General features: G+C 72.7%; 56 protein-coding genes and 1 pseudogene (2 of these 57 cut by a window edge). 27 read left to right on the top strand and 30 right to left on the bottom strand.

The features are described 5' to 3' along the window. Together ACZ44S_RS22950 and ACZ44S_RS22945 are read right to left on the bottom strand one after the other, a co-directional pair. Positions 1-350: the start of a hypothetical protein gene (locus tag ACZ44S_RS22950; protein ID WP_466931877.1), read on the bottom strand. Its footprint begins 1207 nt before the window's first position; only the first 350 of its 1557 coding nucleotides appear in the window; it begins with the start codon at positions 348-350; the stop codon falls past the left edge of the window. 171 nt (positions 351-521) lie between these two features. Continuing rightward, positions 522-1259 carry an HAD family hydrolase gene (locus ACZ44S_RS22945; RefSeq protein WP_466931875.1) on the bottom strand — a complete coding sequence of 246 codons (738 nt, stop codon included), beginning with the start codon at positions 1257-1259 and terminating at the stop codon, positions 522-524. A gap of 92 nt (positions 1260-1351) precedes the next feature. Here ACZ44S_RS22945 and ACZ44S_RS22940 point away from each other — a divergent pair, with 92 nt between their 5' ends. The 3 genes from ACZ44S_RS22940 to ACZ44S_RS22930 are packed head-to-tail and all read left to right on the top strand — an operon-like array spanning position 1352 to position 4269. Beyond that, positions 1352-2041: a nucleoside/nucleotide kinase family protein gene (locus tag ACZ44S_RS22940; protein ID WP_466931873.1), complete on the top strand. Its 690-nt coding sequence runs from the start codon at positions 1352-1354 to the stop codon at positions 2039-2041. Positions 2042-2056: 15 nt separating this feature from the next. Next, positions 2057-2560, top strand: coding sequence for a GNAT family N-acetyltransferase (locus ACZ44S_RS22935; RefSeq protein WP_466931872.1), 504 nt, complete (start codon positions 2057-2059; stop codon positions 2558-2560). Between the two features lie 38 nt (positions 2561-2598). Next, positions 2599-4269 carry an ArnT family glycosyltransferase gene (locus tag ACZ44S_RS22930; protein WP_466931870.1) on the top strand — a complete coding sequence of 557 codons (1671 nt, stop codon included), beginning with the start codon at positions 2599-2601 and terminating at the stop codon, positions 4267-4269. A 10-nt stretch (positions 4270-4279) separates the two neighbouring features. Here ACZ44S_RS22930 and ACZ44S_RS22925 read toward each other — a convergent pair whose 3' ends face one another. Next, a complete protein-coding gene (locus ACZ44S_RS22925) occupies positions 4280-4693 on the bottom strand; it encodes a DUF3662 domain-containing protein (RefSeq protein ID WP_466931869.1) in 414 nt (137 codons plus the stop codon). A 62-nt stretch (positions 4694-4755) separates the two neighbouring features. Next, the gene (locus ACZ44S_RS22920) at positions 4756-4917 is read right to left on the bottom strand and encodes a hypothetical protein (protein WP_190162519.1); all 162 of its coding nucleotides are present in this window, start codon (positions 4915-4917) and stop codon (positions 4756-4758) included. Between the two features lie 173 nt (positions 4918-5090). Here ACZ44S_RS22920 and ACZ44S_RS22915 point away from each other — a divergent pair, with 173 nt between their 5' ends. From ACZ44S_RS22915 to ACZ44S_RS22905, 3 genes are all read left to right on the top strand, one after another. Beyond that, positions 5091-6008, top strand: a complete 918-nt coding sequence (locus ACZ44S_RS22915) for a MurR/RpiR family transcriptional regulator (RefSeq protein WP_466931867.1) — start codon at positions 5091-5093, stop codon at positions 6006-6008. A gap of 400 nt (positions 6009-6408) precedes the next feature. Then, positions 6409-6783 carry a hypothetical protein gene (locus ACZ44S_RS22910; protein WP_466931865.1) on the top strand — a complete coding sequence of 125 codons (375 nt, stop codon included), beginning with the start codon at positions 6409-6411 and terminating at the stop codon, positions 6781-6783. Positions 6784-6883: 100 nt separating this feature from the next. Continuing rightward, positions 6884-9289 (top strand): SpoIIE family protein phosphatase, encoded by a 2406-nt coding sequence (locus ACZ44S_RS22905; protein ID WP_466931863.1) that lies wholly within the window; start codon positions 6884-6886, stop codon positions 9287-9289. Positions 9290-9302: 13 nt separating this feature from the next. Here ACZ44S_RS22905 and ACZ44S_RS22900 read toward each other — a convergent pair whose 3' ends face one another. Beyond that, on the bottom strand, positions 9303-9956 hold the full coding sequence (locus ACZ44S_RS22900) for a peptidoglycan-binding domain-containing protein (protein WP_466931861.1): 654 nt from the start codon (positions 9954-9956) through the stop codon (positions 9303-9305). 74 nt (positions 9957-10030) lie between these two features. After that, positions 10031-10876 (bottom strand): ATP-grasp domain-containing protein, encoded by an 846-nt coding sequence (locus ACZ44S_RS22895; protein WP_466931860.1) that lies wholly within the window; start codon positions 10874-10876, stop codon positions 10031-10033. A gap of 128 nt (positions 10877-11004) precedes the next feature. Here ACZ44S_RS22895 and ACZ44S_RS22890 point away from each other — a divergent pair, with 128 nt between their 5' ends. Then, the gene (locus ACZ44S_RS22890; RefSeq protein WP_466931858.1) at positions 11005-11724 is read left to right on the top strand and encodes a TetR family transcriptional regulator; all 720 of its coding nucleotides are present in this window, start codon (positions 11005-11007) and stop codon (positions 11722-11724) included. A 153-nt stretch (positions 11725-11877) separates the two neighbouring features. Beyond that, complete coding sequence (locus tag ACZ44S_RS22885; protein ID WP_466931856.1) at positions 11878-12294, top strand: Zn-ribbon domain-containing OB-fold protein; 417 nt, start codon at positions 11878-11880, stop codon at positions 12292-12294. A gap of 16 nt (positions 12295-12310) precedes the next feature. Here the strand turns inward: ACZ44S_RS22885 and ACZ44S_RS22880 are convergent, their stop codons facing one another. From ACZ44S_RS22880 to ACZ44S_RS22870, 3 genes and pseudogenes are all read right to left on the bottom strand, one after another. Then, positions 12311-12691 (bottom strand): PPOX class F420-dependent oxidoreductase, encoded by a 381-nt coding sequence (locus tag ACZ44S_RS22880; RefSeq protein ID WP_466931854.1) that lies wholly within the window; start codon positions 12689-12691, stop codon positions 12311-12313. Positions 12692-12700: 9 nt separating this feature from the next. Continuing rightward, positions 12701-13343, bottom strand: a pseudogene (locus ACZ44S_RS22875) (class I SAM-dependent methyltransferase). After that, positions 13336-14535 (bottom strand): MalY/PatB family protein, encoded by a 1200-nt coding sequence (locus ACZ44S_RS22870; RefSeq protein WP_466931852.1) that lies wholly within the window; start codon positions 14533-14535, stop codon positions 13336-13338. Before ACZ44S_RS22870 ends, ACZ44S_RS22875 begins: the two are co-directional and overlap by 8 nt. A gap of 23 nt (positions 14536-14558) precedes the next feature. Between ACZ44S_RS22870 and ACZ44S_RS22865 the strand changes: the two genes are divergently transcribed. Together ACZ44S_RS22865 and ACZ44S_RS22860 are read left to right on the top strand one after the other, a co-directional pair. Continuing rightward, positions 14559-15581 carry a hypothetical protein gene (locus tag ACZ44S_RS22865; protein WP_466931850.1) on the top strand — a complete coding sequence of 341 codons (1023 nt, stop codon included), beginning with the start codon at positions 14559-14561 and terminating at the stop codon, positions 15579-15581. Between the two features lie 131 nt (positions 15582-15712). Continuing rightward, positions 15713-17089: a S1 family peptidase gene (locus ACZ44S_RS22860; protein WP_466931848.1), complete on the top strand. Its 1377-nt coding sequence runs from the start codon at positions 15713-15715 to the stop codon at positions 17087-17089. A 227-nt stretch (positions 17090-17316) separates the two neighbouring features. Here ACZ44S_RS22860 and ACZ44S_RS22855 read toward each other — a convergent pair whose 3' ends face one another. From ACZ44S_RS22855 to ACZ44S_RS22825, 7 genes are all read right to left on the bottom strand, one after another. Continuing rightward, positions 17317-17541: a hypothetical protein gene (locus tag ACZ44S_RS22855; RefSeq protein WP_466931846.1), complete on the bottom strand. Its 225-nt coding sequence runs from the start codon at positions 17539-17541 to the stop codon at positions 17317-17319. 200 nt (positions 17542-17741) lie between these two features. Next, positions 17742-17927 carry a hypothetical protein gene (locus ACZ44S_RS22850; RefSeq protein ID WP_466931896.1) on the bottom strand — a complete coding sequence of 62 codons (186 nt, stop codon included), beginning with the start codon at positions 17925-17927 and terminating at the stop codon, positions 17742-17744. Between the two features lie 123 nt (positions 17928-18050). Then, a complete protein-coding gene (locus tag ACZ44S_RS22845) occupies positions 18051-18746 on the bottom strand; it encodes a L,D-transpeptidase family protein (protein ID WP_466931844.1) in 696 nt (231 codons plus the stop codon). Positions 18747-18858: 112 nt separating this feature from the next. Beyond that, positions 18859-19656, bottom strand: a complete 798-nt coding sequence (locus tag ACZ44S_RS22840) for an SDR family NAD(P)-dependent oxidoreductase (RefSeq protein WP_466931842.1) — start codon at positions 19654-19656, stop codon at positions 18859-18861. 51 nt (positions 19657-19707) lie between these two features. Continuing rightward, entirely contained in the window at positions 19708-20622 is a 915-nt protein-coding gene (locus ACZ44S_RS22835; RefSeq protein ID WP_466931840.1) for an SDR family oxidoreductase, read from the bottom strand. Positions 20623-20722: 100 nt separating this feature from the next. After that, complete coding sequence (locus tag ACZ44S_RS22830; protein ID WP_190162504.1) at positions 20723-21352, bottom strand: MBL fold metallo-hydrolase; 630 nt, start codon at positions 21350-21352, stop codon at positions 20723-20725. Beyond that, the gene (locus ACZ44S_RS22825; protein ID WP_466931839.1) at positions 21352-22440 is read right to left on the bottom strand and encodes an S-(hydroxymethyl)mycothiol dehydrogenase; all 1089 of its coding nucleotides are present in this window, start codon (positions 22438-22440) and stop codon (positions 21352-21354) included. Before ACZ44S_RS22825 ends, ACZ44S_RS22830 begins: the two co-directional genes overlap by 1 nt. A 134-nt stretch (positions 22441-22574) precedes the next feature. On the opposite strand from ACZ44S_RS22825, the gene ACZ44S_RS22820 reads away from it, so the two are divergent. From ACZ44S_RS22820 to ACZ44S_RS22810, 3 genes are all read left to right on the top strand, one after another. Continuing rightward, positions 22575-24329 carry an ABC transporter ATP-binding protein gene (locus tag ACZ44S_RS22820; RefSeq protein ID WP_466931837.1) on the top strand — a complete coding sequence of 585 codons (1755 nt, stop codon included), beginning with the start codon at positions 22575-22577 and terminating at the stop codon, positions 24327-24329. 114 nt (positions 24330-24443) lie between these two features. Continuing rightward, positions 24444-24809, top strand: coding sequence for a nuclear transport factor 2 family protein (locus tag ACZ44S_RS22815; protein ID WP_466931835.1), 366 nt, complete (start codon positions 24444-24446; stop codon positions 24807-24809). 145 nt (positions 24810-24954) lie between these two features. Next, a complete protein-coding gene (locus tag ACZ44S_RS22810) occupies positions 24955-25329 on the top strand; it encodes a nuclear transport factor 2 family protein (protein WP_466931833.1) in 375 nt (124 codons plus the stop codon). A gap of 6 nt (positions 25330-25335) precedes the next feature. On the opposite strand, the gene ACZ44S_RS22805 is transcribed toward ACZ44S_RS22810, so the two are convergent. Continuing rightward, positions 25336-25998, bottom strand: coding sequence for a TetR/AcrR family transcriptional regulator (locus ACZ44S_RS22805; protein WP_466931831.1), 663 nt, complete (start codon positions 25996-25998; stop codon positions 25336-25338). A gap of 179 nt (positions 25999-26177) precedes the next feature. Here ACZ44S_RS22805 and ACZ44S_RS22800 point away from each other — a divergent pair, with 179 nt between their 5' ends. Next, positions 26178-27440 carry a YncE family protein gene (locus ACZ44S_RS22800; RefSeq protein WP_466931829.1) on the top strand — a complete coding sequence of 421 codons (1263 nt, stop codon included), beginning with the start codon at positions 26178-26180 and terminating at the stop codon, positions 27438-27440. Positions 27441-27656: 216 nt separating this feature from the next. On the opposite strand, the gene ACZ44S_RS22795 is transcribed toward ACZ44S_RS22800, so the two are convergent. From ACZ44S_RS22795 to ACZ44S_RS22780, 4 genes are all read right to left on the bottom strand, one after another. Beyond that, positions 27657-28157 carry a metallophosphoesterase family protein gene (locus ACZ44S_RS22795; protein WP_466931827.1) on the bottom strand — a complete coding sequence of 167 codons (501 nt, stop codon included), beginning with the start codon at positions 28155-28157 and terminating at the stop codon, positions 27657-27659. Between the two features lie 75 nt (positions 28158-28232). Beyond that, positions 28233-28412, bottom strand: coding sequence for a hypothetical protein (locus ACZ44S_RS22790; RefSeq protein ID WP_466931825.1), 180 nt, complete (start codon positions 28410-28412; stop codon positions 28233-28235). A gap of 139 nt (positions 28413-28551) precedes the next feature. After that, the gene (locus ACZ44S_RS22785) at positions 28552-28971 is read right to left on the bottom strand and encodes a CBS domain-containing protein (protein WP_466931823.1); all 420 of its coding nucleotides are present in this window, start codon (positions 28969-28971) and stop codon (positions 28552-28554) included. Positions 28972-29042: 71 nt separating this feature from the next. Continuing rightward, positions 29043-29981, bottom strand: coding sequence for a LysR family transcriptional regulator (locus tag ACZ44S_RS22780; RefSeq protein WP_466931821.1), 939 nt, complete (start codon positions 29979-29981; stop codon positions 29043-29045). A 129-nt stretch (positions 29982-30110) separates the two neighbouring features. On the opposite strand from ACZ44S_RS22780, the gene ACZ44S_RS22775 reads away from it, so the two are divergent. Further along, positions 30111-30803 (top strand): type 1 glutamine amidotransferase domain-containing protein, encoded by a 693-nt coding sequence (locus ACZ44S_RS22775; protein ID WP_466931819.1) that lies wholly within the window; start codon positions 30111-30113, stop codon positions 30801-30803. 89 nt (positions 30804-30892) lie between these two features. Here the strand turns inward: ACZ44S_RS22775 and ACZ44S_RS22770 are convergent, their stop codons facing one another. Further along, positions 30893-33337, bottom strand: a complete 2445-nt coding sequence (locus ACZ44S_RS22770) for a SpoIIE family protein phosphatase (RefSeq protein WP_466931818.1) — start codon at positions 33335-33337, stop codon at positions 30893-30895. 252 nt (positions 33338-33589) lie between these two features. Here ACZ44S_RS22770 and ACZ44S_RS22765 point away from each other — a divergent pair, with 252 nt between their 5' ends. Next, a complete protein-coding gene (locus tag ACZ44S_RS22765; protein WP_466931816.1) occupies positions 33590-35734 on the top strand; it encodes a SpoIIE family protein phosphatase in 2145 nt (714 codons plus the stop codon). A gap of 177 nt (positions 35735-35911) precedes the next feature. Here the strand turns inward: ACZ44S_RS22765 and ACZ44S_RS22760 are convergent, their stop codons facing one another. Continuing rightward, positions 35912-37210, bottom strand: a complete 1299-nt coding sequence (locus tag ACZ44S_RS22760; protein ID WP_466931814.1) for a S1 family peptidase — start codon at positions 37208-37210, stop codon at positions 35912-35914. A gap of 569 nt (positions 37211-37779) precedes the next feature. Between ACZ44S_RS22760 and ACZ44S_RS22755 the strand changes: the two genes are divergently transcribed. The 4 genes from ACZ44S_RS22755 (at position 37780) to ACZ44S_RS22740 (ending at position 43966) form a co-directional block, all read left to right on the top strand. Continuing rightward, positions 37780-37995 (top strand): type A2 lantipeptide, encoded by a 216-nt coding sequence (locus ACZ44S_RS22755; protein WP_384723331.1) that lies wholly within the window; start codon positions 37780-37782, stop codon positions 37993-37995. 118 nt (positions 37996-38113) lie between these two features. Next, complete coding sequence (locus ACZ44S_RS22750; RefSeq protein ID WP_466931812.1) at positions 38114-38920, top strand: hypothetical protein; 807 nt, start codon at positions 38114-38116, stop codon at positions 38918-38920. Then, entirely contained in the window at positions 38917-41139 is a 2223-nt protein-coding gene (locus ACZ44S_RS22745; protein ID WP_466931810.1) for an NHLP family bacteriocin export ABC transporter peptidase/permease/ATPase subunit, read from the top strand. The genes ACZ44S_RS22750 and ACZ44S_RS22745 overlap by 4 nt, the downstream gene beginning before the upstream one ends. 1 nt (position 41140) lies before the next feature. Then, a complete protein-coding gene (locus ACZ44S_RS22740) occupies positions 41141-43966 on the top strand; it encodes an NHLP bacteriocin export ABC transporter permease/ATPase subunit (RefSeq protein WP_466931808.1) in 2826 nt (941 codons plus the stop codon). A 13-nt stretch (positions 43967-43979) separates the two neighbouring features. Here ACZ44S_RS22740 and ACZ44S_RS22735 read toward each other — a convergent pair whose 3' ends face one another. Both ACZ44S_RS22735 and ACZ44S_RS22730 read right to left on the bottom strand, forming a co-directional pair. Continuing rightward, positions 43980-44510, bottom strand: a complete 531-nt coding sequence (locus ACZ44S_RS22735; protein WP_466931806.1) for an SRPBCC family protein — start codon at positions 44508-44510, stop codon at positions 43980-43982. 5 nt (positions 44511-44515) lie between these two features. Next, positions 44516-44854, bottom strand: a complete 339-nt coding sequence (locus tag ACZ44S_RS22730) for an ArsR/SmtB family transcription factor (protein WP_466931804.1) — start codon at positions 44852-44854, stop codon at positions 44516-44518. A gap of 147 nt (positions 44855-45001) precedes the next feature. Between ACZ44S_RS22730 and ACZ44S_RS22725 the strand changes: the two genes are divergently transcribed. Both ACZ44S_RS22725 and ACZ44S_RS22720 read left to right on the top strand, forming a co-directional pair. Next, positions 45002-46012, top strand: a complete 1011-nt coding sequence (locus tag ACZ44S_RS22725) for a Ppx/GppA family phosphatase (RefSeq protein WP_466931803.1) — start codon at positions 45002-45004, stop codon at positions 46010-46012. 27 nt (positions 46013-46039) lie between these two features. Next, complete coding sequence (locus ACZ44S_RS22720; protein WP_466931801.1) at positions 46040-46216, top strand: hypothetical protein; 177 nt, start codon at positions 46040-46042, stop codon at positions 46214-46216. Positions 46217-46281: 65 nt separating this feature from the next. Here ACZ44S_RS22720 and ACZ44S_RS22715 read toward each other — a convergent pair whose 3' ends face one another. Continuing rightward, positions 46282-46890 (bottom strand): flavodoxin family protein, encoded by a 609-nt coding sequence (locus ACZ44S_RS22715; RefSeq protein ID WP_466931799.1) that lies wholly within the window; start codon positions 46888-46890, stop codon positions 46282-46284. 79 nt (positions 46891-46969) lie between these two features. Here ACZ44S_RS22715 and ACZ44S_RS22710 point away from each other — a divergent pair, with 79 nt between their 5' ends. Genes ACZ44S_RS22710 through ACZ44S_RS22700 form a run of 3 tightly spaced genes read left to right on the top strand, consistent with a single transcriptional unit; the run spans position 46970 to position 48837 of the window. After that, positions 46970-47983 carry an iron-containing redox enzyme family protein gene (locus ACZ44S_RS22710; RefSeq protein WP_466931797.1) on the top strand — a complete coding sequence of 338 codons (1014 nt, stop codon included), beginning with the start codon at positions 46970-46972 and terminating at the stop codon, positions 47981-47983. A gap of 22 nt (positions 47984-48005) precedes the next feature. Then, entirely contained in the window at positions 48006-48659 is a 654-nt protein-coding gene (locus tag ACZ44S_RS22705) for a HemK2/MTQ2 family protein methyltransferase (protein WP_466931795.1), read from the top strand. Beyond that, complete coding sequence (locus ACZ44S_RS22700; RefSeq protein WP_466931793.1) at positions 48640-48837, top strand: CDGSH iron-sulfur domain-containing protein; 198 nt, start codon at positions 48640-48642, stop codon at positions 48835-48837. Before ACZ44S_RS22705 ends, ACZ44S_RS22700 begins: the two co-directional genes overlap by 20 nt. Before the next feature lie 152 nt (positions 48838-48989). Here the strand turns inward: ACZ44S_RS22700 and ACZ44S_RS22695 are convergent, their stop codons facing one another. Then, positions 48990-49424: a protease inhibitor gene (locus tag ACZ44S_RS22695; RefSeq protein WP_466931791.1), complete on the bottom strand. Its 435-nt coding sequence runs from the start codon at positions 49422-49424 to the stop codon at positions 48990-48992. A gap of 323 nt (positions 49425-49747) precedes the next feature. On the opposite strand from ACZ44S_RS22695, the gene ACZ44S_RS22690 reads away from it, so the two are divergent. Next, positions 49748-50305: a hypothetical protein gene (locus ACZ44S_RS22690; protein ID WP_466931789.1), complete on the top strand. Its 558-nt coding sequence runs from the start codon at positions 49748-49750 to the stop codon at positions 50303-50305. 97 nt (positions 50306-50402) lie between these two features. After that, the gene (locus tag ACZ44S_RS22685; protein WP_466931787.1) at positions 50403-51578 is read left to right on the top strand and encodes a lactate 2-monooxygenase; all 1176 of its coding nucleotides are present in this window, start codon (positions 50403-50405) and stop codon (positions 51576-51578) included. An 84-nt stretch (positions 51579-51662) separates the two neighbouring features. Here ACZ44S_RS22685 and ACZ44S_RS22680 read toward each other — a convergent pair whose 3' ends face one another. The 3 genes from ACZ44S_RS22680 to ACZ44S_RS22670 all read right to left on the bottom strand — a co-directional run. After that, positions 51663-53315 (bottom strand): RICIN domain-containing protein, encoded by a 1653-nt coding sequence (locus ACZ44S_RS22680; RefSeq protein WP_466931785.1) that lies wholly within the window; start codon positions 53313-53315, stop codon positions 51663-51665. A 596-nt stretch (positions 53316-53911) separates the two neighbouring features. Then, the gene (locus ACZ44S_RS22675) at positions 53912-54289 is read right to left on the bottom strand and encodes a toxin Doc (protein ID WP_466931783.1); all 378 of its coding nucleotides are present in this window, start codon (positions 54287-54289) and stop codon (positions 53912-53914) included. Between the two features lie 3 nt (positions 54290-54292). After that, a protein-coding gene (locus ACZ44S_RS22670) for a hypothetical protein (RefSeq protein WP_149549039.1) crosses the window boundary here: on the bottom strand, positions 54293-54385 show its 3' end. Its footprint extends 153 nt past the window's final position; the window shows 93 of its 246 coding nt (coding positions 154-246); the start codon falls outside the window, past its right edge; it ends in the stop codon at positions 54293-54295.

The following is a 54385-nucleotide window of genomic DNA, read 5'->3' as shown; positions in this document are numbered from 1 at the left end:
GCATGGAAGGCCAGGTGGAGGCCCAGGCCGGAGAGCAGGGCGAGGTAGACGCGCAGCAGCACGGTGGAGTCGGACCAGGACGCGACGGGCGCCACCAGCAGGGAGACGCCCCGGGAGCGCGGCGCGCTGAAGAAGGCGGCCGGGTGGTGGGAGGTGACCTGGCTGGTGTAGACGATCTCGTCCCAGCCGAGGCCCAGCACGGGGCGGACCAGGGCGAGTTGGGCGAGGGTGAAGACGGCGGCGAGCACCGCGAGCGGCCCGCCGGCGTGTGCATTCCGGGAGGCGTCCGGCCCGGACCGCTGCTCGCGTCGTCGTGCCGCGGCGAGCAGGGCACCGGCGCCGTCGGTCATCGTCCGTCCTTCGTTCGCGCACGTCATGGGCGCCGGGCCGCGCGAGCCGTGGGGTGAGCGGGCGGCGTGACCGGGCATCGGAAGATCATGGCCAACCTAACCCGCGCGGAACGGGCACGCAGGGTGATATACAGCCAACCGTCTCATCCGACCCGGGCGTGCCCCGCGTGCTCACCGATCCCCCAGGAGCTCCGCCGGGTCCGTGACGACCAGGTCGGCGCCGTGCGCGTACAGGGCGTCGGCGCGGCCCGCCCGGTCGACGCCGACGACATATCCGAAGCCTCCGGCGCGGCCCGCGTCCATGCCGGCGAGCGCGTCCTCGAACACCGCGGCGCGGGACGGTTCCACACCGAGGTCCCCGGCGGCGGCGAGGAAGGTGTCGGGCCGCGGTTTCCCCGGCAGACCGCGCTCGGCTGCGACCACCCCGTCGATCCGGACGTCGAAGAGGTGCTCGGCGCGGATCGACCGCAGTACGTCGCGGCAGTTGGCGCTGGAGGAGACGATCGCCGTGCGCAGCCCCCGGGCGCGGACCGCCTCGATGTAGCGCAGGGTGCCGTCGTAGGCCGCCACGCCGCCGGCGCGGATCCTCTGAAGCAGCAGTGCGTTCTTGCGGTTGCCGAGGCCGTGCACGGTGCGGGCGTCGGCCGGGTCGTCCGGTCCGCCCTCGGGCAGGCTGATGTCACGGGAGGCGAGGAAGGTGCGTACTCCGTCGGCGCGCGGAAGGCCGTCGACGAACTCGTCGTAGTCGGCGTCGGTGAAGGGCCGGAAGGCGTCGCCGTCCCGCTCGTGGAGAAAGCCGTCGAACATCTGCTTCCAGGCGGCGGCGTGCACGGCGGCCGTCCTGGTGACGACGCCGTCGAGATCGAAGAGGCAGGCGAGAATGTCATCGGGCAGACCCAGATCCGTCATACAGACACAGTTCCCCGGACGGCCCCGGCCGGCGGGCGGCGCGGGCCACTCGGCGGCAGACCGCCCGCCGGCGAGGTGACACACTCTGGCGTGTGGCGCTGACCTTCGACGACCTCCTCCGCCGTGCCCGTGGTCTCCCCCGGGAGGGGCGGCGCGCGATCCTCGGCATCGCCGGCAGCCCGGGCGCGGGCAAGTCCACGCTCGCCGGGCACCTGGTGCGAGAGCTCAACGGCACCGGGGAGCCGTGGGTCGCGCACGTGCCCATGGACGGCTTCCACCTCGCCGACGCCGAGCTCGACCGGCTCGGCCGCCGTGACCGCAAGGGCGCGCCGGACACCTTCGACGCGGCCGGCTACGCGGCGTTGCTGCGGCGGCTGCGTGAGGAGGCGTACGGCGATGTCGTGTACGCCCCCGGCTTCGAGCGGGTGCTGGAGCAGCCGCTCGCGGGAGCCGTCCCGGTGGCGCCGGCCGTCCGGCTGGTGGTGACGGAGGGCAACTACCTGCTGCTGGGCACCGGCGTCTGGGAGCGCGTCCGGGCGCAGCTGGACGAGGTGTGGTTCTGCGACCTGGACGAGGACGAGCGGCTGCGTCGTCTGATCGCGCGGCACGAGGAGTTCGGCAAGAGCCACGAGGAGGCGGTGGCCTGGGTGGAGCGCTCGGACCGCCGCAACGCCGAACGGATCGCCCCGACCCGTGAGCGCGCCGACCTCGTGGTGCCGGCGTCCGCGTGGCCGGGCGCGTCCCGGCAGGCGGAACGGACTGGACGCGGTACGGCACCCTGACACAGGCTCTCGTCCATGATCAGAGAAGCCACCGTGGACGACGTCCCCGAGATCCGTTCGATGATCCGCGAGCTCGCCGCGTACGAGCGGGCCGCGGAGCAGGCCCGCGCCACCGAGGAGCAGCTCCGCGAGGCCCTGTTCGGCGCACACCCCGCCGCCCGCGTCCTGCTCGCCGAGGACGACGCCGCCGGCGCGGTCGCGGGCTTCGCCCTGTGGTTCCCGCGCTTCTCGACCTGGACCGGTACCCGGGGGATGCACCTGGAGGACCTCTACGTACGCCCGCACACCCGGGGTGCCGGTCACGGCAGGGCCCTGCTGGCGGCTCTCGCGCGGATCTGCCGGGAGAGCGGTTTCGAACGCTTCGAGTGGGTGGTGCTGGACTGGAACGAGCCGGCCATCGCGTTCTACGAGTCGCTCGGGGCGGAGCTCCTTGAGGAGTGGAGGGTGTGCCGGCTGACCGGTGACCCGCTCGAGGAACTCGCCGCGCGGGCACCGGTGGCCGGGAGCCGGGCGTTGTGACCCCCCGCGTGCGTGCGGGGGTGCGAGAGTAGGGGCCCATGAGGGGTCTGGTGGCGGCGCGCGCACGGAAGCCTGTCCTCGACGACGGTGAGGGAGGCTCCGCCCCCGGCCGTCCGGACCGGCGGTGGCCGGTGCTCGTGGTGGTGGTGCTGCTGCTCGCGCAGATGGCCGTGGCGATGGTGACCGCCGCGGTGCGGCAGACGCCGACGATCGACGAGCCCGTGTACGCGGGCACGGCCGCCGTGTACCTGGAGGAGCACAGTCTGCGGTTCAACCCCGAGCATCCGCCGCTCGGGAAACTGCTGATCGCCGCCGGGGTGGCGGTCGCCGATCCGCACCTGGAGCCGGGATTCGACGGTGACCAGAGCGCGTTGGGACGGCGGCTGCTGTACGAGTCGGGCAACGACCCGTGGCGGGTCATGTTCTGGGCCCGCCTGCCGGTGATCGTCCTGACGCTGCTGTTCGGGCTCGTCGTCTTCGCCTTCGCCCGTGAACTGGCGGGAACCACTGGTGCGTTGGCGGCACTCGCGCTGTACTGCCTCTCCCCCGACGTGATCGCGCACGGTTCGCTGGCCACACTCGACGTGCCGGCCGCCGGGTTCGTGCTGACCTCGGTGTGGCTGTTGTGGCGGGCACGACGCCGGCCGCGGCTCCATCTGCCGCTCGCCGGGGCCGCGTTCGGGGCGGCGCTGGCCACCAAGATGAGCGTGCTGCCCGCCGCGCCGGTGGCGGTGCTGACGGCGGCCGTGGCGGTGTGGTGCGTCTCCACCGGCGACCGGTGGCGCCGGCTGGGGCGGGCGGCCGCGGCCGCCGCGGCGTTCGCCCTCATCGCGGTCGCCGTGGTCTGGGCCGTGTACCTGGCCGTCGATCCGCGGTTGCGCTGGGATCCGCAGCAGCCGGTGCCCGTGGTGCGGGGACTGCGCGGGCTGTTCGTCGAACTGCTGCCGTTTCCCGAGGCCTACCGGGACGGCATGCGCGTCCAGTTCAACCTGGAGTACTGGGCGTGGGAGGGCTTTCTGTTCGGGCGGGTGTACACCGGATCGCTCTGGTACTACCTGCCGGCCGCGCTGCTGGTGAAGACGCCGCTCGGCGTGCTCCTGCTGTGGGCCGCCGGCGCCGTCGCGCTGGTGGCGGTGCGGCGGCTGCGGCCCGCGGCGGCGTATCTGCTCCCGGTGCCCGCGGTCCTGCTGGCCGCCGCGATGTACGGGTCACGGGACTTCGGTACCCGGTACGCCGTGTTCCTGCCGATGTTCCTGGCGGTGGCGGCGGGGTGCGTGCCGATGGTGCGGTGGCGATGGGCACCTCCGGTGACGGCGCTGCTCGTCGCGTCCGTCGCGGTGAGTTCGCTGCGGGCCTTTCCCTACTATCTCCCGTACTCCAACGAGGCGTTCGGCGGCCCGTCGCAGACCCGGCTGCGGCTGCACGACTCCAATGTGGACTGGGGCCAGGACCTCGGACGGCTCGCCGACCGGCTGCGGGACCGGTACCGGGACGAGCGGATCTGGCTGGTCTACAAGGGCAGCGGCGTGCCCTCGTACTACGGCATCGACGCGGACGATCCGCTCCGGGTACCGCCCGAGGAGGTGCACGGGATCCTGGCGGTGTCGGACTCCGCCGCGGCCAAGGCGACGGGCCGGCTGGCCGAGCTGATCGGGAGCAGCCGCCCGGTGGACGACGTCGGGCACTCGATCACCGTCTACCGGCGTTGAGTGCGGGGCGTCAGCCCCGCCCCGGCGCCCCCGCCCGCTGGAAGCCGTCCGCGCTCACGTGCGGCATCACGCTGCTCGCCACGCGGTAACGGCCGTTGGGCACTTCGGCGGACCGGTGGACATGCACGGCGAGCGGGCCCGCCCATTCGTAGCCGTGACGCGCGGCGTGCCGGGCCAGCCGGTCGGTGAGCACCTGCCCCACGCGGCCGCCCCGGCGCGTCAGTTCCTCGTGCACGGGGCCGGCCAGCTCCACGTCGTAGGCGTTGGGGACCATCACCCGGCCCGCCCGGCACACCACCGCCTTGCTGTCGCACTCGCGCCGCAGGGCGTCGACGAGTTCGACCGGGTCCCGGCCGAACATGCGCGCCCACAGCGCCTGCCATCGGTTCTCCAGTGCCTCTTCCAGCGCGCTCAGGGCGCTCATGGTTTCACCTGCCGAAACGTCGTCGCGTCGGGATGGGGTTGGGTGGGGTGCTCCGGGTCCGGTCAGCGCTCGTCGTAGTCGTCCGGGCTGATCTCGGCCTCCTCCAGCGCTTCGCGCATCGTGCGGCCGGTGCCCCCCTGCGCACGCGTCTCGTTGTCCTCCCGCTGCTCGATCGTGTCGTCGGTGTCGCGGGTCTTCGGCCGGTTCTCCTCGGGGACGGTCATGTCCGGTGGCTCCTCATGTTCCCTGGGGTTTCCTCTGCTGCGCTGTGCCGCGGGTTCCCCGAAGGGCCGTGGGTATCCCCGGGAAAGCGGGCCGGTGCGATCCGGCGAGAAGCCTGGTCACCACGGTGCGTCGGCTATGTTGAACCATCGTGGGAGACGAAGGAGGCACACCGGTGCCATCGCCGCAGCAGGCACGTGCACAGGCATCCGCGATCACCTCGGGGAAGGCGGGCCAGGACACGGAGATGTCCCCGACGGCCCAGCTCCGCACGCTGTTCGACCGCCCCCGGCTCTCCCCCGGCCAGCGACGCATCGCCCAGTACCTGATCGAGCACATCGCCGAGGCGGCGTTCCTGTCGATCACGGACCTCGCCGACCGGGTCGGGGTGAGCCAGCCCTCGGTGACCCGGTTCGCCTCGGCGGTCGGTTTCAGCGGCTACCCCGCGCTGCGCGAGAAGCTCCAGTCGATCACCCTTGGTACCCGCACCGGCGCACCCGCAGAGGAGATCCGGGGAAACGAACTCCAGGCGGCGGTCGACGCCGAGATCGAGAACCTGGAGAACCTGCGGCGGGACTTCGCCGACGCCGACCGGGTCATCGAAGCGGGACGCCGGCTGTCCGCGTCCACACCGCTCACCGTCCTCGGTCTGCGCATCTCCGTCTCCCTGGCCGAGTACTTCGCCTACGCCGCCCGGCGGATCCACCCGGACGTGCGGCTCGTGACGCGGGGCGGCAGTGTCGCCTACGACGCCCTGCTGCAGTCGCGGGAGGCGGGCGGCACCTGGGTGCTGGCCTTCTCCATGCCGCGGCACGCCCAGGAGACCCTGACGGCGGTGCGGGTGGCGCGCAGCGCCGGGCTGAAGGTCGCGCTGATCACCGATCTGGCGCTCGGTCCGCTGGTGGACGAGGCCGACGTCACCTTCGCCACCGGCACCGGGTCCCGGCTGGTCTTCGACTCCTACGCCGCTCCGGGCGTGATGTGCGCGGCGCTGCTCCAGGCCATGACGGACGCGGATCCGGAGCGGACGCAGGCCCGGCTCGACGAGTACGAACACGTGGCCGACGAGCACCAGTTCTTCCTCAGGGACTGATCCGCCCGCCACCCTGCCGCCCGCCGTCCGCGGCGCTTCCGCATCAAAGCGCGCATGAATGTTTTCATACGTCTTGCAAACCAGATGGCATATATAAATACTGCTCACGGATCGCGGCCCGGTCGCTGCGGGCCGCGATCCAGCTTCTCGTCCTCACCCGCTCCGCCCGGAAAGCCGACGGTCCGCCCATGCGCTGCCAGCACCACTCGCCGCGGATGGCACCGGTCCCGACCGGGCTCCTGCGCGAACACCCGAAGCCGCCGGCTCCTACCCGCTCCGGCGGTCAGGGTGTTCGGCCGGGCGTCCCCTGCCCGGCCACCCGTGGCGGCCCCGGTCATCCCCTAGGCCGGGGCCGCCCCACCCCGTCGTCCACGCCGACGACGCCGCACACCCGGAAGCGATGATCATGCCCCTGATGTCCACGCGCCCCGGTCCCGACTGGCCCGGCCAGGTCAAGACCCCCGGCAGCTACGACTGGGAACGCTCGGCGGCCAAGTGGCTGCGCGAGCTGGTGCCTGCGCGCTACGCCAGCTACCCGGCGTTCATCCGGCACCCCGTCCTGCTGGCCCGGCACGCCCAGATACAGATCGAGCACGAGATCCGGGTGGCCCGCACCGCCCTGCAGACCGCCCGGGCCGATCTGCCCCGGCTGGGTGTGCACGAGGGGGTCATCGAGCACTCCATCAAGCTCTACGCGGCCGAGGTCCTGCAGCTCCAGCACCTCGCCCGCAGCGTACGGGCGGTCACCCGGGCCTTGGCCGAAAGCGGTCGCTGACGGGGCCCCGGCCCCGCCGAAAGGCCCGCCGGCCGGCCCTCCGGGAATCCGGGGGAACAAGCCGGTCAACGAACCGGGGGTGGTGTGCGATGCTCGTCGCGTGAAGCGCGAGCGCATAGTCCCGGTGGAGTCCGGAACCGTACCGGACCTGGTGGAACTGGCCAGGGTCGTCGCCCAGCAGCGCGCCGAGCTGGACCGGCTGCGCGAGCAGGCCGCGACCTCGGCGGTCGTGGAGCGCGCCAAGGGTGTCGTGATCGCACTGACCGGCTGCTCCGCCGACACCGCGGGCGAGACGCTGTTGCAGCGCGCCAAGGCGGTCCGTCGCACCCTGCTCGAGGAGTGCTGGATCGCCCTCGGTGAACTGGCCCCCACCCGGTCCGGCAACGGCACGTCCCCGCGGCGGCCCGGGAACCGGCCGGACGGCACGGCGGAGGGCCTGCCCGCCGCCGATCCGCCGGCGGCCGCCTCCGCGCCCGACGACGTCGCCGACGCGCTGGGCCGTCTCGGTCGGGCCCTCGTACACGTGGACACCCACCAGCACCTGGCCCGCAGCCTGCTCGACCACCTCGGGCCGGACCTGGGCGCCGACTCGGTCATGATCTACGCCCGCCGGCCCGGAGGCGGCGCCGAACTGCTCGGGCACGCGGGTGTCCACGAGCAGCTCGCCGTGCAGTGGCGTCAGGTGCCGCCCTTCAGCGGGGTCGCGGTGCTGGACGCCCTGGAGGCCGGGGAACCCCGCTGGCTGGAGAACTTCGCCGAGGACAGCGCACGGTACCTGCTGATCGGCGAACCGCCCGAGCGGTGGCGGTCCCGGGCCTGGCTTCCGCTGTCCGCCGGGGACGGCGCCGACGTCTGCATCGGTGTGCTGCGCGGCCGCCCCGGCTGCTTCACCCCACGCGACCGCGCCCATCTGCGGGGAGTCGTCCGGCTGTGCGCCGGCCGGCTGCGTACCCTCACCTCCGCCGCGGAGCCGGTGCCCGACGCCTCCTCGGACGCCGTCCGGGCGCTGTTCGCCGCGCTGCCCATACCGGCGATGCTGCTGATCCCGCTGCGCGACCCCTCCGGCGACCCCGAGGACTTCCGCGTCGACGCCGCCACCCCCCAGGTCGCCGATCTGCTGGACGGCACCGGCGATGATCCGACCGGGCGGCGGCTGCTGGAGGTCTGGCCCGGCCTGGCGGAGGCGCCGGTGTGGCAGGGCTGCCTGGACACCCTGGCCGACGGGACGACGTACGAGAGCGAGCCGTTCGCCCACCAGGAGATGGTGGACGGCGCCGCCGAGCTCACCACCTACTCCCTGCGGGTGACACGGCTGGAGGACGCGCTGGTCGTGACCTGGGTCCGGCACGCCTCCTCCGACCGTCAGGAGCAGCGGCTCGCGGAACTGCAGCGGCTGGGCGATCTCGGCTGGGCGAACTGGAACCTGGCCACCGGTGAGGCGTCCTGGTCGTCGCAGGTGTTCGAGATCATGGGCCGGGACCCCGCCGAGGGCCCGGTGCCGCTGGCCGGTCTGCCCTCGCTCGCGCTGTCCGACGACCGGTCCGTGCTGCGCCGGGCCGTCGGGTCCCTGGCCCGGGAGGGCCGGCCGTTCGACGTGCCGTTCCGCGTCCGGGGCCCGCGCGGCGTCCGGCATCTGCGGCTCGTCGTCGAAGTGGTGGCCGACGGGCACGGCACACCGGTGGAGGCGCACGGCATCGTGCAGGATCTGACCGCTCGGCGGCGGGCCGAGCTCGCCCTGGTGGAGAGCGAGCAGGCGATGCTCACCCAGCACGACGTCCTGCAGTCCGAGCGCGTCCTGGTCGCCCGGCTGCAGAACGCCCTGCTGCCGCTGCCCGAGCAGGAGGTGCACCTCGCCGGGCTGCGCGTCGAGGTCGCCTACCTGCCTGCGCAGGCGGGCATACACGTCGGCGGTGACTGGTTCAGCGCCATCGAACTGCCCGACGGCGACGCGCTGTTCGTCGTCGGTGATGTCGCCGGGCACGGGGTGGACGCCGTCGCCACCATGGCCCAGCTGCGGTTCACCGCCAAGGGCATGGTCATCACCGGCTCCTCGCTGACCGGGGCGCTCGCCCGGCTCAACACCCTGCTGCTGCACTCCCGCGACTCCCACGGCACCGCGACCATGGTCCTGGCCCGCTACCGGCCCGCGGAGCGGCGGCTGTTGTGGACCCAGGCGGGGCACACCCCTCCGCTGCTGGTGCGTGGCGGCGAGGTCACCTATCTGCGCCGGCCCCCCGGCATGCTGCTGGGCGCGACCGCCACGCCGCGTTTCGAGGAGGCCGAGTGCCGGCTCGAGCCGGGCGACCGGGTGCTGCTCTACACCGACGGTCTGGTGGAGCGTCCCCCGGAGAGCATCGACATGGGACTCGCGCGGCTCGCGGAGGCCGTGACCGCCCACCCGGGCGACGAACTCGGCTCCCTGGGCACGCTGCTGGACGCGATGCTGGAGGACGGACGACGCGACGACGTGTGCGTGCTGGACATCCGTGTGCCGGAGGAGCGGTAGCCGCCGTCCGAGGTCAGGACGCCGGGTCACCCGTACGGGACTCCAGCGCCAGCCGGGTGTCGTCGCCGTAGACGCCGGTCTCGTCGCCCCGGATGCCGTACCAGAGCTGGAAGCGGGCGACGGCGGCCGAGAGGGTGGCGTCGTAGCGGCCGTCGGTGGCTCCCGCCCGGTAGACGTCCGGGATGCGCAGCAGCCGCTCCTGCAGTTCGGTCACCTCGGGGCCCGAGTCCCCCTCACGGAGAAAGCCGGGGTCGGCGGGAGCGGACGGCGCCGGGGGCGGGCCGGAGGACGGCGCCGCGGGCGGACCGGAGGACGGCACGGGGGCCGGTGCCGCGCGCTCCTCGGTGTTCCGGTCCGTGAGCAGCAGGGCGCCGCCGAAGCCGGTCAGGGCTGCGGCGGCCACGGCGAGCGCCAGCGCGGTGCCGCGTTTCCAGGAGCGCTGCCGGACCGCCGGCCGGCCGGCGGGAACGGGCGGCAGTTCCTGTGTCCGGTCCTCGGAGCCCGCAGGGAGCCGGGGCGGCGGCACCTGCTCGTCGCCACCCCGCTGTTCCCGCTCGAACTCACGGAACAGTTCCGCGAGCGCGTCGGTGCGGCGCGGGCGCAGGACGCGGACGGGTTCGAGGGGCGGTCCGCCGTGCGGTCGCCCGGGCTCGGACGGTGTCGTCACGTCGCTCTCCTTCCGTACCGAGCGGGGAGTTGAGCCGCCTGTGGGGAGAGATACGGGACGCGGGTCCGCCGGGTTCAGCCCCCCGCCCCGGCGGTGTCGCGGAGGAAGCGGCGCAGGGACGTCACCGTCGCCGCCACGAACGCCTCCCGGCCGGTCTCGTCGAGGGCGTCGAGGGAGAGGTAGGGGTTGAGGTCCTCCAGTTCGACCAGCAGCAGTCCGCCGTCCGGCGCGCGGCAGGCGTCGACGCGCTGGATGCCGTGGCCGAGGGTGTTCCACTCGATGAAACGGCGGGCGAAGTCCAGGTCGTCCGGGGTGGGCTCGTAGCGCTCCAGCTGCCAGCGCCGCTCGGGGTCGGGGGCGTACAGGGCGTACTGGAAGGAGTGGTCGACGTAGTAGAAGGACACCTCGTAGGCGAAGTCGATGTGCGGCTGCACCAGCACGTCGCCGTCGACGAGGGCGGGCAGTTCGCCGGCGGGGACGATGCGCAGTCCGATGGAGTCGGCGCCGAGCCTGGGCTTGACGACGTACCGTTCCGCCTGCGGCAGCCGGTGCAGGTCCCCGGGCCGGTCGACGGTGGGGATCACGGGCAGGCCGGCGGCGGTGAGGTCGAGCAGGTACTGCTTGCCGGCCATGTCGCCCCGGCCGCTGAGCGGGTTGTAGACCGGTGTGCCGGTCGCGGTGGCGTGCTCACGGAAGGCGTCGTAGGCGTCCCGGTACTCCAGCACCGGGCCGCTGTTGCGGACCACGACGGCCTCGAAGCCGTCCATCAGGGCGACGGCGTCCCGCGGGTGGCACAGCGCGAGATCGAAGTGCTCGCGCAGCCGGGACGTCAGGAAGATGTCCTCGTCGCAGTAGCGGCGCCCGCGGGCCGGGTAGGCCAGGTCGGTGACATAGAGGACACGGGGACGGGCGGACGGCATGCGGGCTCCTGGGGACGACGGTGGCTCGATCATAGGGACGACCTGCGAGGGAGGGCTCGGAGGTACTGAGTTCCGTGCCGTGCGTGCACCGAGTGCCATCGCCCGGCTCCCGGTGCTACGTTCCGTGCATGAGCTCCAGCGGTGCGGCTGCCGGCCGCGGTGAGAAGGCCGAGAAGCCGACGATGCGGGACGCCCTGGTGGCGGCGGCCTTCCGGCTGTTCCTGGAACGGGGCTACGACGAGACCACGGTCGACGACATCGTGGCGCTCGCCGGAGTGGGGCGGCGGTCCTTCTTCCGCTACTTCCCCTCCAAGGAGGACGTGGTCTTCCCCGACCACGAGCGGTGTCTGGCCGACATGACGGAGTTCCTGGCCACGGGCCCCGACGACGAACCGGTGCGCAAGGTCTGTGACGCCGCCCGGCTGGTCCTGCTGATGTACGCCGAGAACCCGGCGTTCTCCGTGCAGCGCTACCGCCTCACCCGGCAGGTGCCGGGACTGCGGGCCTACGAATTGTCCGTGGTCTGGCGCTACGAGCGGGCCCTGGCCGGGTACCTGCGGTCCCGTTACACGGGTCTGCGCGACGGGATCCTCCGGGCCGATGTGATCGCCGCGGCGGTGGTCGCCGCCCACAACAACGCGCTGCGCTCCTGGCTGCGTTCGGACGGCAAGGGGGACGCCGAGGCCGCGGTGGACCATGCGCTGGAGCATGTGCGGGCCGCGTTCGCCGACGAGGCGGTCCCGGTGGTTTCCGGAGGGCCCGAGGACGTGGTGGTGATCGTCGCGCGGCGCGGGGCGCCGCTCTGGCGGGTGGTGCAGGAAGCCGAGTCAGCGCTCGGGCGCGGCTGACCGTCCGCCGCGATTGAGGGTACGGAGTGCCTTTACGCGTGACACTGAGTGCCATACGCTGTGGCTGTGCACGGTGGCGCCGACAGCCGGGCACACGCGTGCCCGGACGACCGCGCACGCGGGATCACGGCCGGATGCAGGGAGTTGACCAGCGTGTACCACCACTCAGGAAGCGTCGCTCAGCAGGCAGCCGGCTCCGCGACGGGCGTCCTCGAGCCCCGGGGCGCCGACCACGCGGAGGCCATGCTCTACCAGCGCTGCACCTGGTGCGGCACCGCCACGTACCACCGGCTGCTGTGTCCCGTCTGCCAGGGCAGCGAACTGCGCACGGAGCGCAGCGAGGGCGTCGGGACGGTCCGCCACTCCACGGTGCTGCACCGCAACACCCCCGCGGCACGCAACGTGTCCCTGATCGAGATGGCCGAGGGGTTCGTGGTGCGCGGCAGGGTCATGGGCCCGCCCATCGGTATCCACAGCGGTGACCGGGTCCGGCTGTCGACGGCCAAGGACCCGGTGCGGGGCGAACCGGTCTTCCAACTGGTCGACGAGCCCTTCCGCGCCTGGACCTGACACCCCGGCAGCCGTGTCACAGGGTGATGCGGATACCGACCGTGCCCTCCGTACCCCGGCGCAGGCGGCTGCCGAGTAGGGTCAGCCGGCCCAGGAGGCCGTACTTGCGGGCGAGCAGCACCCGATAGCGGGCGGTGGTGGCGGGGTCGCAGATCTCCGCGGTCGCGGGGACCTGGTCCCCGGTCGGATTGCCGCGTACGTCGCACGGGCCGACGAGGACGTCGCCACGGGCCCGGATCCGCTTCACCTTCCACGAGTCGGCGACGGTCCAGACGCCGAGCGCGTCACCGTCACGCACCACCCACACCGGCGTGGCCACGGGCGTGCCGTTCTTCCGGTAGCTGGTGAGCAGCAGGTACTTCCCGGCCCCGAGCCGGGCCGGCAACGCGTCGTCCATGGGTGAAGTCTAGGGGGTGTCGTCCGGGCGGCATGCGACGAAGACGAACTCCCGGCCCGGGTTGTCGGGTGCGTTCCGTATCTCCTCCAGCTCGTATCGCTGGCCGCGCGGTGGGCCTCGATCTTCCGCCGCTCACGGAAGCGCAGCGTCGAGTCGGAGGTCAGCGCCGCGGAAGGTCACCGGCGGGCCGTCCGCCGCCCTCACCCGGTGCCGGCTCTCGATCGGCCGGCAACCGGGGACGTCCGTGCTGCCGAACGACTCCTCCCGGGTCCGCCACTCCCCCGCCCGCCGGCCTGGGTCCCGGGTCTCGAACACCAGCCGCCCGCCGGGCCGCAGCGCCGCGCGGGCGCCCCGCCGGATCGACCCGCAGCGGCGGCAGGGCCGTCGCGCCGCCGTCGATCCAGCGGACCCGTGCGGCGCCCGGCTCGGCCCGCGCCACATCGAGGGAAGCCCGGGCGGGCTCGACACCGCCGGCCTCGATCCCGCGTTCGGCCAGGAGCAGGGCGAACACCCCGTCCCGCACCCCATGTCCAGCATCCGCCGCGCCCCGGAGTCCGCCGCCATCCGCAGATGCGCGTCGGGTTCACCGCGATCGGGACCGAGGGTCGTGGGGCGCCGCGAGCCGCGGATCGCCGCAGCACTCGTCAGCCAGGGGCGGCGCCCGCCCGCTCCACGGCGACCGCCATCCGCCGCACCGCCTCCGTCAGCACCTCGGGCGAGGCCGCGAGGTTGAGGCGGGCGTGCCCCTTGCCGCCCGTGCCGAAGGGGAGGCCCGAGGTGAGGGCCACCCGACCGTACTCGAGGAAGGCCCGGGCCGGATCGTCCCCGAGGCCGAGGGCGCGGCAGTCGAGCCAGGCCAGGTAGGTGGCGTCCCCTGGCCGGTATCGGACCGCCGGCAGCCGGTCGGCCAGGAGTTCGCCGAGCAGCCGTCGATTGGCGTCGAGTCCGGTGAGCAGGGCGTCCAGCCAGGCGGTGCCGTCGCGCAGGGCGGCGGTGTGGGCGAGGACGCCGACGTGGCTCGGGCCGTGGCCGACCTCTTCGGGCATCCGCGCCAGGTCGTCGGCCGCGTCGGGCCCGGCGACGGCGAGGGCCGCCTTGAGTCCGGCCAGGTTCCACGCCTTGGACGCCGACATGAGGGACAGGCCGCGCCCGCCGCCCGGCACGCTCAGATACGGCACGAAGGGCGTGTCGCCGACCACCAGGGGCGCGTGGATCTCGTCGGCGACGACCCGAACGCCGTAGCGCCCGGCGAGGGAGGCCACGGCGGTCAGTTCCTCGGCGGTGTGGACGGTGCCGGTGGGGTTGTGCGGACTGCACAGCAGGTAGGCGGCCCGTCCCCGGCCGGCCGTCTCCCGCCGGAAGATGTCCTCCAGGACACCGAGGTCGATCCGCCCGTCCACGCCCAGCGGTGCCTCGACGACCCGGCGGTCCATGTGCCGCACGAAGTCGAAGAAGGGCGGATACACCGGCGGGTTCACCACGACGGGGTCGCCGTGCCCCGTGACCAGTTTGAGCATCTCGACCACGCCCAGCATGACGTCGGGCACGATCGCGGTGCGCTCCACGGCGAGCCCGCCCCAGTCCCACCGTTTCTCGGCGAACGCGGCCAGTGCCTCGGCGTAGGCGCTGCCGACGGGGTAGCCGGTGTCGCCGAGTTCCATGGCGCCGGTGACGGCCCGCACGACCGGTGGGGCGAGGGGGACGTCCATCTCGGCCACCCACAGGGGCAGCACGTCCTCGGGATGGGTGCGCCACTTCATGCTGGTGCGGCGTCGCAGACGGTCGAGGGTGAGGGCGTGCAGAGGATTCGGTTCACCGGACGTCTCGTGCGGGATCCTGGTCATGAGCACACGATAGGGGCCGTGGTGTGAGCGGACATCGGGACAACCGGGCAGATGACGGCACCGCCGGCACGGTGCTGGAGATCGCCTGCGACGAGTCGGGGTCGGACGGCGAGAACCTGACCGGCGGGAACACCGACGTGTTCGCGCACGCCGGCGTGTGCGTGCCCGTCACGGCCGCGGCCGGCACCGTACGGGAGATCCGGGACCGTATCCGCTCACCCGCCTCGGAGTACAAGGCGACGCACCTGCTGCGGGAGAAGCACCGGTCGGTGCTGGAGTGGCTGCTCGTCCCCGGAGGGCCCCTGCACGGCCGGGCCCATGTGCATCTGACGGAGAAGGCGTTCTTCGTGGTGGACCGCGTGGTCGCCCTGCTGCTGGAGGACCCCGTCGCGGCCGTCGTCCTGTTCCGCGCGGGGCGGCGGGAAGTCGGAGCCGACGGGTGGGCGCGGTTCCTGCGGGCCGCCAACGAGTTGCTGCGTGTACGCGGCGGGGAACCTGGGACGTCCGTCGCGCGGTTCTTCGGCACGGTCGACGAACTGCGCGGCGCGCACGCCGGTACGCCGGCCGCGCGGGTACTGGGGCGGCTCGCGGCGCGGCGGGACCGCGCCGAGGCGTATCGGGCGGCACTGCCCGACGGGCCGGCCGTGCGGATACCGGTGCTCAATCCCCTGCTCCCGGCGATCGTCTCCACGGCCGCGTACTGGAGCGCGGGCGGACGGCGGCCCGTACGGCTGGTGCACGACCGGCAGAACCTCCTGACGCCCGAGCGCATCGCGTGGATCGAGGAGACCGCACGGCGCGGCGGCATCGCCCTCGAGGAGGTGCGGCTGGTCGTCGCGCGGGAGGATCCCCGGGTGCAGCTCGCGGACTTCCTCGCCGGGATCGCACGGAAGGCGGCCTCGGACGAGCTGAACGGCCGCGGGGATCCGGCGCTGGCCGCGCTGTTGCGCCCCTATGTGGACCGGGCGTCGGTGTGGGGCGACTCCCGCAGCGCGGCCGTGCTCGGCCTGGACACCGCCAACCCGCCGGTGGGCACCGGCCGTTGATCCGATCTGCGCGCATCGGATCGCGTCCGGGGTGAACACGCCGGGTCCGGGGCCCGTATGGGAAGGGGGCACTCGACTCAGGGGAGGCCCCGCGGTGTTCGCACCGCACTGCAGAGGTTCGGGAGCCATGCATGAGGCACGCACGACGACGGGTCGTCCGGCGAGTGACACGGCTGGCGGCCGTCGGCGGAATCCTCCTGGGGGCCACGATGGTCACTCGCGCCGTGGCCAGTGAACCGCAGGTGCCCGAGGCGGTTCCGTTCTCCACCGCCGAGGAGACGGCGGTGGGTCCGGGGGCCGGTCTCGTGTCGAAGCTCGGCACGTCCCGCACGGCCGGCAGCTGGATCGGCGCCGACGGGAGGACGGTGGTCGCGGTCACGGACGACGAGGCGGCCGCCGAGGTGCGCGAGGCGGGCGCCGAGCCGAAGATGGTGCGCCACAGCATGGACGACTTCAAGTCCGCGACCCGAACGCTGAGTTCGGCGCCGCGTGTGCCCGGCACGGCGTGGGCGATGGACTACCGGTCCAACGAGGTGGTCGTCCGGGGCGACAGCACGGTCTCGTCGGACGACTGGTCGGAGCTGACGGACGTGGCGGACGGCATCGGCGGCTATGTGCGCATGGAGCGGACCGAGGGCACCTTCACCACCCGCCTCAACGGGGCCCAGCCCATTCTGTCCACGGCCGGCCGCTGCTCGGCAGGCTTCAACGTGACCGACGGAAAGCGGGACTTCATCCTGACGGCCGGGCACTGCGGGCCCGACGGGTCGGTGTGGTTCGCCGACGACCGGGCCAGGCAGAAGGTGGGCACCACGGTCGGCGGCAGCTTCCCCGGGGACGACTACTCGCTCATCGAGTACGCCGGCGGACGGGCAGGCGAGGGTGCGGGCGTGGTGGCGGTCGGCGGCGGCAAGGGTGTACGGATCACGGGGGTCGCCGATCCGACGGTCGGGCAGCGGATCTTCCGCAGCGGCAGCACCAGCGGACTGCGCGACGGAGAGGTGACCGCGCTCAACGCGACGGTGAACTATCCCGAGGGGACGGTCAGCGGGCTCATCGAGTCCAATGTGTGCGCGGAGCCCGGTGACAGCGGCGGTCCGATGTTCTCCGAGGGCATCGCGCTCGGCGTCACGTCCGGCGGCAGCGGTGACTGCCGGACCGGCGGGACGACGTTCTTCCAGCCGCTGACGAAGGCGCTGGCGCAACTCGACGTGCGGCTCATCGTGGCGCCCGGGGCCGACGGCGGTGCGGCGGCGCCGTCCCCCGCCCCGTCGGACGCCGGGGGCGCTGCGGCGCCGGACACCGCCTCCCCGGGATCGTCGACCCCGGTGCGGGGCATCGTCCCGGACCCCTCGACGCTGCTGTCACGGCTGGCCGACCCGCAGAACGTCGGGCCCGGTCTGCTGGTGATCGGCGGCAGCCTGGTCGCGCTGGTGGCCTCGCGGTGGATCCGGGCGGAGCAGGACCGCAAGGCGTACCGGCGGCACTACTCGGCGACGTGGGGCTGAGCGGGCCGCGGCCCCGGGCCGGTCGGCCCACCGTGTGGAGCACCGTCGCCAGGGCGGCTCCCAGCAGCGCGGCGGCCTGCCGTCGGGAGACGTGTTCGCGCAGTACGGCGAGGCGGGGGATGACGGGCAGGGCCGGGTGAGGGAGGCCGGGGCCACCGCGACGGCGAGCATCTGCCGCTGGGCGGCGAGCAGGTGGAGGACAAGGCCGAGGGCCGCTCCTGCCCCGATCAGCAGTGCCTGGGCGGTCGGCCGCGCCGGCAGCCGCAGGAGCGTACGGCGTCGGGAAGCAGGACCTGGCTGCCGCGCCGCGGCCCGCGGCGACGGGCCACAGTCCGGCCGGGCCGGTCACCGAGCAGGAGGACTCCGCACAGGACGGACAGGGCGACGCCCATGACGGCGCTCACGGGCACCACGACGCTCATCGCGCCGTGCCCGAGGCCACGGAAGCGCATCGCGGTGGCGCTGCCGACGCCGGACTGGGCGCCCCACAGCAGATCGGTTCAGGCGACGGACTCGGCGGGCAGCGAACCCTTGATCCGCCCGCGTAGGTGAGGGCCGGGGCCAGTACGAGAAGGGCACCCATCGATCACGGGTGCCCAGCCGACGGGGGATGCGATGCCGAGGTCGCCCCGGGACGGGCCGCAGGGGCCGGTCAGGCTGCCCTGGCCGGCTGCGGAAGGGCCGAGGCCCACTCCTGGACCAGGCGCTGGTACTCCTCGCGCTGTTCGACGCTCAGTGTCCCGCCCGACCGGAGCCACAGGGCCCGGATCTCCTCGTTGACCTCGGCAGCCGATCGCTCGGAGGAGGCTTCAACAGTGGTGGACATGCCGTGAAGCATACGGCTCACGACGTGAAGACGCTGTGAGTAATCGCACGCACATCGGACAATTCCGACAGTGTTGCTGATCACGTCCATCTGCCGCTCAAACGTGGGGGAGTTCACATCTCGGCAGGCCCGGGATCAGGTGCCCGGCTTGCGGCCGTACACGTAGACGTCGTCACCCTTCTTCAGCAGCGACCAGTACTTCTTGGCGGTCGCCTTGGTCATGTTGACGCAGCCGTGGGAGCCGGGCGGGTTCCACATGCTGACGCCGGCCGAGTGGAAGGCCTGGCCGCCGTCGAAGAACTGGCTGTAGGGCATCGGCACGTCGTAGATGGTCGAGACGTGGTCGATGTTGCGCCAGTAGATCTTCTTCAGCCCGGTGCGGGTCTCGTATCCGTTGCGTCCGGTGCGGACCGGGACGGGGCCGTGGACCAGCTTCTTGCCGTCCTGGATCCAGCTCAGCTGGAGCGTCAGGTTCACGCAGGCGATCCGACCCTTGTTCGTGGGGCATTTGCCGGACTTGTTCGGGTTCTTCCCGACCGCCTTCTGCTTGTTCATCAGGTCCATCACTCCCCAGGTGACGGGGCCGGCGTACCCGATGTTCGGCTTGATGCCGTGCTTGGTCTGGAAGGAGCGGATGGCCTTGCAGTCGGCGGAGGACTGCTTGCCGTCGACCGGACGGCCGAGGAACTTCTCCACCTTCTTCTGGTACGGGCCCGCCGAGGTGGTGCAACTCGCGGCCTGCGCGGGCGCCGCACCGAGGGCGAGTGTGAGCGGAGCCACCAGCGAGGTGACCCCGAGGACGACGGCACTCCGTCTGCGTATGTCCCCCATGGTCCGTTCCGCCTTTCCCGCGGAGGTGTGCGCCGGCCCGCGCACTCTGCCAGGTAGACGTTCCAGGGGGAAGTTCGGTTGTACGGCCCGCCCGGGTTATGGGGAGCTGCGCCTACGGCGACACCTCGTCCAGCGCATGGCGGAAGGCCGAGTTGACCGCCGTGATCCCGCCGTCGACCACGAGCGTGGTCCCGGTGATCCACGACGCGTCCCGGGAGGCGAGGAAGGCGATGGCGGCCGCGACGTCCTCGGGCTCGCCGACCCTCCCCAGGGGGTAGAGGCGCCGGGCCGCTTCGAGTTCCTCGTCCCTGCCCGCCCAGGCGCGGGTGCGGACCGTCCCCGGTGCGACGAGGTTGACCCGCACCCCGCGCGGCGCGGCGTGTCCGGCGAGGGTGCGGGTGAGGGAGAGCAGGGCCGCCTTGGCCGCGCTGTAGGCATGGTTTCCGTAGTCCTGGAGGCCGTTGACGGATCCTACGCTCACGATGGCGCCCCGGCCGGAAGCGGCGAGGTGCGGCAGTGCGGCGCGGCAGCAGCGGTACGCGCCGGTGAGGGTGACGTCGAGGTCCGCCGCCCACTCCTCGTCCGGCTCGTCCTCGAAGCGGGCGGCGTCCGGGGTGCAGTGGGCGGCGTTGTTGACCAGGACGTCGAGTGAGCCGAACGCGCTCACGGCGTGCGCCACGGCACCCTCGACCGACACCCGGTCGGTCACGTCGCAGGCGAAGGCCTCGGCGCCGAGCCCTCGCTTCCGCAGCGCCGCTGCCGTCGTCCCCGCGGCGTCCGGGTCCGCGTCGGCCACCAGGACCCGCGCGCCCTCCTCGGCGAACCGCAGGGCGGCTGCCGCGCCGATGCCGCGTGCCGCCCCGGTGATCAGGACTCCGTACCCCTCGAAACGCCGTGTGTCCGTCGTCATGGGGGTGACGGTAGCCGCCGGGACGTCCACGGCGGCAGGGGCCGGAGCGTGTCAGCGGTAGCCGGTCACGTCCGCCGGCTTGCCCGCGTCCTGGACCTCGACGATGTAGCGCCAGGCGTCGGGCCGGCTGCCGTCGAGGTCGGTGAAGCCGTACTCCCGGGCGAGGCCGCCGCTGGAGAGGGAGGTGCCGTTGAAGCGGGCCACGTCCGGGTCGGCGGCGAGGGCGGTGACGGCCCGGCCGACGTAGCGCGGGGTCTCCGAGATGGCGAAGTGGGGGACCTCCGTGAGGGCGTCGCGCCAGTTGTCCTCGCGCACCTTGAAGTGGTCGAGCATGATCTCCGAGCGCATCCAGCCCGGGGTGAGGGCGACCGCCGTGGCACCGCGCGGGCCGAGTTCGTGGCCCAGGGCGAAGGCCATGCGCAGGACGGAGGACTTGGCGATGTCGTAGAAGAAGGAGACCCGGTAGGTGTCGCGGTTGTAGTCGGCGGTGCCGTCGGTGACCTCGACGACCAGTCCGCCCGGGTGGCGCAGCAGCAGCGGCAGGGCGTGGTGGCTGGTGACGGCGTGGGTCTCGACGGCGAGACGGAGCAGGCGCAGGCCCTTGTCCAGGTCGTGCTCCCAGACGGGTGCGTCCCAGTCGAAGAGGGTCTCGCCGCCCCAGATGTCGTTGACGAGGACGTCCAGGCGGCCCTGCTCGTCGGCGATACGGTCCACGAGCGCACGGACCTGTGCGGGGTCGAGATGGTCGGTCGGCACCGCGATGCCCCGGCCGCCCGCCTCGGTGACCAGGTCGGCGGTGTCCTCGATGGTCTCGGGGCGGTCGTACTCCGAGCGGCGGGCGCGGGTGGAGCGGCCCGTGACGTAGACGGTCGCGCCCGCCGCCCCCAGCTCCACGGCGATGCCCCGTCCGGCTCCCCTGGTGGCCCCGGCCACCAGCGCGACCCTGCCCTGCAACTGCTCCGACATGTACGGCTCCCGTCGTCGGTCTTTTCGCTGTCCCTTCGAGGGTGACGGGTAAGCCGGACATCTTCTGTCGCTTTTTCTCGCCGGTCACCCGGCCGGCCGCTCAGTGGCCCCGCGCGATCCATTCCTCCAGGTGCGGGGCCTCCGCGCCGATCGTGGTCGGGTCGCCGTGGCCGGTGAGGACCTTCGTCTCGGGCGGGAGGGTCAGCAGCCGGTCCCGGATCGAGTCGATGATCGTCGGAAAGTGGGAGAAGGAGCGGCCGGTGGCGCCGGGACCGCCCTGGAAGAGGGTGTCGCCGGTGAACACGGTGGCCAGTCCGGGGTCGTGGAGGCAGACGGCGCCCGGCGCGTGCCCCGGGGTGTGCAGCACGGTGAGGTCGGCGCCGGCGGCCTCGATCACCTGGCCGTCGGTGAGCCAGGAGTCGGGGTCGCGGTCCGGGTGGGTCTGCTTCCACAGCTGCAGGTCGTCCGGGTGCAGCCAGATGGTGGCGCCGGTGCGGTCGGCGAGGGCGGGTGCGGCGTCGATGTGGTCGTTGTGGGCGTGGGTGCACACGATGGCCGTCAGCCGCCGGTCCCCCACCGCCTCGGCGATGGCGTCGGCGTCGTGGGCGGCGTCGATGACGATCGCCTCGTGGTCGTCGCCGACGATCCACACGTTGTTGTCGACGTCCCAGGTGCCGCCGTCGAGGCTGAACTGTCCGGAGGTGACGAGTCGTTCGATGCGGGCGGTCATCACAGCACCACCACCGAGCGGAGCACGTCGCCGCGGTGCATCCGGTCGAAGGCCTTCTCCACCTCGTCGAGCCCGATGGTTTCGGTGACGAACGCGGCCAGGTCCAGCCGTCCCTGCAGATGCAGGTCGATGAGCATCGGGAAGTCGCGGGAGGGCAGGCAGTCGCCGTACCAGGAGGACTTCAGGGAGCCGCCGCGTCCGAAGACGTCGAGGAGCGGCAGTTCGAGCTTCATCTCCGGGGTGGGCACGCCGACCAGGACGACCGTGCCGGCCAGGTCCCGTGCGTAGAAGGCCTGCTCGTACGTCTCGGGGCGTCCGACGGCCTCGATGACGACGTCGGCTCCGAAGCCGCCGGTGAGTTCACGGATCGCCTCGACCGGGTCGGTCTCGCGCGAGTTCACCGTGTGGGTGGCGCCCATGGAGCGCGCCGTCTCCAGCTTGCGGGCGTCGATGTCGACGGCGATGATCTTCGCCGCGCCGGCCAGCCGGGCGCCGGCGACCGCCGCGTCCCCGACGCCGCCGCAGCCGATGACGGCGACCGAGTCGCCGCGGCCGACGTTGCCGGTGTTGATGGCGGCGCCGATGCCGGCCATCACTCCGCAGCCGAGCAGCCCGGCGACCTGCGCGGACACGGCGGGGTCCACCTTGGTGCACTGTCCGGCGGCCACCAGGGTCTTCTCGGCGAAGGCGCCGATGCCCAGGGCCGGGGACAGTTCCTGGCCGGTGGCGGCGAGGGTCATCTTCTGCCGCGCGTTGTGCGTGTCGAAGCAGTACCAGGGGCGGCCCCGCAGACAGGCGCGGCACTTCCCGCACACGGCGCGCCAGTTGAGGATCACGAAGTCGCCCGGCTCGACATCGGTGACACCGTCGCCGACCGACTCGACGACGCCCGCGGCCTCGTGGCCGAGCAGGAAGGGGAAGTCGTCGCTGATGCCGCCCTGCTTGTAGTGGAGGTCGGTGTGGCACACCCCGCAGGCCTGGACCCGCACGACCGCCTCGCCGGGTCCCGGGTCGGGTACGACGACCGTCTCGATCCGCACCGGCTCGTCCTTGCCGGGTGCGATCACGCCGCGTACTTCCTGGGCCATGGTGCTGACTCCTTCGTCGGCCGGTGTCCGTCCCTTCGACCCTACGCGGGAACGATCGTCCGTGCCGACCGCCGTGCGGCGGGTCCTCTCCCCCGACGTAGCCTGAACCTCCACACGTCACCCAGGGGGGCCATGTGAGCGTCGTGACCGAGGAATCCACCCCGCCGGCCTGGCGGCTGCTGCTCCGGTATGTGCGGCCGCACCGGTGGGCCCTGCTGGGCGGTGCCCTGCTTTCGCTGATGACCGGCGCGACGGGGCTGATGCTGCCGCTGGTGGCCCGGGAGCTGATCGACGACCTCTCCGACGACCGGGCCATCACCGGCGCGCTGCTGCTGATGTCGGCCCTGGTCGTCGCCAACGCGGTGCTGGGGGCGCTGGGTTCCTACGTGCTGCGGCGCACCGCGGAGTCGGTGGTGCTGGGGGCGCGGCGCTCGCTGTCGTCGTATCTGCTGCGGCTGCGGATCCCGGCCGTGGACCGCAGTGAGCCGGGCGATCTGATGGCCCGCATCACCTCGGACACCACGCTGCTGCGCGAGGTGACCACCGATTCGCTGGTCGGTCTCGGCACCGGCGGTCTGACACTCGTGGCGACCGTGGTGCTGATGGGCCTGGTGGACCCGGTGCTGCTGGCCGTCACGCTGGGGGTGATCGTGGTCGCCGGTACGGTGCTGGGGGTGATCGTGCCGCGCATCAACCGGGCCTCCCGGCGGGCGCAGGACGCGGTCGGCGTGATGGGTGCCTCGCTGGAGCGGGTGCTGGGCGCGCTGCGCACGGTGAAGGCGTCGGGTGCAGAGCCGCGGGAGGAGCGCACGCTGCACGAGGCCGCGCAGGAGTCGTGGCGGCAGAGTGTGCGGGCCGCCAAGTGGTCGGCCGCGGCGGGGAACACGGCCGGACTGGCGATGCAGATCGCGTTCATCACGGTGCTCGCGGTGGGCGGGGCGCGGGTGGCGACGGGCGCCATCGACATCGGAACGCTCGTGGCGTTCCTCCTGTTCGTCTTCTATCTGATGGCGCCGATCCAGGAGGTCGTCGGCGCCGTCACCCAGTACCAGACGGGCAGCGCCGCCCTGGCCCGCATCCAGGAGGCGCTGCGGCTGCCCGCCGAACCCGCGGCCGGCCCGGTGGAGCTGCCCGGCCCCGGCACGCTGCCCGCCGCGCTCGCCTTCGAGGACGTCCGCTTCCGCTACGCCGACGACCTGCCGTACGTCCATCACGGGGTGACGTTCACCGTGCCCGCGCAGGGCATGACCGCGTTCGTCGGCCCGTCCGGAGCGGGAAAGACCACGGTCTTCTCCCTCATCGAGCGGTTCTACGAGCCCGACTCCGGAGTGATCACGCTCGACGGCCGTGATCTGGCCGACTGGGAGCTGTCGCGGCTGCGGGCCGCGATCGGCTATGTGGAACAGGACGCGCCGGTGCTGTCCGGCTCCCTGCGGGACAATCTGCTGCTCGGAAACCCCGAGGCGGACGACGGCACGCTGACGCGGGTGCTGAAGACGACCCGGCTCGACGGTCTGGTGTCCCGGCTGCCGGACGGTCTCGACACCCTCGTCGGGCATCGCGGCACCAAACTGTCCGGCGGCGAGCGCCAGCGGGTCGCCATCGCCCGTGCCCTGCTGCGCCGGCCCCGGCTGCTGCTGCTCGACGAGGCCACCTCGCAGCTCGACGCGGTGAACGAGGCGGCCCTGCGCGACACCGTCGCCGACGTGGCGCGTACGACCACGGTCCTGGTGGTCGCGCACCGGCTGTCCACGGTGACGACGGCCGACCGGATCGTGGTGATGGACGCGGGCCGGGTCCGCGCCGTCGGCACGCACCGGGAGCTGGTGACCGGCGATCCGCTGTACGCGGAACTGGCGGCGACGCAGTTCCTGGCGACGGGTGAGTGACCGCGGCCGGGGCCGTACGGCTTGCCCCCTCCCCGAGGCCGGAGGACGCTCGTAGGAGAGGCCGTCTCGGCCCGCCGGAGGTCCGGGCCGCGGCCTCGGAGGAGGTAGGTCATCATGACAACCGCGGCACAACCCGTCTTCGGCACCGACACACTGCGTCGGGGCATCGAGGCGGACACCTCGGCGACACTGGTGTCGCTCTACGCGGACGACGCGGAACTGCGCATCGTGGACCGCAACACCCAGCCGAGCCACCCCAAGGTCCTGCACGGCCGGGACGAGATCGCCGCCATGCTCGACGACGTCTACAGCCGCGACATGACGCACACGCTGGACGCGTGCGTCGTCCAGGGCGACCATGCCGCCTACTGCGAGAGCTGCCAGTACGCGGACGGCGTCCGGGTGTTCTCGGAGTCGATGCTCACCCTGCGGGACGGCAAGATCACCGAACAGACACTGATCCAGGCCTGGGACGAGTAGACACGCGGTCCGGCCGAGGGTGAGCGGGCGGCCGCGACGCCCCGGCCGGTCCGTCACACCGACCGCGGGGCCCGGCCCGGTCGGGTCCCCGGGCTGCGTATGCGTACCGCTGACGGCGTCCGACCCGCCTGATATGACGGAGTGCATGCACGCAGACACCGCCCGGTCGGCCATCGACACGTTCGTCTCGGCGTTCAACGCCTCGGAGGACGCCTTTGTAACCGTTCTGCTGTCGCAGGCGCTCACCTCGGACGTGGTGTTCCACGGCCCTCTCGGCAGGAGCGAGGGCATCGAGGCAGTCGAGCGCTTCGTACGGGACATCCGTCGGCACCCGGCCGGGCCGGGCACCATGGTGCGCTGTTCGGGCGTGGACATGCCGGACGAGTGGGCCCGGTACCGGTGGGTCTTCACAACGCCCGACGGCGGCCCACGGCTCGCGGGCACCGATGTCGTCCATCTGCGACGAGGCCTGATCGACCAGATGATCACCTTCGCCGGGGATCTCGAGCCGGTCGGCTGACGGCGTTCAGCCGGCCGGCGGGGTCCACCCGGGCGGGCGCAGGATGCTCAGGAGCTGACGGACCAGTTCCTCCACGACCTCGTCGAGGGTGGCCTCCACCCACCCCGCGCTCCAGTCGTGCAGCAGGCCGTTGACGCTGCCGATGAAGCCGGTCGCGGCGAGGCGGTGGTCGCGGTGCGCCGCCTCTCCCCGTGCGGCGGCGGCCCGTGCCTCGGCGCAGATCAGTTCGACCCACCGGGCGCGCCGGGCGAGACGCTGTTCCTCCAGGCGCGGGCTGACGCCGATGATCTCGACGAACGCGATGCGGATCCGGCGCGGGTCGCCGGTGACGTCGGCGGCGTAGGCGCGGAAGATCGCGTCGGCGCGCTCGGGGAACGGGGTGTCCGCCGTCCGGGCTGCCGCGGCCAGGACCGCCGCCTCGGCCCGGTCGTTGACCTGGAGGTGGAGGGCGGCCAGCACGTCCTCCAGATTGCGGAACTCCTCGTAGAACTGACGGGTCGACAGCCCCGCGGCCTCGCTCAGGGCGGCGACCGTGGTGGACCGGTAGCCGGGGCCGGCGCCGAACAGCTCGAGCGCCGCACCGAGAAAGCGGCGTCGCCGCTCGGCCTTCCGCTCCTCCGCGGACTTTCCCGCGTAACGGCCGCTCGGTGCCCGCGGTCTGTCCGGCACCGGCCCTCCCCTCCTTGTGCGCACGGCCAATTTTGTCGTGTACGCAGTCTTGTGGAGAAGGGGCCCTCGTCCTTACTTTTCAGTAAGTTGACTCTGAAAGTACCTCTGTTCAGATTCCCGTTCACCACCTTGGCATGTCCCACTCATAGCGTCCCCCACCCGCAGAGAAGAGAGCCGTCATGCCGTTCCGCAGAACCAGGCACCTGTGCGTCCTCGCCGCCGCCCTCGCCCTCACCGTCACCGCACCGGCCGGCGTCGCGAGCGCCGCCGGCCCCGCCCCGGACTCCTCCACCGCCCTGCGCGAGGTGCTGTTCGTGGGCAACAACTGGGACGGCACCGCCGATGTCATCGGGTCCTCCGGCGACTTCGCGAGGCTGGGACGGATCAACGTGATCCCCGACAGGGACCGGCGGATGGCCGAGATCAACGCCGACCCGATCCGCTGGATCTACTTCATGGCCATCCGCAACAGCGTCGGCGAGGGCCACGACCAGTTCGTCGACGACATGTACTCCACGCCCGACGGCACCTCGGTGGTGGTCTCCCGGCCGAGCTTCGCCGACGTCGTCTCCCTGGACCTCAGCACCGGTGAGGTCAACTGGCGTTTCCCCGTGTCCGGTTACCGCTCCGACCACATGGCCGTCTCCCCCGACGGAAAGCGCGTCGCCGTCTCGGCCTCGACCTCCAACACCGTGCACGTGCTGGACATCGAAACCGGCGAGGAACTCGGTTCCTTCCGCACGGGCGACAAGCCGCACGAGAACATCTTCAGCGCGGACGGCAAGCACATCTGGAACATGTCCATCGGCGAGGTGAACACCGCGCTCGACGCGACCTGGCTGGACTGGACGAAGGGCGACCGCCGCATCACCGTCGTCGACGCCACCACCTTCGAGCAGGTCGAGGTCATCGACATGCGCGAGCGGCTCGACGCCATCGGCCTCGGCGACCACTCCGACGCGGTGCGCCCGGCCGCGTTCTCCCCCGACGAGTCGAAGTTGTACTTCCAGGTGTCGTTCTTCAACGGCTTCTTCGAGTACGACGTCGCCACCGACCGGATCACCCGCACCAAGACCCTGCCGAAGAACCCGGCCACCAGCACCGACCGCACCACCTGGGTCAACGACTCGCGTCACCACGGCATCACCATGAAGCCCGACGGCACCAAGCTGTGCGTCGCGGGCACCATGGACGACTACGCGACCGTCGTCGACCGGGCGACCCTGGAGGAGGGGCCGCTCGTCACCGCGTCCAAGCCGTACTGGGCCACGGTCAGCGGTGACGGGAAGTCCTGTGTGGTCTCCGAGAGCGGCGCCGACCGGGTCACCGCCATCGACTTCGCGACCGGCGAGAAGACCGTCTCCGTCCCCGTCGGCGACCACCCGCAGCGGGTGCGCCTGGGACACGTGGCGCAAGGCTGGTCCGGCCCGTCGGCCGACTGAGCGAGCGGGCGCGAGGTGGCGACACGGGCGGGCCACTCACCGGCACGCGGGGTCCGTCCGTCCGCCGCTCCCGGAGAAGCCGGGAAACGGGTGTGTGAGGGCGTCGGGGGTGGGTAGTCGGCCGGTATCACCTCCGATCGTGGGAAGGAGGTCCGTGAAAGCGCGACTACTCGCAGCGCCCGGGCCGCTTCCATCGAGACGAAGCGGCCCGGCCCGTCAGCGCTTGGGCAGCCGGTGGAGGTCCACCTCGCCGATCCGGCCCCCGGTGAGCGTGACGGTCATGTACGTGCAGTAGGGCTGTCGGCGGCGGTCCGTCGGAGAGCCAGGATTGAGCAGACGAAGTCCCGTGGGCGCGACGGTGTCCCACGGGATATGGCTGTGTCCGAACACCAGGACGTCGAGGCCGGGAAAGCGCTGGGCGCAACGGGTCTCCCGGCCCCCCGCGGGTCCGGTCTCATGGACGACGCCGAAGCGCAGCCCGCCGAGATCCGCGTACGCGATCTCCGGCAGCCGGGAGCGCAGCCCGGGCCCGTCGTTGTTCCCGTACACGGCGACCAGCCTGCGGCTGCGGCTCTCCAGCAGATCCAGGGTGTCGGTGTCGACCCAGTCCCCCGCGTGGAACACCACGTCCGCACGGGGGACCTCGTCCAGCAGCGGCTCGGGCAGCTGCTTGGCGCGCTTCGGGAGGTGGGTGTCGGACATCAGGAGCAGTCGCACGGTTCCAGCCTAGGCGGCCCGGCGCCCGCGACGGCTCAACCCGTCCGTCCCCCACCCCGGCCAGGGCGACAGACCCTAGTCCTCGCCCCGGACTATGTTCGCCTCCGTCTCCGGCGCCGAGGTGACGGAGGGGCCGCCGCGGTCCACGGCGGGCAGGCAGGTCCGCAGCGGGTCCTTGCCGCGCAGCCGCCGGGCCCGCGCCCAGCCGGTCTCCGGCCGCCGGGGCCGGGGTTTGTCACTGATCTCCGAGGTCACGACACATCATCTTCCTTCTGCATCCGCTGGCCTCCGGGTCCCCGGCACCGGGCCGGACAAACCCGGGGCCGTCGCGCCTGTCCACGCGGCCCGCGACTCCCGGCCCGTTGCGGGGGGTTCCCCCACGGGCCTCCCGGTCTCAGGTGTTGGGCCGGGCCACGCTGATGTCGCCGAGGGCCGACTCCGGATCGCGCTCCATGGCGGCGTCGCCCAACGACACGACCCCGACGGGCCGTCCGCCCTCGACGACCGGGATGCGGCGTACGGCGTGCTCGCGCATCAGCCGCACGGCGAGGTCCAGGTCGTCGTCCGGTCCCACGGTCACCAGGTCGTCGCTGCACGCACCGGCCACGGTGGTCTCCTCGGTGTCCACGCCCCGGGAGACCGACCGCACGACCAGGTCCCGGTCGGTGACCAGTCCGCGCAGCCCGTCGTCGTCGGTCACCAGAACCGCCCCCAGGTCGCGGTCGCGCATGATGCGGGCGACCTGTGCGACGGAGGTCTGCGGCCCGACGGTCACCGGCGCGCCGGTCATGATGTCGCGGACGTGCTGTGTCATGGCGTATCCCTCTCGTCCCGTTCCTCGGGGTCCTCGGGTCGGTGTCCCGGGTACCCGGTGCGGCCGCCGGGTCACCAGGCGCGGGCCGCCTCCAGCAGACGGTCGTGGACGAGCGCCACATGCGGGTTGTCGGACGTTCCGGGCCGCCGTACCAGATAACCGGTGTTGATGGGGGCGTCCTCGGGCTCGTCGAGAAGGGCCAGGGCACCGGAGGCCAGGTCGTCCTCGCACAGATACCGGGGCAGCACACTGAACCCGGCCCCGGCCATCACCAGGGCCAGCACGGCCCGCAGGTCCGGGACGGAGACGGCGGCACGGCAGTTCAGGCGCCTGCCGAAGACGTGCCGCCAGTAGCGCCGGACGATGGGCAGGTCCTCGGCGTAGGCGAGCAGCGGTACGCCGTGCAGCGCGCCGGGGCCGTCGGCGGCGAGCCGCTCGCGCAGTCCTCCGGCCAGGGCGGGCGCGGCCACCAGCACGAACTCCTCGTCCACCAGCGGCACCGCGGTCAGGGTGCGGCCGCGCGGGCGGCTCGTGGCGATCATCAGGTCGTGGCGGCCCGCGCGCAGTTCGTCGAGCAACCGGTCGCTCAGGCCCTCCGTGACGCGCAGCCGTACCCCTCGGGCCACCAGGGGGGCGAGTGCGGGCAGCGCCCGGGTGGCGAGCAGCTCGGCGGGACCGGCGAGATGGACGGGCGCGGGGCGGGCCCGGGCGGGCGAGCCGTGTCCGGTGGCCTCGGCGAGCGCGTCGAGCGGTGCGGCGATCCGGGCGGCGAGCTCGTCGGCCACCGCGGTCGGCGCGACACCCCTGGGCAGTCGTTCGAACAGCTCGCGCCCCGTCTGCCGTTCCAGCGAGCGGATCTGGGTGGTCACCGTGGGCTGGGACAGGCCCAGCAGCTGTGCGGCGGCCGTGAAGGAGCCGGAACGGTGCACCGCGAGGAAGGTGCGCAGCAGGTTCAGGTCGGGCGGAACGGTGCCGTCCCCGGGTGTGCGGTTGTCTTCGCTGCGGCTCACGACGACGAGACTACCCGCGGTCATCCATTGGTTTTCCTATGGCAGACATGGAAACCGGCATTGGAACGCATCAGCTCGGGGCCTCTACCGTCGAGGTGTCGAAAGCAACCGCGCACCGGAAGTGAGCACATGTCGAAGATTCTTTTCGTGGTCACCGGAGCCGACCGGCTGACCCTGGCCGACGGCACCACGCACCCCACCGGGTTCTGGGCCGAGGAGGCCGTCGCACCGTACGAGGCGTTGCGGGCCGCGGGTCACGAGGTCGTCGTCGCCACTCCCGGCGGGGTCGTGCCCACCGTCGACCCGGCCTCCCTCACGCCCGAGATGAACGGCGGACCGGAGAACGCGGACCGTCTCGCGAAGGCACTGGAGTCCTTCACCGAGCTCCGGCGGCCGCTCCGGCTGGAGGACGTCCGGCCGGACGAGTACGCGGCGGTCTTCTACCCCGGTGGCCACGGCCCCATGGAGGACCTCGCCGTGCACCCCGGCTCCGGCCGGCTGCTCGTGGAGACGCTGGAGTCGGGCAAGCCGCTCGCCGTGGTCTGCCACGGCCCGGCCGCCCTGCTCGCCGCCGTACGGGCGGACGGCACCAACGCCTTCGCCGGTTACGAGGTCGCCGCGTTCACCGACGCCGAGGAGATGCAGGTCGGCCTCGGCGACAAGGTGCGGTGGCTGCTCGAGGGCCGGCTCGCCGAGGCCGGTGTGCGGGTGCGGGCGGGAGCGCCGTGGCTGCCGAACGTGGTGACCGACCGGAGCCTGATCACGGGTCAGAACCCGGCGTCCTCCGCGCCGCTCGCCCAGGAGCTGCTGAAGCGGCTCTGACGGCCGCCCGGGCGGCGGTGCCGCCTGCCGCCCCGCCGATTCTTCCGTCTCCCTCCTCGCCGCCACTGTCGTCGTCGGTGCAGTCGTCGTCAGTGCAGGACGAACTCCGCCCACACCTGCTTGCCCCCGCTGACGGGGAGCGTGCCCCAGGCAGCCGACACGGCCTCGACGAGCAGGATGCCCCGGCCGCCGGTGGCCTCCCAGCCGATGCTGGTGGGTTTCACCGGGGTGCGGGGCGAGGCGTCGGCCACGGCGAGGCGCAGCCGCCCGTTGACCAGGGTGAGGTCGAGCCGGACCTGGCCGTCGGTGTGCACCAGGGCGTTGGTGACCAGCTCGGAGACGGCGAGCAGAGGGGCGTCGAGGTCCTCGGTCACACCCCAGGAACGCAGGGTGCGCCGGGTGAAGCGGCGGGCGTGCCCCACCGCCTGGGGCACCCGCCACACCGTCCAGCTCTCCCGCAGCGGGCGGAAGGTCATGCCGTCGTACCGCATCAGCAGCAGCGCCACGTCGTCGCTGCGCGGGGCCTTGCCGAGCAGGGCGTCCGCGACCGCCCCGAGGTGGGCGGGGTCGGCACCGGACAGCTGCCGCGCGAAGCGGTCCATGCCGTCGTCGATGTCGGCCTCGTGCGACTCGACCAGGCCGTCCGTGGTGAGCGCGACCATCGTGCCGGGCTGCAGCCGGAGCGGACTCATGGGGAAGTCGCTCTGCCGCACCACCCCGAGCGGCGGGCCGCCCTCGGCCTCCGCGATCTCCGTACGGCCGTCCGGGTGACGCAGGACCGGCGGCAGATGGCCGGCGCGGACGCACCAGGCGAAGCCCTCCTCCATGTCGATGTCGACATAGCAGCACGTGGCGAAGAGGTCGGTCTCCATGTCCATGAGCAGCCGGTTGGCGTGGGAGACCACCACGTCCGGCGGGTGTCCCTCGACGGCGTAGGCGCGCAGCGCGGTGCGCATCTGGCCCATGAGGGTGGCGGCGCCGGCGCTGTGGCCCTGGACGTCACCGATGACGAGCGCGACGTGGTTGTCGGGCAGCGGGATCACGTCGTACCAGTCGCCGCCGAGCTCCAGCCCGGCGGTACTGGGCAGATACCGGGCGACGGCGACCGCGCCGGGCAGCCGGGGCAGGCGGCGCGGCAGCAGCTGGCGTTGCAGCATGCCGACCAGTTCGTGCTCGGCGTCGAGGGCGCGGGCCCGCATCAGGGCCTGTCCGGCGAGGCCCGCGGCGGCGGTGAGCAGGGCGCGTTCGTCGGCGCCGAAGTCGTGCGGGGTGTCCCAGCCGATCAGGCAGGCTCCGGCCATGCGGTTGCCGGCGGGCAGCGGAAGCACGGCCAGGCCGCCCGGGCCCACCTCGGCGAGCGCGGCCTCCAGCGGGGACCCGGCGGGCCAGATGCCCGCGCGGCCCTCGCGCAGCGCGGCGGCGAGGGTCGGCATGGTGCGCACGGGTGCGTCGGGCCACTCGGTGCGCCACTCCGCACGCCACAGCTCCGGCCAGGCCTCGGGTTCGGGCGGGTCGAGCACGGTGACGACGAGCCGGTCGCTCTCCAGTTCGGCGAGCGCGATCCGGTCGGCCCGCAGCGGCCTGCGCAGTGCGGCGACCACGGCCTTGCCGACGTCGCGGACGGTGACGGCGGTGGCCAGTGCGGCGGCGAGGCGCTGGACGCGGGCCACGTCCGTGATGTCGGAGCGCAGCGTCGAGGCGTCGGCGACGGAGCCGACGAGCCGCGCCGGGTGTCCCTCGCCGCCCGGCACCAGCCGGCCGCGCAGCCGGAGCCACTTGGGCGGGCCGGCGGGCTGGAGCACCCGGAACTCCAGTTCCCGCTCACCGATCGTCATGTGGTCGGCCTCGACGACGGACATCAGCGAGGGCAGGTCCTCCGGCACCGTCAGACCCATCAGGGTCTCCACCCGCCCGTCGAACTCGCCCGGGTCCATGCCGAACAGTTCCAGGACGGCCTGGTCGACGCGGACCCGGCCGGTGTCCATGGCGAGGCTGAAGCCGCCCGGCGGCAGTTCCGAGCCGTCGGCGGGCGCGGGTGCCGCGGGGAAGGCGATGGCGTCGGCGACGAGGCCGAGGCAGAGGCGGTCGTCGGTGTCGAAGCCTCCGGCGCGCTCGCTCACCGCGAGCAGACAGCCTCCGCCGTCGTGGCGCACGGGCAGGGCCGCCAGATGGAAGTCACGGCTGGGCACGCGCCGCGACTGGGCCTGTGCCGCGAGGTCCTCCGGGCCCAGCCACACCGGCCGCCCGCGGTAGGCCTCGGCCACCGGGGAGTGACCTGCGACGGAGTAGCTGTCGCGCACCCCGCACAGCGTCCTCGGGACTCCGGCGGACTCCGCCAGGTAGAGCAGTTCTCCGTCCGCGCCGGGTGTGTACAGGGCGGCGAACGCGGCGCCGGCGAAGACGAGGGCCTGCTCCAGGATCCTGCGCGCCCGTTGGGGTGAGTCCGGATCGACCGCGATCGCGGTCAGGGCGCCTTCCGCACGCAGTGTTCTCCTGCTGCGTCCCGCAGCGCCCTCACCGACCACGTTCGCCATTACAGCGCTTATGGGTCACCTGCGCAGCCCCTGCGGGCGTTCGGCGGCTCGAGGGGGCCCCGCTTCGCCGGTTCCCGGCGTGAGCCTTATGGCGCCGGGGGCGGGGTAACCGGAGTGGTGCGTCACGGGAGCGGGACAGAGCTCCGCCCGCTCCCCCGGGCCTCCGGCCCCTTGTGCCTCGCCGCTCGTCGTGCGCGCGGGCGCCACAAGGGGGAGATTTGAGTCCCGCGGCCGTGCGAGGAGGTGGTCGGCGTGTCCGAGGGGCAGTCCTCCGCGCAGGCGCCCGCCGGTGTGCGGACGCCGGTCGGCCGTCCGCTGCTGTCGCTGTCGCTGGCCTCGATGATGGACGAGGTGCACGCGCACTCCGGAGCGGTGTACCTGCTCGCGCCGGACCAGCCGGTGCTGGAGATGGCGGTCATGGCGGGGCTGCCGCGCGCTTTCGCGGCCCCGTGGGAGCGGGTGGGGCTCAGCGCCCCGATCCCGGTGTCCGACGCGGTGCGTGAGCGGCGGCTGGTCTGGGTGGGCGGCGAGGAGGAGATGGCCCGCCACTATCCCCGGATCGCCATGGTGCTGCCGTACCCCTTCTCCCTGGCCGCGCTGCCGGTGGCGACCGCGACGAAGGCGTACGGCGCGGTCTTCGTGACCTGGCCCGGTACGCACCCGCCGGAGCTGTCCGACTGGGAGCGCGATCATCTGACCGCCGCCTGCGGCCGGCTGGCGGTGCGGCTGGAGCGGGCCGCCGAGCAGAGCCTGCCGCTGGCACCCGAGCCGGATCTGCTGGCGGCACCGCTGGTGGGCGGCATGGCCGGCACGCTCGGCTCGGTGGAGGCGGCCCGGATGGTGTCCCGGCTGCCGTACGGCCTGTGCTCGCTCGATGTGCACGGGCGGGTCGGGTTCGTCAACGCCGCCGCCTCCGAGCTGCTCGGTGTCCCGACCACCCGGCTGCTGGGCGCCCATCTGTGGGCGTCGGTGCCGTGGCTGAACGACCCCGTCTACGAGGACCGCTACCGGGCCGCCCTGTTCAGCCAGCACGTCACCTCGTTCGTCGCGCTGCGTCCCCCGAACGAGTGGCTTTCCTTCCGGCTGTATCCGAGTACGACCGGACTCAGTGTCCGTATCAGCCGGGCGCGCGCGGTCACGGAGATGAACCGCACGGCGCCGTCTTCGGGGCGGGCGGGTACGCGGCTGGTCACCATCACTCAAGTGCTGAGCCTGGCCGGTGCGCTGACCGAGGCGGTAGGGGTGCAGGACGTGGTGCAGCTCGTCGCGGACGAGATCGCGCCGGCGGTGGGCAGCCAAGGGCTGGTGATCCTCGGGTCCCGGGCGGGCCGGCTGCGCATTCTGGGACACCGCGGGTACCGGGACCGGCGGGTCGTGGAGCGGTACGACGGGATGCCGCTGTCGGAGCCCACCCCCGGCAGCCAGGTGCTGCGCACCGGTGTGCCCGCCTTCTTCGAGTCCCGTGCGGAGCTCGAGCGCCTGTATCCGGCGCTGGCGGCGCATCTGTCCGAGTTCACGGCGTGGGCGTATCTGCCGCTGATCGCCTCGGGCCGCCCGGTGGGGACGTGCGTGCTGTCCTACACCGCTTCGCACCACTTCGCGACGGAGGAACGGGCGGTCCTGACCAGTCTGGCGGGGTTGATCGCCCAGGCTCTGGAGCGGGCCCTGCTCTACGACGCCAAGCACCGGCTGGCGCACGGGCTGCAGGAGGCGCTGCTGCCGCACACGCTCCCGTCGCTGACCGGTATCGAGGCGGCCGCGCGCTATCTTCCGGCGACCCAGGGGATGGAGATCGGAGGCGACTTCTACGACCTGGTGCCGACGCAGGGCATGGCGGCCGCGGTGATCGGGGACGTGCAGGGGCACAACGTGACCGCGGCCGGGCTGATGGGGCAGGTCCGCACCGCCGTGCGCGCGTACACGGCCGTCGGACAGGCACCGGAGGAGGTCATGCGCAGCACCAACCGGCTACTGCTGGACCTGGGTTCGGAGCTGTTCGCGAGCTGTCTGTATCTGCGGCTCGACCCCGCGCACGGCCGGGCCGTGATGTCCCGGGCGGGGCATCCGCCGCCGCTTCTGCGCAGGCCGGACGGGCGGGTCCGGGTGCTGGACCTGGCCGGTGGCCCGCTGCTGGGGATCGACGGCTCGGCGGCCTATCCGTCGACGGAGGTGGACCTCGCGCCGGGTTCGCTGCTCGTGCTGTACACCGACGGTCTGGTGGAGTCCCCGGGTACGGACTTCGAGGACGCCGTCGCCGATCTCAGCCGGCGCCTCGCGGGTCTGGGCGATCTGCCGCTGGACGAGCTCGCCGACGCACTGGTGCAGCACGGCGCGGACGCGGAGGGCCGCCTGGACGACATCGCGGTACTGCTCCTCAGGGCACTGCCGGACACCTGAACCGGCCCGCTCGAGCCCACCCGGCTGCCCGGCTCGACGGTGAGGTGGCCACCACCCGGCCCCGGGTCCGGACACAGGGCGTTCTCCGGCAGCCCGGTCCCTCCGCGCCACGCGAGCGGCCCGGCCTCGCCGCGGATGTGGGGCGGGGCCGGGCCGGGTTGCCTCGGGGTGGGGGTGTCAGTGCGTCTGGGTCAGGCCGGAGTCGTCCTCGGCTTCCTCGCCTGCTGCGTCACCGGCGCCCGCGCCTGCCTCCTCGCCCGCGTCTGCTTCCTCTCCGGCGCCGGGCTGCTCACCCCCGGCGTCCTGACCTCCGGCCTGCTCACCGCCGCCCGCCTGCTCGCCGGCGCCCGCGCCGCCTCCCGCGCCGAGGGTCGCGCCCACCGCCTCCAGGGCCGTGGTGACCGGCTGGAAGAACGTCTCGCCGCCGGACGTGCAGTCGCCACTGCCCCCTGAGGTCAGGCCGATGGCGAGGCCGTCCTGGGTGAACATCGAGCCGCCGCTGTCACCGGGTTCGGCGCAGACGTTGGTCTGGATGAGACCGGTGACCGTGCCCTCCGGGTAGTTCACCGTGGCGTTCAGGCCGAGCACCTGACCGTCGGCGAGCCCGGTGGTGCTGCCCATCCGGAACACCTGCTGGCCGACGGTGGCCTCCGCGGCCTGGGAGATCGCCACCGTCTGGTCGCCTACGTTGACCTCGCTCGGCGCCTGCGTGGCGGGGTCGTCGTACTTCACGAGTGCGAAGTCGCCCTGTCCCGGGAAGACCGCCTGGTCGACGGTGGCGATCGGCTGTCCGCCCTGCGCGTCGGACCACTGGTCACCCCCGGCGGCACAGTGACCGGCCGTCAGGAACGCCGGAGTGCCGTCGCCCGCGGTGACGTTGAAGCCGAGCGAGCAGCGCGCTCCGCCGGCGAAAATGGCGTCACCGCCGGACACGAACGTCTTGAAGGTGCCCGCGGACTTCTTGATGGTCGCCATGCCCGAGCCGAGGCTCTGCACGGTGGACTCCAGTTGGTCCCACCTCTCGCCGGTCACCGTGCTGTCGGCGGTGACGAGGATCTTGTTGGTGCGCGGGTCCACGGCCCACGACGTGCCGGGGATGGTCGCTTCCGCCTTCAGCGTCTGCGCCCCGGCCTCCAGCTCGGTCATGCTGTTGTCGACCTCGCGGACGGCCGCGCCCGCCTTCTTGGCCTGCACGATCACGTTGTTGTTGTCGCCCGGTACGACGTTGACGACGAGCTGCTTGTTCTCGCCGTCGTAGTAGGAGCCGGCGAACGCGTCGCCGAGGAGCCCGGCGAGCTGCGAGGCGAGATCCGAGGCGTCGCCCGCCTTCAGGGTCTTCGGCGCCGCCGCTGCGTCGCTCGACGCGCCGTCCTGCGACGCGTTGGCGTTCGGGAGCAGGATCGCGGCGGCTCCGAGCGCCACCACACCGCCTGCGGCTATCGCGGCCTTGCGCTTCGGAATTCGCTTGTGACTCAAACTTCTCGACCTCCTGTGGGGGACCGGAGTCGTGCCGCCGTTCGGCAGCTGTCGGGGGCGCCTGGATGGCTGTTGGTACGCATGGGGCGGCGGGCGTGTTCAACGGCGCCACACCCTTACACAACGTCACCAGATGTGCGCGGCGCGTGGTGACCCCGGAGCGGAATCCCGGCTTCAGCGAATCTGCACAGCGAATGCCCAACCCGGTCACCGGAGCCGGAGTTCATCCACACGCCGGCCGACCGGGACACGCCTTTGCGGCCGGTGTGCCGGATTCCGGCCAGGGGGCCGCAAGTGGCCGGATGAGGCGATGCGGTGGGGCATGTGAAGAACTCGCCGCCGACCCGTGCCCTCGTCTGCACGCTTGAGCGCCCGTGGGGCGCAAGTTGCCTGGTGAGACGTTTGATTGATTGGAAGCCCGCACCCGCAGCGTGCTTTGATCCATCGCACCGCAAGGCCGTTCCGGGCTCCCGGCGACGGGCGTCCGGCGCCCGCGGTCGCGGCCTTCATCTGTCACCGGAGGAGGCCGCTCCCCCCTTGTGAAATTCCATACGAAGGGAAGTTCCCACATGAACTCCACCCCCCAGGTCGAGACCGTCGAGATCTCCGACGCCGACCTCGACAACGTCTCCGGCGGCCTGTCCGTGAACGCCGTGAACACCCTGACGGGCGCGGTGGACGGCATCGCCCCGGTTTCCGCCCTGGTCGACACGGCCGTCGGCACCGTCGAGGGTGTCACCGGCCTGAACACCGCCCCGGTCACGAACCTGGTCGCCGGTCTCTGATCGCGCCCTTGCGTCGCCGAGTCCCGGAGCCGCCCCGGCTCCGGGACTCTGTGGTGCGGCCGCTGCCTCCCCGTCACATCGCACAGTTCGCACAGTTCGTCCAGGTGAGGGAAGACCCGTGCAGTTCCGCCAACAGGCCCTCGCCAAGCTCCAGTCACCGGAGGAGCTCGATCTCCCGGTGCGCTTCGCCCGCCCGCAGGGCTGGCTGGTGCTGTCCGTGACAGTGATCGCGATGGCGGCCGCCTCGGTGTGGGCGCTGACCGGATCGGTGTCCTCCACGGTCGGCGCGCCCGCCGTTCTCACATACGGGCAGGGCAGTTACGTCCTGCAGAGCCCCGTGGCCGGCCAGGTCACCGCTGTTCTCGCGAAGGAGGGCGAGCGGCTGCCCGCCGGCTCCCCCGTTCTGAAGGTGCGCACCGAGCGCGGCGACACGGTCGTCCGCACCCTCGACGCGGGCCGGATCAGCGCGCTCGCCGCCAGCACCGGCCAGATCATCGGCACCGGGGCGAACGTCGCCGCCGTGGAGAAGGTCACCGGCGGCAAGGCACCCCTGTACGCCACGGTGTACGTCCCCGCCGAGAGCGCCGCCGGCATCCCCGCCGATGCCTCCGTCGACCTGACCGTTCAGTCGGTGCCGAGCCAGGAGTACGGCGTGCTGCACGGTGAGGTGAGGACGGTGGACCGTTCGCCCCAGTCCGCCCAGCAGATCGCCGCGTTCCTCGGGGACGCCCAACTGGGCGAGCAGTTCACGAAGAAGGGCAGACCGGTGGCCGTCACGGTCGAGTTGGAGAAGTCGTCCGCCACGGAGAGCGGTTACGCGTGGTCCTCCGCGGAGGGGCCGCCGTTCGCGCTGACCTCGATGACCCTCGCCTCGGCGTCGATCCGGCTGGCCGACCGGCGCCCCGTCGACTGGCTGCTGCCGTGAGCACCGCGCAGGAGACCCGCGGCAGGCGACGTGCCGCCCCGCCCAGGCGCACCGTGCCCAAGTCGCGGGCCAGGACCGTCCGTACCCCCACCGTGCTCCAGATGGAGGCCGTGGAGTGCGGTGCCGCCTCGCTCGCGATGGTGCTCGGCCACTACGGCCGCCACGTCCCGCTGGAGGAACTGCGCATCGCCTGCGGTGTCTCGCGGGACGGCTCACGCGCCAGCAATCTGCTCAAGGCGGCGCGCAGTTACGGACTGACCGCCAAGGGCATGCAGATGGACCTGGCCGCCCTCGCCGAGGTGACGGCGCCGGCCATCCTGTTCTGGGAGTTCAACCACTACGTCGTCTACGACGGCATGGGCCGCCGGTTCGGCCGGCGCGGGGTGTACGTCAACGACCCCGGCAAGGGGCGGCGGTTCGTCCCCCTGGAGGAGTTCGACGGCAGCTTCACGGGTGTCGTGCTGGTGATGGAGCCCGGCGAGGACTTCACCCGGGGCGGCCGCAAGCCGGGCGTGCTCGGTGCGATGCCGGCCCGGCTGCGCGGCACGGCGGGCACCCTGCCCGCCGTGGTGCTGTCGAGCCTGCTGCTGGTGGCGGTGGGCGCGGCGGTGCCCGGGCTCAGCCGGACCTTCATCGACGACTTCCTGATCGGCGGGCGGACCTCGACGCTGGACGTGCTGTTCACGTCGATGGGCGCGTGCGTGCTGCTGACGCTGGTGCTGACCTGGCTCCAGCAGGGCAACCTGCTGCGCGGCCGGCTGATCTCGTCGACGCTGTCCAGCGCCCGCTTCCTGCGCCATCTGCTGCGGCTGCCGGTGACGTTCTTCGCCCAGCGCAGCCCGGCCGACCTGGTGCAGCGCCTGCAGTCCAACGACGCGGTGGCCGAGACGCTGGCCCGCGACCTGTCGTCGGCCGGCGTGGACGCCGTGGTGGTCATGCTGTACGCGGTGCTGCTGTACAGCTACGACCCGCAGCTGACCTTCGTGGGCATCGGGGTGGCGCTGCTGAACATCGTGGCGATGCGGGTCGTCATCCGGCTGCGCGCGACCCGTACGGCGAAGCTGCGGGCGGACACGGCGCGGCTCACCAACACGGCGTACACGGGGCTGCAGCTGATCGAGACGTTGAAGGCGACCGGCGGCGAGGACGGCTACTTCCGCAAGTGGGCCGGGCAGCACGCGACCACCCTGGAGGAACAGCAGCGGCTCGGCGTGCCGAGCGCGTGGCTCGGCATCGTCGCCCCGACGCTCGCCACGCTCAACAGCGCGCTCATCCTGTGGATCGGCGGCATGCGGGCGGTCGAGGGGCACATCTCGGTCGGTCTGCTGGTGGCCTTCCAGGCGCTCGTCACCCGGTTCACCGCCCCGCTGACCCGGCTCAACGGCGTCGCCGGCCGGATCCAGGACTTCGCCGCGGACGTGGCCCGGCTGAAGGACGTGGAGAGCTTCCGGACCGACCCGCTCTACGGCCGTCCCGGCGCCGGCGAGTCGACCCGCCGTCTGCACGGCCATGTCGAACTGCAGAATCTCAGCTTCGGCTACAACCCGCTGGACAAGCCGCTGCTGACCGGCTTCGACCTGACCGTGGGCCCCGGACAGCAGGTGGCGCTGGTGGGTGGTTCCGGCAGCGGCAAGTCCACGGTGTCGCGGCTGATCTCGGGTCTGTACGCGCCCTGGGAGGGTGTGATCCGGATCGACGGACAGCGCATCGAGGACATTCCGCGCGGGGCGCTGGCGGCGTCCGTCTCCTTCGTCGACCAGGACGTGTTCCTGTTCGAGGGGACCGTCCGCGACAACGTGGCGCTGTGGGACCCGTCGATCCCGGACGAGGCCGTGGTGGAGGCGCTCAAGGACGCGGCGCTGTGGGACGTGATCGTGCGCCGGCCGGGCGGCATCCACAGTCCGGTCGAGCAGGACGGCCGGAACTTCTCCGGCGGTCAGCGCCAGCGCCTGGAGATCGCGCGGGCGCTGGTGCGCCGGCCGAGCATCCTGGTGCTGGACGAGGTGACCAGCGCGCTGGACGCCGAGACCGAGCTGACCGTGATGGACAATCTGCGCCGGCGCGGCTGCGCGTGCGTGGTGATCGCGCACCGGCTGAGCACGGTGCGCGACAGCGACGAGATCGTCGTGCTGGACCAGGGCACGGTCGTGGAGCGCGGGCGGCACGAGGAGCTGGTGGCGCGCGGCGGCGCGTACGCGGCACTGGTCAGGGAGCGATGAGATGACAGCCGTGCACGAGGGTCAGGGCGGCGACCTCGTCCTGGGCGCGCTCGGGTCGCTGGGCACGCCGATCGACTGCTCCGGGTTCGGCCGGCTGGACCTGGAGGGGCCCCAGACGCTGTGGCTGATCGCGTCCGGCGCCGTGGACCTGTTCGCGGTCGACGCTGGGCAGCAGGGCCACTGGCACCACCTGGGCCGGCTGGAGGCGGGTTCGCTGGTGCTGGGCCCGGTGGCCGGTCCGGCGCACACGCTGGTGGCGCGTCCACTGCGGGACTGCGTGGTGCACCGCATCGGCCTGCGCGAGCTGTACCAGCCGGCGAGCACCCAGACCTGGTCGTACGACGAGTACGGCAACCCGCAGTACGTGCCGCCGACGACGAGCCCGCTGGAGTACGCCCTGGCGCTGGGTGTGGGACGGAGCCTGTCGGTGCTGTTCCAGGCGCCGATGGCGACGGAACGGGCCACGGCCCCCACCGACGACGACGTGTTCTGGATGCAGGTCCCCCCGGGCAGTGCGCAGTACGGCTCGCTGTACGGGGCGGAGGCGGCGGCCGATCTGCTGATGGATCCCGCGCTGTGGCAGAGCATGGTCGACCAGCAGTACCGGCTGATGACCACGCTCGACCGGTGGATCGAGCAGCTGGAGCAGACCCACGAGACCCGGACCGCCGAGGGCATCAGGGCCGGCGAGGCGGTGCGGGCCCAGGCCGACCGGACGCTGCTGGCGGCGATCGGCAAGCGGTCCGGGCAGCGTACGACGGCGGCCGACGCGGACGCCACGTACGCGGCGTGCAGGCTGGTGGCCCGGGCGGCCGGCATTCCGCTCGCCGCGCCCGCGCAGTCCGGGACCGGCGGGGACCGGCTCGATCCGGTCGAGCAGATCGCCCTGGCGTCCCGGGTGCGCACCCGTGTCGTACGGCTGGACGGCCGGTGGTGGCGGGACGACGTCGGTCCGCTGGTGGGTCACCGCGCGCTGTCGGGCGCTCCCGTGGCGCTGCTGTGGCGGCGCGGCGGCTATGTGGCGGTGCATCCGGCGACCGGCCGGGAGACGCCGGTCGAGAAGGCGAACGCCGAGGAGTTCGAACCCCGCGCGGTGATGTTCTACCGCCCGCTGCCCGAGCGGCGGCTGAGCCCGCTGCGGCTGCTGCGGTTCTGTATGACGGGTACGCGGGGCGATCTGACCGGTCTGCTGCTGAGCGGCCTGGTGACGGTGGCGATCGGGGCCCTGGTGCCGCTCGCGACCGGCAAGGTGCTCGGCGAGTTCGTGCCGACGGCGCAGACCGAACTGATCGTGCAGCTGTGTCTCGCGGTGATCATCGGAAGTGTCGTGGCCGCCGCCTTCATGCTGCTGCAGAACCTCACCCTGCTGCGTCTGGAGGGCCGGGTGGAGGCCACCCTCCAGCCGGCCGTCTGGGACAGGCTGCTGCGGCTGCCGACCAAGTTCTTCACGGAACGCTCCACCGGTGAGCTGGCGAGCGCGGCGATGGGCATCAGCGCGATCCGCCGGCTCCTGGCCGGCGTGGGGCCCACGGTGACCCAGTCGGTCACCGTGGGGGCGGTGAACCTGGGGCTGCTGCTGTGGTTCAGCGTGCCGATGGCGCTGGCCGCGATCGGGATGCTGGTCGTCATCGCCGGCGTGTTCCTGGGGCTCGGGCTGTGGCAGGTGCGCTGGCAGCGGCACCTGGTGGTGCTCACCAACAAGCTGAACAACCAGGCGTTCCAGACGCTGCGCGGCTTGCCGAAGCTACGGGTGGCGGCGGCGGAGAACTACGCGTACGCCGCGTGGGCGTCCCAGTTCGCCCGCAGCCGCGAGCTCCAGCAGAAGGCCGGCCGGATCAAGAATCTGACGGCGGTGCTGGGCGCGGTCTATCTGCCGCTGGTCACCCTGGCGATGTTCATGCTGCTGGCGGGACCGGCGCGCGGCTCGATGACGGCGGCGGAGTTCCTCACGTTCAACACGTCGGTGACGATGGTTCTGACCTCGGTCACCCAGCTGACCGGCGCGTTCGTGTCGGCGGTCGCGGCGCTGCCGCTGTTCGAGCAGATCAGGCCGGTGCTCGACGCCACGCCGGAGGTGCGGGCGGCCAGCACCCGGCCGGGTCCGCTGTCCGGCGCCGTCGAGGCGCGGCGGCTGTCCTTCCGCTACTCCGACGACGGGCCGCTGGTCCTGGACGACGTGTCGTTCGAGGCACGGCCGGGCGAGTTCGTGGCGGTGGTCGGCCCGAGCGGCTGCGGCAAGTCCACGCTGCTGCGGCTGCTGATCGGGTTCGACCGGCCGTTGTCCGGCAGTGTGCTCTACGACGGCCAGGACCTGGCCGCGCTCGACCAGTCGGCGGTGCGCCGGCAGTGCGGTGTGGTGCTTCAGCACGCCCAGCCGTTCACCGGGTCCATCCTGGACGTCATCTGCGGGACCGAGCCGTACACCCCCGAGGAGGCGATGGCGGCGGCGGAGATGGCCGGGCTGGCCGAGGACATCCGGCGGATGCCGATGGGGCTGCACACCATCGTGTCCGGCAGCGGTGCTGTCTCCGGCGGTCAGCGGCAGCGGCTGATGATCGCCCAGGCGCTGATCCGCCGGCCGCGGATCCTCTTCTTCGACGAGGCGACCAGCGCCCTGGACAACGAGACGCAGCGCACGGTGATCGAGAGCACCAAGGCCCTGAGGGCGACGCGGATCGTGATCGCGCACCGGCTGTCGACGGTTCTGGACGCGGACCGGGTGGTGGTGATGGAGGGCGGCAAGGTGGTCCAGCAGGGTCCGCCCGCCCAGCTCCTCGCCGACACCGGCGGACGCCTGCACGAGCTGGTGCGGCGCCAGCTGGCGTGAGCCGGGTGCCCTCCTAGGCGTCCATGCCCGGCACGGGAGCGCCGGAGGGCACGCCCGCCGAGACGTAGGCCGCGTACAGGTCCTGCCACGGGGCCCCGGCCCCCGCGTGCGGCCCCTCGAACCGCTCGCCCCTGGCCCACGCGTCCAGCGCGGCGAGGCACACGTCCCAGCCGGCGCTGTTGCGGGCGGCGGTGTCCCCGGCGCCGAGGACGTTGGTGAGGGTGAAGCGGGTGCGCTTGTCCGTGAGGTCCTCCAGGTCGAAGTGGAGCTCGTCCTCCTCCCAGGTGAAGGACAGGTGGCGGGGCGCGTCCACGGCGATGACCCGGCCGGTGGTGTCGGCAAGGGCGGGGTCGCCGCTGAAGGACACGGTGCCGCCGGGGCGCAGCTCGATCTCGGCGCGGGAGGGGAACCAGTGGGCCAGTTCGTCGGGGTCGGTGACGAACTGCCAGACCCGGTCGACGGGGTGGTCGTACTCGCGGGTGAAGCGGACGGCCGGGCGTCCGTCGTCCAGGGTGAGGAAGGTGCCGGTGGGCTCGGCGGGCATGGGGATCAGTCCTTCGGTGCGGGAGTGCCGGTGGTGTCCGGCCGCTCGTCGAGGCGGCGGCCCAGCGCGTCGAGGCTCTCGTTCCACAGCTTGCGGTACGGGGCGAGCCAGGCGTCGAGGGAGGCCATCGGGGCGGGGTCGAGGGCGTGGACGCGGCGCTGCGCGTCCTGCCGTACCCGGACCAGGCCCGCCTCCCGGAGCACCTTCAGGTGCTTGGAGGCGCTGGGCTGGCTCAGGCCGCGCGCCTGCGCGATCTCGCCCACGGACCTCGGCCGCTCGAGGAGCAGGGCGACGATGGCCCGCCGGTGCGGATCGGCGAGGGCGGCCCAGAGGGCGTCGGACATGGCTCCAATATGCCTCTGCAGTTATATTCCTGTCAAGGAATACATGGGGTTCGGGTCTCCATGCGGCCCGGCGGCGTCGGTGGCGTGTCTTCGCCGTCCTCGGCGGCCCGTCCGTTGGTCCGCGCGGTAAGTGGGTACCCACGGGCCATGCGAACCAGCGTGGTGGACGTCGGATCGAAGACCGTCAGACTCGTCGTGTCGGACACCGAGGGCGGTGCACCCCTTCCGGTGCACACCGCCAAATGGCGACTGCGGCTGTCCGAGCAGGTCACGCCGGGTGGGCCGGTGCCGGAGCAGGCCGTTGAGGACCTGGTGGACGCCGTGGCCGCGGCGAACAGGACCGCCGCGCGCTGGGGCGCGACGGGCCCCCTGGCCTTCGCGACGGCCGTGGTGCGCGGCGCCCCCAATCGGCAGGAGGTGCTGCGCACGGTCCGGGAGCGGACGGGTGTCGACCTGTGCACCCTGCCGGGCGAGGTCGAGGCGGAGCTCACGTTCCTCGCGGCGCGCCGCTGGATGGGCTGGCGCTGCGGACCGCTGGCGCTGCTGGACATCGGCGGAGGGTCACTGGAGGTCGCCTTCGGACGCGGCAGGCTGCCCGACTTCGCCGCCTCGCTGCCGCTGGGTGCGGCGCGGCTGACGCACGAGTACTTCGAGCGGGAGGACCCGCCCTCCCCCGACCGGGTACGGGCCCTGCGCCGACGGGTGCGCCACCAGCTGCGGGACGCGGCGGCCCGGATCCGCTGGGAGGGCCCCCGCACGGCGGTCGCCACCTCCCGCACCTTCCAGCAGCTGGGGCGGCTGTGCGGGGCGGCGCCCGGACGGCACGGACCGTTCGTGGAGCGGGAGCTGTCCAGCAAGGACCTGCGGGTGGCGATCGACCAGCTGGCCGCCCTGCCCGCCGCCGAGCGCGCCAGGCTGCCCGGGATCTCCGCGCCGCGCTCCGTGCAGAGCCTGGCGGGGGCGGTGGTGGCGCACACGGCGATGAAGCTGACCGGCCTGCGCACGGTGACGATCTGCCCCTGGGCGCTGCGCGAGGGGGTGCTGTTGCGCCACATCGAGGACGGTCCGTCCTGGTGGGCGGAGATCACCCGCCTCAACGAGAAGGAGGCGGCCGCCACCGACCCCGTGCCCCTGCGCATCGCCACCGCGCGCGGCTGACCGAGACGTACGACGAGAGGAGACACCGTGTCCGAGCAGGACGACCGCAAGGAGCCCGAGTCGGCCGTGGAGGAGGTACTGCGCGAGGTCGAGGAGGCCGAACGCCGCGACCAGGCCTCCACCGGTTCCCGCGGTCACCGCGGTGAGGCCGGCGACGCCATCACCCCCAACACCGAGGCCCAGGAGGAGTCCCGGGGCGACTAGGGCCGCGCGTTCGGATCTGCCTGGCTGTGGGAGGGTGATCCGAACGAAACAGGCCCTGGGGCCTCCTACTGCGGCGGCGGGCCGAGCGGACGGGCCTCGAGGGCCCGGGCCACGCCCAGCAGGTTGGCGGCCATGGCACGGCCCGTCCTGCGGGACCAGTCGTGGCCGCTGCCGCCCTCGAGGAAGCTCGGTCCGGGGCCGGGGCCCTGGTTCCAGTAGGTCCACGCCTGGCCCGGGATGGTGTACCCGATGTCCTGCAGACCGCCGGTGATCTCGCTGATGACGTGGTGCGCGCCGTCCTCGTTTCCGGTGACGACCACCCCGGCGACCCGGTTGTAGGCGACGGGGCGGCCCTCGCCGTCCGTCTCGGACAGCATCGCGTCCATCCGCTCCAGGACCCGTTTGCTGACCGACGACGGCTGGCCGAGCCAGGTCGGTGTGGCGATGACGAGGATGCGGGACTCCAGGATCCTCGCGTGCACGTCCGGCCAGTCGTCGCCCTCGTGCACGGCCTCGCTGACCACGCCCGGAGCGATGTCGAGGTCCACCGCGCGGACGACGTCGACGCTCACCCCTTCCTTCTCCAGTTGCTCGGTGACGGTCCGGAAGAGCGCCTCGGTGTTGGAGGTCTCCGGTGACTTCTTGAGGGTGCAGTTGATCACCAATGCCTTCATGCCGACATGGGATACCCCGAAGGGCGTCCGGTGCCACGCACACGCGGGTGTCCGTGCGCCGTCCGGGTACCCGGGCGGCATGGAACACCCCCGATCGGAACCACTGCTGCCCGAACCGCGCGGCCCCCTCAGCCGGGCCGTCGTCAACCATCTGCGCAGCGCCGGCCCGCTGCCTCCCGAGGAGGACATCGCGGCCGCCCCCGTGTACGGCGACGACCTCCAGCTCGCCCTGTACGTCTGTTACGAGCTCCACTACCGGGGGTTCGACGGCGTCCGTGCCGACCTGGAGTGGGAGCCCGAGCTGCTGCGCACCCGTGCCGCCCTGGAACGGCGCTTCCTCACCGCGCTCCGCGCGGACGCCCGGCGCCACGACGGTGTCGACGACGCGCTCGCCGGGATCCTGGTGGAGCCGGTGGACGGCACGGGCGTCAGTCACTTCCTGCGCGACAAGGGCGAGCTGTGGCAGCTGCGCGAGTACGCCGCGCTGCGCTCGCTGTACCACCTCAAGGAGGCCGACCCGCACGCCTGGGTGCTGCCCCGGCTGCGCGGCCGGGCCAAGGCGGCGATGGCGGCGGTGGAGTTCGACGAGTACGGCGGCGGCCGGGCCGACCGTGTGCATGCCCGCCTGTTCGCCGACCTCATGGAGGACCTCGGCCTGGACACGACGTACGGCCGCTACCTGGACGCCGCCTGCGCGGAGCTCCTCGTCACGGTGAACCTCATGTCGCTCTTCGGTCTCCATCGCTCCCTCAGGGGCGCTCTGGTGGGACATTTCGCGACGGTCGAGATCACTTCCTCACCCGGTTCCCGGCGGCTCGCGGAGGCGATGCGCCGGACGGGCGCGGGTCCCGCCGCCGAGCACTTCTACGACGAGCACGTGGAGGCGGACGCGGTGCACGAGCAGGTGGTGCGGCACGACGTCATCGGCGGTCTGCTGGAGGACGAGCCGTATCTCGCCCCGGACATCGCCTTCGGTGTGGACGCCACGGTGTTCACCGAGGATCTGCTCGGCGACCGGCTGCTCGCCGACTGGCGGGCGGGCCGCTCCTGCCTGCGCACGCCCCTGCCCCAGGAGTTCACCCATAACTCCTGAGCACGGGGGTACTCGGCCGCCTGTGAAATCACTCGTACCACCGGGCGTGTACGCCCCCCAGGAGGACACCGCGCTGCTGGCCGGCGCCCTGCTCGAGGAACCTGTTGCTCCGGGAGCCGACGTGCTCGACGTGGGCACCGGCTCCGGGGCGCTGGCGGTGGCCGCCGCACGGCGCGGCAGCCGTGTCACCGCGGTCGACGTGTCGTGGCGTGCGGTGTGCGCGACCCGGCTGAACGCGCTGCGGGCCGGTGTGCCCGTCCGGGTCCGGCACGGGAATCTCTTCGATCCGGTGCGGGGCCGGACGTTCGACCTGATCCTCGCCAATCCCCCGTACGTCCCGGCTCCCGCGGGGCGCGGGCTGCCGCGCGGCCCGGCGCGGGCCTGGGACGCGGGCGACGACGGGCGGCTCGTCCTGGACCGGATCTGCCGGGAGGTTCCGGCGCTGCTGCGGCCCGGCGGTGTGCTGCTGCTGGTGCAGTCCGCGCTCAGCGATCCCGAACTGACGCTCGACGGGCTGCGGACGGCGGGGATGAAGGCCGCGGTGACCCGGCGCCGGCGCATCGCGTTCGGTCCGGTGCTGCGGGACCGGGAGCAGTGGCTGCGGCGGCAAGGGCTGCTGCCCGCGGCGGAGAACGAGGAAGAGCTGGTGGTGGTCCGTGCCGAACTCCCCGTCTGACGCCCCGCGACGCGTCACCGTGCAGCGCAAGGGGCCGCTGCTGTTGGAGGGGCCGGTGGAGGTGGAGCTGGAGGACGGCACGGTGGTGTCCTCCGACCGCTTCCGGGTGGCGCTGTGCACCTGTCGCCGCAGCCGGCGCTATCCGTGGTGCGACACCAGTCACCGCGACCGGACGTGAGTCCGCCCGGTCGCTGAAAAGCCCGGAGGCCGGCGGGCGGCCCCACTCCGCCCGTCGGCCTCCTTGCGCGGGATCGCACGTTCCGCGAGGGGGCTCGCACTCCCCAAGTCTGCGGGCCGCCGCGCGGTCACGGGAACCGTGCGATCCCGGTCTCAGAACGCGAAGACGCTCGAACCGTGAGCGTTCATCACGCACATGTTGGAGAAGATCCGTTCGTAGGAGACGCGCTGTCCCTGCCACACCCCGTCGACGGTGACGAGCACCGGGTCGTACTGCTTGGTGCAGAAGACGCCCTCTCGCATCGTCAGGGCGTCGAGGTCGCCTCCGACGTCGTTCAGGTCCGCGCAGGCCGATGCGGCGGCCGGGTGGGTGCCCGAGGGGCCGGGGGCACAGGTCAAGGTGACCGCGCGTTCCGGCGTGACGGTCGCCGCGCTGTCGCCGTGGCCCACGGTGAGTACCAGGGCCGAGGGGGCGTAGAGCGCGGACGGGGCATCTCCCGGAGCAGCCAGCGCGGCCCCGGACAGGGGTGCGCAGACGGCTGCGGCCGTAAGGCCGAGGGTGGTGGCCCAGCGCGCGGTGTTCCGCATTGTGTGCATCCTTCCGCTTCGTTTCGTCGGTCGCCGGCCCGTGCTCGGTGGTGCCGAACCGGCGTGCCGGAGTCTGCCGAGTCCCCGGCGGAAACTCACGTCGACCATGCACGTTTCAGTAACATTGCGTGTTGAATCAGTGGCGTGAAGTGACAGAACGGATCGGGCTCGACCCGGTAACCGGGCGGCCGTCGCATATGCGAAGTGGCCAGATGGCCGAATACCCGCGGTTCCTTAATCGGCCTGAAACATTCCGATTCTGCTGTCGGCGGACCGTTCCGCGGCCCCTTGTGTTCATGGAAGAAGCGAGTAATGGTCATTACATGATTACGAGCGAGCAACGAGAACAACTACGGGGCTGGTTCGCGGGCCGGCTTCCCGACGGCCTCTTCGAAGAGCCGGCCGAGATCACGGTCGACCGCGAGGAAATCCTGGTGATCGGCCGCATACCCGGCCCCGGGTCCGCGGAGGACACCTCGCCGGCCGAACGGGAGGCGGCGGTCGAGGGCAGGGTCCAGGAGTTCCGTGAGCGCACCCGGGAGGACCGGATCGCGGTCGCACGCGACGCCGAGCACCGCTTCGGCCGGAAGGTCTCCTGGGGCGTGGAGTGCGACGGCCGCCGCGTCCTGTTCACCCATGTCGCCGCGCCCGTCATGACCCGGCTGCGCCAGCCGGAGCGTCAGGTGCTCGACACCCTCATCGCGGGCGGTGTGGCCCGGAGCCGCAGCGACGCGCTGGCCTGGTGCGTGCGTCTGGTGCAACGGCACACCGACGACTGGCTCACCGAGCTGCGGGAGTCGCTGGAGCACGTCCAGCGGGTGCGGGCCCAGGGGCCGGACGGCGAGCCCCGGCAGGACGGACCGCCGGCCGACGGCGGCTGAGCATCGCCGGAGTCCCGGTCACCCCGCGCTGGACGCACGCCGCGCATACCGGCCAGTATGCGTCGGGACGACACGGCCGAGCAGACAGGCGGGACGGATGGCGAAGCACTGGTCCGACTTCCAGTACGAGATCTACCTGAACGGGATGACGGGCGCCGTGCCCCGGCTGCCCACCGACCCGAGCCAACTGGAGGAGATGGCCGAGCGGCGGTTCGGCCCGGGTCCGTTCGGGTACGTCGCCGGCAGCGCCGGGGACGGCAGCACCGCTCGCGCCAACCGGGCCGCGTTCGAACGGCATCGGATCGTGCCGCGCATGCTGCGGGACGTGCACGAGCGTGATCTGTCGGTGGAGGTGCTGGGCCGCGCGCTGCCGGCGCCGCTGGCGCTGGCGCCGGTCGGAGTGCTGTCGATCATGCATCCGGACGCCGAGTCCGCGGCCGCCCGGGCAGCTGCCGCGCAGGGGGTTCCCTTCATCCTGTCGTCTGCGTCCAGCACACCGATGGAGCAGGTCGCGCAGGCGATGGGCGAGGCCGAACGCTGGTTCCAGCTCTACTGGCCGAAGGACGTGGAGGTGGCCCGGAGCTTCCTGCACCGGGCGAAGGCGGCCGGGTTCACCGCGCTGGTCGTCACCCTGGACACTCCCCTGTTGTCCTGGCGCCCGCGCGACCTGGACCAGGCGTATCTGCCGTTCCTGCACGGGGTGGGCACCGCCAACTACTTCTCGGACCCGGCGTTCGCGGCCGGGCTGGCGAAGCCGGTGCAGGAGGATCCGAACGCGGCGGTGATGCACTTCGTCGGCATGTTCGCCGACCCCGCCAAGTCCTGGCCGGATCTGGCGTTCCTGCGGGAGAACTGGGACGGTCCGATCGTCCTCAAGGGCGTGCTCCATCCCGACGACGCCCGGCTCGCGGCCGACGCCGGGATGGACGGCGTGGTGGTGTCCAACCACGGCGGCCGTCAGGTGGCCGGGGCGGTCGCGGCGCTGGACGCCCTGCCCGGCGTGGTGGACGCCGTCGGCGACCGGCTCACCGTGCTGTTCGACAGTGGGGTGCGCACCGGCGACGACGTCTTCAAGGCGCTCGCCCTCGGCGCACGGGCGGTGCTGCTGGGACGCCCGTACGTCTACGGGCTGGGCCTGGACGGCCAGGCGGGCGTGGAACACGTCATCCGCTGCCTGCTGGCAGAGCTCGACCTCACCCTGGCCCTGTCGGGCCACACCACACCGACCACGGCCGGCCCCGACGACCTCGCCTCCAGCCCCCTTGCCGGATGAGGAGCGGGATCCGGGGCCGGAGCCCCGGACCGGCACGGGAAGAGGCGGCAGGGGCGTGAGGAAGCCTGCCCCGGCCGCCCGCCTTCACGCCACTGGCTCGGTCAGGTCCGCCTGACGGGCCGGCGGGGTGTCCGTCCCGGTGATGGACAGGGAGCCCGAGTCCGTGGTCGTCCGGACGGGCTCGGCCGCCCAGCGCTGGTCCACCGTCCGGTCGCGCACCTTGACGACGATGTCGGCGTTCGCGTCGGGGTCCGCGGGGGTCAGGGCCAGCTGTCCGTCCCAGCGGGGCAGCAGCTCCCCCTGGAAGGTGAGGTCGTAGCGCACGTCGTCACGGCGCCGGTCCCCGGTGTCGGCACAGGTGCCCAGGACGACGACACCGGCGTCCTTGTGCGAGTCCAGGCACAGACCGGGGTCGGCCACGCTGCGCAGCAGCCCGTCGTCCTCGTACGTCCACTGCTGCGTCCACTCCGACGAACACTCCGCGAGCCGCGCCCCGGAACCGTCCTGGGGCTCGCCCCGGGTGTCCAGACACAGCCCGGAGCCGACATGGCGCAGCCGTGTGCGCCCGGGCGCGGAGGGGAGCCCGGCCGCACCGGGCGGGGACGCGGACGGCACGGCCGCTCGGCCACCGGCGCCGGTCGAGCCCGTCGGGTCGGCCGCGCCGCCGTCCGGGGTGGAGGATCCGGCGATGAGCACGCTCACCAGCACCCCGGCGGACACCGCGCCGAGACCGGTGAGCAGTGTCCGGGTGGAACGTACCGGGTCGGGGAGCGCGATGCCCGTGAGGCGGTCGGGCACGGGGATCCGGGACAGCAGCCGGTGCCGGCCGCCGCCGGACGGCCCGTCCCCGTCCCCGCCCCGGCGCCGGCGCCGGCCGGCCCGTCCGGCCCGCGGTCCCGCCGTGGCGCGTCCCGGGCGCGAGTCGAGATAGCGCCGGGCCCCCCACCCGAGCACCGCCTCGGCGATCAGCGTGCCCAAACCGCCCTCGAAGTGGCTCAGTTGCTCCGCCGCGTTCCGGCAGTAGCGGCACTCCGCCAGATGCTGCCGGACGTCCGGCAGCAGGGCCCCGCCCCGGCGGATGGGAACGTCGAGGAGACGGTTGTAGAACCGGCAGTCCTTCGTCGGCGCCAGTTCCTGATGGGCATGGACACAAGCCTGACGGAATTTGTCCCGAGCCTGTTCGAGTGCGCCCGACGCGATGTCGGGATCCATGCCCAGCAGACCGGCCGGTACGGAAATCGGCTCGGCCTCGACCTCGACATGCCAGAGCAAACAGCGCGCGAGTGCGGGCAGCGAGCGGAAAGCCCGATGAGCGAGTGAGCGGTTTTCCGGAGTCATGGTCGTCGCCGCGCGCATGCCGCGTCCGCCGGCCGGTTTCTGCAACGCCGGCAGAACTCCGGCTATTCGATCGTCGGCGGCCCACTCCCGGACCGTGTCCCGCACTCCCACCAGCAGGACCGGCCGGAGGGCGACGGCCGATTCGCCGACGGCGACCCGGTCGAGGACACGGTGCAGGGCGGCCGCGGTGACCATCGCGGCGGTCTGCCCCGACGAGGCGAGGCAGACCGCCGCGTAGTCCTGCATCGGCTGCCAGTGCCGCGCCGTCAGCAGCGCGACGGAGTGGGCGGCCTCGCCCTCCGGGCGGCCCCGCAGCCGGACGGCCAGGGCCTCGTCGGATTCCCCGGGGTCCCCGCCCGGCGGGGGGTAGGGAGGTCGAGGGGGGTGGGGGGTGTGCACTGAGATGGTTCCTTCCCACAGCGCATGTGACATTCGAGCGTTTCCGACGCCGAAAAGGGGGCCCGATTGGTGCATACCTCTTTGGCGTGGTGCGGGGGGCGCGAATTCACCTGTGGCGAATCGGATCCGGTTCATCAACTGTGTGTGCGTCCCCGGCCTTTACCCCCTCGCGGGTGGCTCACTCTCGCACAACCCGCAGTCGGCCAACAAGGCGGTTGGGCAACATCTGCGCGTTGACAGAAAGTCAGAGAGGGAAGGCGGCCCGCGGCCCTCGCTCCGGCTTTCGAACTGGGTTTTCCCCCGGTTCACAGCCAGGGCGACATATGGGATGTCCGGCGCTCACCCGCGCACCCGCGCACGGCGCCTCCCGACGCGGTCCGCACCCCGTGTGAACCCCGCGCCCACACTCGAGCTCCGCGCACGCTCCCGGCGCACGCCGGAGCGTAGTCAACTGGTCACGGCCCTTCTCGGAGGTCACGCGCAGAGACGGCGGCTCTCCTGCGCGCATGGCCGCCGGCCCCGATCCTCCCGCCCTCGGCCGGCGGCCCCGAGGGGTCCACGTGCCCCCGTGCCGGGCGTGCCGCGCCGGTGCGGGCTCAGATCTGCCAGGAACGCAGCCGGTCGGCCGCGGCGTAGACATCGGCCTCGCCGGAGATCAGATCCCGCGCGAGATCGACCAGGGCACCGTAGGGCGGGTCGATGCCGACTCCGCTGACGAACATGTAGGCGACGGCCGTGGCGCAGGCGAAGCGGGCGTTGGCCGAGGGCAGCGGCCGGAGGACGGCCAGCGTGTGCAGCAGGGCGGCCGCCCGCCAGGCCGCGTCGGAGTTCACGCCCAGCCGGGGCGGATCCACTCGATGCCGGGCGACGGCCGCCACCAGTGCGGAGAAGTCGTTGACGGTGGGCCGGTCCGGCAGGACCTCCTCATGCCGCTGGAGCAGCCAGGGCACGTCGATGTGCAGCACGGGTGCCATCGGTCAGGCGGCCCGCCCCGCGCCCTTGGCGGGCGGTTCGTCGTCCGGGAAGGCCGCGGCGAACTCGTCCTTGTGGGAGGCGAAGAAGCGGCGGAA

The organism is Streptomyces malachitofuscus (assembly GCF_055571035.1).
Note: the sequence above shows the minus strand (reverse complement) of the source record. Positions and strands in the feature narration are given on the sequence as shown.

Excerpts from the sequence above, each read along its gene's own strand:
- ACZ44S_RS22895 (WP_466931860.1), bottom strand. The coding sequence starts at position 10,876 with ATGCCGTCCGCCCGTCCCCGTGTCCTCTATGTCACCGACCTGGCCTAC.
- ACZ44S_RS22675 (WP_466931783.1), bottom strand. The coding sequence starts at position 54,289 with ATGGCACCCGTGCTGCACATCGACGTGCCCTGGCTGCTCCAGCGGCAT.
- ACZ44S_RS22695 (WP_466931791.1), bottom strand. The coding sequence starts at position 49,424 with ATGCGGAACACCGCGCGCTGGGCCACCACCCTCGGCCTTACGGCCGCA.
- ACZ44S_RS22845 (WP_466931844.1), bottom strand. The coding sequence starts at position 18,746 with ATGGGGGACATACGCAGACGGAGTGCCGTCGTCCTCGGGGTCACCTCG.
- ACZ44S_RS22735 (WP_466931806.1), bottom strand. The coding sequence starts at position 44,510 with ATGCCCGCCGAGCCCACCGGCACCTTCCTCACCCTGGACGACGGACGC.
- ACZ44S_RS22815 (WP_466931835.1), top strand. The coding sequence starts at position 24,444 with ATGACAACCGCGGCACAACCCGTCTTCGGCACCGACACACTGCGTCGG.
- ACZ44S_RS22835 (WP_466931840.1), bottom strand. The coding sequence starts at position 20,622 with ATGTCGGAGCAGTTGCAGGGCAGGGTCGCGCTGGTGGCCGGGGCCACC.
- ACZ44S_RS22945 (WP_466931875.1), bottom strand. The coding sequence starts at position 1,259 with ATGACGGATCTGGGTCTGCCCGATGACATTCTCGCCTGCCTCTTCGAT.
- ACZ44S_RS22855 (WP_466931846.1), bottom strand. The coding sequence starts at position 17,541 with ATGCGCTTCCGTGGCCTCGGGCACGGCGCGATGAGCGTCGTGGTGCCC.
- ACZ44S_RS22685 (WP_466931787.1), top strand. The coding sequence starts at position 50,403 with ATGGCGAAGCACTGGTCCGACTTCCAGTACGAGATCTACCTGAACGGG.
- ACZ44S_RS22770 (WP_466931818.1), bottom strand. The coding sequence starts at position 33,337 with ATGGCGAACGTGGTCGGTGAGGGCGCTGCGGGACGCAGCAGGAGAACA.
- ACZ44S_RS22715 (WP_466931799.1), bottom strand. The coding sequence starts at position 46,890 with ATGAAGGCATTGGTGATCAACTGCACCCTCAAGAAGTCACCGGAGACC.
- ACZ44S_RS22690 (WP_466931789.1), top strand. The coding sequence starts at position 49,748 with ATGATTACGAGCGAGCAACGAGAACAACTACGGGGCTGGTTCGCGGGC.
- ACZ44S_RS22930 (WP_466931870.1), top strand. The coding sequence starts at position 2,599 with ATGAGGGGTCTGGTGGCGGCGCGCGCACGGAAGCCTGTCCTCGACGAC.
- ACZ44S_RS22725 (WP_466931803.1), top strand. The coding sequence starts at position 45,002 with ATGCGAACCAGCGTGGTGGACGTCGGATCGAAGACCGTCAGACTCGTC.
- ACZ44S_RS22755 (WP_384723331.1), top strand. The coding sequence starts at position 37,780 with ATGAACTCCACCCCCCAGGTCGAGACCGTCGAGATCTCCGACGCCGAC.
- ACZ44S_RS22785 (WP_466931823.1), bottom strand. The coding sequence starts at position 28,971 with ATGACACAGCACGTCCGCGACATCATGACCGGCGCGCCGGTGACCGTC.
- ACZ44S_RS22920 (WP_190162519.1), bottom strand. The coding sequence starts at position 4,917 with ATGACCGTCCCCGAGGAGAACCGGCCGAAGACCCGCGACACCGACGAC.
- ACZ44S_RS22935 (WP_466931872.1), top strand. The coding sequence starts at position 2,057 with ATGATCAGAGAAGCCACCGTGGACGACGTCCCCGAGATCCGTTCGATG.
- ACZ44S_RS22840 (WP_466931842.1), bottom strand. The coding sequence starts at position 19,656 with ATGACGACGGACACACGGCGTTTCGAGGGGTACGGAGTCCTGATCACC.
- ACZ44S_RS22890 (WP_466931858.1), top strand. The coding sequence starts at position 11,005 with ATGAGCTCCAGCGGTGCGGCTGCCGGCCGCGGTGAGAAGGCCGAGAAG.
- ACZ44S_RS22775 (WP_466931819.1), top strand. The coding sequence starts at position 30,111 with ATGTCGAAGATTCTTTTCGTGGTCACCGGAGCCGACCGGCTGACCCTG.
- ACZ44S_RS22730 (WP_466931804.1), bottom strand. The coding sequence starts at position 44,854 with ATGTCCGACGCCCTCTGGGCCGCCCTCGCCGATCCGCACCGGCGGGCC.
- ACZ44S_RS22860 (WP_466931848.1), top strand. The coding sequence starts at position 15,713 with ATGAGGCACGCACGACGACGGGTCGTCCGGCGAGTGACACGGCTGGCG.
- ACZ44S_RS22925 (WP_466931869.1), bottom strand. The coding sequence starts at position 4,693 with ATGAGCGCCCTGAGCGCGCTGGAAGAGGCACTGGAGAACCGATGGCAG.
- ACZ44S_RS22830 (WP_190162504.1), bottom strand. The coding sequence starts at position 21,352 with ATGACCGCCCGCATCGAACGACTCGTCACCTCCGGACAGTTCAGCCTC.
- ACZ44S_RS22800 (WP_466931829.1), top strand. The coding sequence starts at position 26,178 with ATGCCGTTCCGCAGAACCAGGCACCTGTGCGTCCTCGCCGCCGCCCTC.
- ACZ44S_RS22740 (WP_466931808.1), top strand. The coding sequence starts at position 41,141 with ATGACAGCCGTGCACGAGGGTCAGGGCGGCGACCTCGTCCTGGGCGCG.
- ACZ44S_RS22850 (WP_466931896.1), bottom strand. The coding sequence starts at position 17,927 with ATGCTTCACGGCATGTCCACCACTGTTGAAGCCTCCTCCGAGCGATCG.
- ACZ44S_RS22910 (WP_466931865.1), top strand. The coding sequence starts at position 6,409 with ATGATCATGCCCCTGATGTCCACGCGCCCCGGTCCCGACTGGCCCGGC.
- ACZ44S_RS22870 (WP_466931852.1), bottom strand. The coding sequence starts at position 14,535 with ATGACCAGGATCCCGCACGAGACGTCCGGTGAACCGAATCCTCTGCAC.
- ACZ44S_RS22825 (WP_466931839.1), bottom strand. The coding sequence starts at position 22,440 with ATGGCCCAGGAAGTACGCGGCGTGATCGCACCCGGCAAGGACGAGCCG.
- ACZ44S_RS22880 (WP_466931854.1), bottom strand. The coding sequence starts at position 12,691 with ATGGACGACGCGTTGCCGGCCCGGCTCGGGGCCGGGAAGTACCTGCTG.
- ACZ44S_RS22710 (WP_466931797.1), top strand. The coding sequence starts at position 46,970 with ATGGAACACCCCCGATCGGAACCACTGCTGCCCGAACCGCGCGGCCCC.
- ACZ44S_RS22810 (WP_466931833.1), top strand. The coding sequence starts at position 24,955 with ATGCACGCAGACACCGCCCGGTCGGCCATCGACACGTTCGTCTCGGCG.